Annotated in this window: 58 protein-coding genes (2 of these 58 only partly in view); 30 read left to right on the forward strand and 28 right to left on the reverse strand. The window is 58.4% G+C overall.

From position 1 onward, the window contains the following. From kdpC to FCS96_RS04840, 4 genes are all read left to right on the forward strand, one after another. Positions 1-165, forward strand: the 3' end of a protein-coding gene (kdpC, locus tag FCS96_RS04825; protein ID WP_138439076.1) for a potassium-transporting ATPase subunit KdpC. The gene continues 438 nt to the left of window position 1, outside the view; only the last 165 of its 603 coding nucleotides appear in the window; its start codon lies off the left edge, out of view; it ends in the stop codon at positions 163-165. Then, positions 162-2840, forward strand: coding sequence for a sensor histidine kinase (locus FCS96_RS04830; protein ID WP_138439077.1), 2679 nt, complete (start codon positions 162-164; stop codon positions 2838-2840). The genes kdpC and FCS96_RS04830 overlap by 4 nt, the downstream gene beginning before the upstream one ends. After that, complete coding sequence (locus FCS96_RS04835; protein WP_138439078.1) at positions 2837-3571, forward strand: response regulator; 735 nt, start codon at positions 2837-2839, stop codon at positions 3569-3571. Before FCS96_RS04830 ends, FCS96_RS04835 begins: the two co-directional genes overlap by 4 nt. A 323-nt stretch (positions 3572-3894) precedes the next feature. Then, positions 3895-4593: a crotonase/enoyl-CoA hydratase family protein gene (locus FCS96_RS04840; RefSeq protein WP_138439079.1), complete on the forward strand. Its 699-nt coding sequence runs from the start codon at positions 3895-3897 to the stop codon at positions 4591-4593. A 40-nt stretch (positions 4594-4633) separates the two neighbouring features. Here the strand turns inward: FCS96_RS04840 and FCS96_RS04845 are convergent, their stop codons facing one another. Next, on the reverse strand, positions 4634-5524 hold the full coding sequence (locus tag FCS96_RS04845; protein ID WP_138439080.1) for a LysR family transcriptional regulator: 891 nt from the start codon (positions 5522-5524) through the stop codon (positions 4634-4636). Between the two features lie 210 nt (positions 5525-5734). Here FCS96_RS04845 and FCS96_RS04850 point away from each other — a divergent pair, with 210 nt between their 5' ends. From FCS96_RS04850 to FCS96_RS04860, 3 genes are all read left to right on the forward strand, one after another. Beyond that, a complete protein-coding gene (locus FCS96_RS04850) occupies positions 5735-6700 on the forward strand; it encodes a carbon-nitrogen hydrolase family protein (protein ID WP_138439081.1) in 966 nt (321 codons plus the stop codon). After that, positions 6687-7121: a GFA family protein gene (locus FCS96_RS04855; RefSeq protein WP_138439082.1), complete on the forward strand. Its 435-nt coding sequence runs from the start codon at positions 6687-6689 to the stop codon at positions 7119-7121. The genes FCS96_RS04850 and FCS96_RS04855 overlap by 14 nt, the downstream gene beginning before the upstream one ends. A gap of 147 nt (positions 7122-7268) precedes the next feature. Then, positions 7269-7916, forward strand: a complete 648-nt coding sequence (locus FCS96_RS04860; RefSeq protein ID WP_138439083.1) for a dimethylsulfonioproprionate lyase family protein — start codon at positions 7269-7271, stop codon at positions 7914-7916. Positions 7917-8048: 132 nt separating this feature from the next. Here the strand turns inward: FCS96_RS04860 and FCS96_RS04865 are convergent, their stop codons facing one another. Next, positions 8049-8549: a lactoylglutathione lyase family protein gene (locus tag FCS96_RS04865; RefSeq protein WP_138439084.1), complete on the reverse strand. Its 501-nt coding sequence runs from the start codon at positions 8547-8549 to the stop codon at positions 8049-8051. 99 nt (positions 8550-8648) lie between these two features. Between FCS96_RS04865 and FCS96_RS04870 the strand changes: the two genes are divergently transcribed. From FCS96_RS04870 to FCS96_RS04900, 7 genes are all read left to right on the forward strand, one after another. Continuing rightward, the gene (locus FCS96_RS04870; protein WP_138439085.1) at positions 8649-9551 is read left to right on the forward strand and encodes a LysR family transcriptional regulator; all 903 of its coding nucleotides are present in this window, start codon (positions 8649-8651) and stop codon (positions 9549-9551) included. A 73-nt stretch (positions 9552-9624) separates the two neighbouring features. Next, positions 9625-10659, forward strand: coding sequence for a threonine aldolase family protein (locus FCS96_RS04875; protein ID WP_138439086.1), 1035 nt, complete (start codon positions 9625-9627; stop codon positions 10657-10659). Between the two features lie 97 nt (positions 10660-10756). Further along, positions 10757-11245, forward strand: coding sequence for a hypothetical protein (locus FCS96_RS04880; RefSeq protein WP_212747039.1), 489 nt, complete (start codon positions 10757-10759; stop codon positions 11243-11245). Next, positions 11242-11922: a hypothetical protein gene (locus tag FCS96_RS04885; protein ID WP_138439088.1), complete on the forward strand. Its 681-nt coding sequence runs from the start codon at positions 11242-11244 to the stop codon at positions 11920-11922. Before FCS96_RS04880 ends, FCS96_RS04885 begins: the two co-directional genes overlap by 4 nt. Positions 11923-12030: 108 nt before the next feature. Beyond that, positions 12031-12597, forward strand: coding sequence for an elongation factor P-like protein EfpL (gene efpL, locus FCS96_RS04890; RefSeq protein ID WP_138439089.1), 567 nt, complete (start codon positions 12031-12033; stop codon positions 12595-12597). Between the two features lie 19 nt (positions 12598-12616). Further along, positions 12617-12985, forward strand: a complete 369-nt coding sequence (locus FCS96_RS04895; RefSeq protein WP_138439090.1) for a thiol-disulfide oxidoreductase DCC family protein — start codon at positions 12617-12619, stop codon at positions 12983-12985. Positions 12986-13126: 141 nt separating this feature from the next. Then, the gene (locus FCS96_RS04900) at positions 13127-14440 is read left to right on the forward strand and encodes a short-chain fatty acid transporter (RefSeq protein ID WP_138439091.1); all 1314 of its coding nucleotides are present in this window, start codon (positions 13127-13129) and stop codon (positions 14438-14440) included. Positions 14441-14526: 86 nt separating this feature from the next. Here FCS96_RS04900 and FCS96_RS04905 read toward each other — a convergent pair whose 3' ends face one another. Further along, positions 14527-16392, reverse strand: a complete 1866-nt coding sequence (locus FCS96_RS04905) for a putative bifunctional diguanylate cyclase/phosphodiesterase (protein ID WP_138439092.1) — start codon at positions 16390-16392, stop codon at positions 14527-14529. After that, the gene (locus tag FCS96_RS04910) at positions 16392-17252 is read right to left on the reverse strand and encodes a PstS family phosphate ABC transporter substrate-binding protein (protein ID WP_138439093.1); all 861 of its coding nucleotides are present in this window, start codon (positions 17250-17252) and stop codon (positions 16392-16394) included. Before FCS96_RS04910 ends, FCS96_RS04905 begins: the two co-directional genes overlap by 1 nt. 203 nt (positions 17253-17455) lie before the next feature. On the opposite strand from FCS96_RS04910, the gene FCS96_RS04915 reads away from it, so the two are divergent. Both FCS96_RS04915 and FCS96_RS04920 read left to right on the forward strand, forming a co-directional pair. Next, positions 17456-17947, forward strand: coding sequence for an acyl-CoA thioesterase (locus tag FCS96_RS04915; RefSeq protein ID WP_138439094.1), 492 nt, complete (start codon positions 17456-17458; stop codon positions 17945-17947). A 108-nt stretch (positions 17948-18055) separates the two neighbouring features. Beyond that, positions 18056-18832 carry an insulinase family protein gene (locus FCS96_RS04920; RefSeq protein WP_138439095.1) on the forward strand — a complete coding sequence of 259 codons (777 nt, stop codon included), beginning with the start codon at positions 18056-18058 and terminating at the stop codon, positions 18830-18832. Here the strand turns inward: FCS96_RS04920 and FCS96_RS04925 are convergent. Next, a complete protein-coding gene (locus tag FCS96_RS04925; protein WP_138439096.1) occupies positions 18813-19265 on the reverse strand; it encodes an Lrp/AsnC ligand binding domain-containing protein in 453 nt (150 codons plus the stop codon). The genes FCS96_RS04920 and FCS96_RS04925 overlap by 20 nt on opposite strands. A gap of 395 nt (positions 19266-19660) precedes the next feature. Between FCS96_RS04925 and putA the strand changes: the two genes are divergently transcribed. Continuing rightward, a complete protein-coding gene (putA, locus tag FCS96_RS04930; RefSeq protein ID WP_138439097.1) occupies positions 19661-23290 on the forward strand; it encodes a bifunctional proline dehydrogenase/L-glutamate gamma-semialdehyde dehydrogenase PutA in 3630 nt (1209 codons plus the stop codon). Positions 23291-23315: 25 nt separating this feature from the next. Here the strand turns inward: putA and FCS96_RS04935 are convergent, their stop codons facing one another. The 10 genes from FCS96_RS04935 to FCS96_RS04980 all read right to left on the reverse strand — a co-directional run bounded on the left by FCS96_RS04935 (position 23316) and on the right by FCS96_RS04980 (position 31954). Then, the gene (locus FCS96_RS04935; protein ID WP_266094454.1) at positions 23316-24221 is read right to left on the reverse strand and encodes a 5-oxoprolinase subunit C family protein; all 906 of its coding nucleotides are present in this window, start codon (positions 24219-24221) and stop codon (positions 23316-23318) included. A 16-nt stretch (positions 24222-24237) separates the two neighbouring features. Next, on the reverse strand, positions 24238-24930 hold the full coding sequence (pxpB, locus tag FCS96_RS04940) for a 5-oxoprolinase subunit PxpB (RefSeq protein ID WP_138439099.1): 693 nt from the start codon (positions 24928-24930) through the stop codon (positions 24238-24240). Further along, positions 24927-25661 carry a 5-oxoprolinase subunit PxpA gene (locus tag FCS96_RS04945; protein ID WP_138439100.1) on the reverse strand — a complete coding sequence of 245 codons (735 nt, stop codon included), beginning with the start codon at positions 25659-25661 and terminating at the stop codon, positions 24927-24929. The genes pxpB and FCS96_RS04945 overlap by 4 nt, the downstream gene beginning before the upstream one ends. 31 nt (positions 25662-25692) lie before the next feature. Then, positions 25693-27000 (reverse strand): TRAP transporter large permease, encoded by a 1308-nt coding sequence (locus FCS96_RS04950; protein ID WP_138439101.1) that lies wholly within the window; start codon positions 26998-27000, stop codon positions 25693-25695. Further along, positions 27000-27518 (reverse strand): TRAP transporter small permease, encoded by a 519-nt coding sequence (locus tag FCS96_RS04955; protein ID WP_138439102.1) that lies wholly within the window; start codon positions 27516-27518, stop codon positions 27000-27002. Before FCS96_RS04955 ends, FCS96_RS04950 begins: the two co-directional genes overlap by 1 nt. 66 nt (positions 27519-27584) lie before the next feature. Next, positions 27585-28550: a TRAP transporter substrate-binding protein gene (locus FCS96_RS04960; RefSeq protein WP_138439103.1), complete on the reverse strand. Its 966-nt coding sequence runs from the start codon at positions 28548-28550 to the stop codon at positions 27585-27587. A 54-nt stretch (positions 28551-28604) separates the two neighbouring features. After that, entirely contained in the window at positions 28605-29420 is an 816-nt protein-coding gene (locus tag FCS96_RS04965; protein WP_138439104.1) for a putative hydro-lyase, read from the reverse strand. A 101-nt stretch (positions 29421-29521) separates the two neighbouring features. Continuing rightward, the gene (locus tag FCS96_RS04970) at positions 29522-30421 is read right to left on the reverse strand and encodes a LysR family transcriptional regulator (protein ID WP_138439105.1); all 900 of its coding nucleotides are present in this window, start codon (positions 30419-30421) and stop codon (positions 29522-29524) included. A 164-nt stretch (positions 30422-30585) separates the two neighbouring features. Continuing rightward, the gene (locus tag FCS96_RS04975) at positions 30586-31170 is read right to left on the reverse strand and encodes an HD domain-containing protein (RefSeq protein ID WP_138439106.1); all 585 of its coding nucleotides are present in this window, start codon (positions 31168-31170) and stop codon (positions 30586-30588) included. A 13-nt stretch (positions 31171-31183) separates the two neighbouring features. Then, positions 31184-31954, reverse strand: coding sequence for a class II aldolase/adducin family protein (locus FCS96_RS04980; RefSeq protein WP_138439107.1), 771 nt, complete (start codon positions 31952-31954; stop codon positions 31184-31186). Positions 31955-32089: 135 nt separating this feature from the next. Between FCS96_RS04980 and FCS96_RS04985 the strand changes: the two genes are divergently transcribed. Next, a complete protein-coding gene (locus FCS96_RS04985; RefSeq protein WP_138439108.1) occupies positions 32090-32785 on the forward strand; it encodes a Crp/Fnr family transcriptional regulator in 696 nt (231 codons plus the stop codon). 55 nt (positions 32786-32840) lie between these two features. Here FCS96_RS04985 and FCS96_RS04990 read toward each other — a convergent pair whose 3' ends face one another. Next, positions 32841-33371, reverse strand: a complete 531-nt coding sequence (locus FCS96_RS04990; RefSeq protein WP_138439109.1) for a hypothetical protein — start codon at positions 33369-33371, stop codon at positions 32841-32843. Positions 33372-33551: 180 nt separating this feature from the next. On the opposite strand from FCS96_RS04990, the gene FCS96_RS04995 reads away from it, so the two are divergent. Next, positions 33552-34181: a LysE family translocator gene (locus tag FCS96_RS04995; RefSeq protein ID WP_228264016.1), complete on the forward strand. Its 630-nt coding sequence runs from the start codon at positions 33552-33554 to the stop codon at positions 34179-34181. Between the two features lie 4 nt (positions 34182-34185). Here FCS96_RS04995 and FCS96_RS05000 read toward each other — a convergent pair whose 3' ends face one another. Both FCS96_RS05000 and FCS96_RS05005 read right to left on the reverse strand, forming a co-directional pair. Continuing rightward, positions 34186-34890 carry a lytic transglycosylase domain-containing protein gene (locus FCS96_RS05000; protein ID WP_138439111.1) on the reverse strand — a complete coding sequence of 235 codons (705 nt, stop codon included), beginning with the start codon at positions 34888-34890 and terminating at the stop codon, positions 34186-34188. Between the two features lie 110 nt (positions 34891-35000). After that, positions 35001-35447, reverse strand: coding sequence for a YHS domain-containing (seleno)protein (locus FCS96_RS05005; protein WP_138439112.1), 447 nt, complete (start codon positions 35445-35447; stop codon positions 35001-35003). An 88-nt stretch (positions 35448-35535) separates the two neighbouring features. On the opposite strand from FCS96_RS05005, the gene FCS96_RS05010 reads away from it, so the two are divergent. Continuing rightward, entirely contained in the window at positions 35536-36051 is a 516-nt protein-coding gene (locus FCS96_RS05010) for a shikimate kinase (RefSeq protein ID WP_138439113.1), read from the forward strand. Here FCS96_RS05010 and FCS96_RS05015 read toward each other — a convergent pair. Further along, positions 36048-37451, reverse strand: coding sequence for a sensor histidine kinase (locus FCS96_RS05015; RefSeq protein WP_171040670.1), 1404 nt, complete (start codon positions 37449-37451; stop codon positions 36048-36050). The two genes, FCS96_RS05010 and FCS96_RS05015, sit on opposite strands and share 4 nt — an antisense overlap. Positions 37452-37607: 156 nt before the next feature. Here FCS96_RS05015 and FCS96_RS05020 point away from each other — a divergent pair, with 156 nt between their 5' ends. Beyond that, positions 37608-39170 (forward strand): BCCT family transporter, encoded by a 1563-nt coding sequence (locus FCS96_RS05020; protein WP_138439115.1) that lies wholly within the window; start codon positions 37608-37610, stop codon positions 39168-39170. A gap of 58 nt (positions 39171-39228) precedes the next feature. Here the strand turns inward: FCS96_RS05020 and FCS96_RS05025 are convergent, their stop codons facing one another. The 3 genes from FCS96_RS05025 to FCS96_RS05035 all read right to left on the reverse strand — a co-directional run bounded on the left by FCS96_RS05025 (position 39229) and on the right by FCS96_RS05035 (position 40867). Beyond that, positions 39229-39402 carry a DUF1328 domain-containing protein gene (locus tag FCS96_RS05025; protein WP_138439116.1) on the reverse strand — a complete coding sequence of 58 codons (174 nt, stop codon included), beginning with the start codon at positions 39400-39402 and terminating at the stop codon, positions 39229-39231. A 54-nt stretch (positions 39403-39456) separates the two neighbouring features. Next, positions 39457-40101 (reverse strand): DsbA family oxidoreductase, encoded by a 645-nt coding sequence (locus FCS96_RS05030; RefSeq protein ID WP_138439117.1) that lies wholly within the window; start codon positions 40099-40101, stop codon positions 39457-39459. 70 nt (positions 40102-40171) lie between these two features. Then, entirely contained in the window at positions 40172-40867 is a 696-nt protein-coding gene (locus tag FCS96_RS05035; protein WP_138439118.1) for a pseudouridine synthase, read from the reverse strand. A gap of 78 nt (positions 40868-40945) precedes the next feature. Here FCS96_RS05035 and FCS96_RS05040 point away from each other — a divergent pair, with 78 nt between their 5' ends. The 5 genes from FCS96_RS05040 (at position 40946) to rarD (ending at position 46067) form a co-directional block, all read left to right on the forward strand. Then, positions 40946-41182, forward strand: coding sequence for a TIGR02647 family protein (locus FCS96_RS05040; protein ID WP_138439119.1), 237 nt, complete (start codon positions 40946-40948; stop codon positions 41180-41182). Positions 41183-41247: 65 nt separating this feature from the next. Then, positions 41248-41979 carry a TVP38/TMEM64 family protein gene (locus FCS96_RS05045; protein ID WP_138439120.1) on the forward strand — a complete coding sequence of 244 codons (732 nt, stop codon included), beginning with the start codon at positions 41248-41250 and terminating at the stop codon, positions 41977-41979. Continuing rightward, positions 41980-44175 carry a hypothetical protein gene (locus FCS96_RS05050; protein WP_138439121.1) on the forward strand — a complete coding sequence of 732 codons (2196 nt, stop codon included), beginning with the start codon at positions 41980-41982 and terminating at the stop codon, positions 44173-44175. A 117-nt stretch (positions 44176-44292) separates the two neighbouring features. Next, on the forward strand, positions 44293-45180 hold the full coding sequence (locus FCS96_RS05055) for a DMT family transporter (protein ID WP_041339608.1): 888 nt from the start codon (positions 44293-44295) through the stop codon (positions 45178-45180). Continuing rightward, entirely contained in the window at positions 45177-46067 is an 891-nt protein-coding gene (gene rarD / locus FCS96_RS05060) for an EamA family transporter RarD (protein ID WP_138439122.1), read from the forward strand. Before FCS96_RS05055 ends, rarD begins: the two co-directional genes overlap by 4 nt. Before the next feature lie 14 nt (positions 46068-46081). On the opposite strand, the gene FCS96_RS05065 is transcribed toward rarD, so the two are convergent. Continuing rightward, positions 46082-46972 carry a haloalkane dehalogenase gene (locus FCS96_RS05065; protein ID WP_138439123.1) on the reverse strand — a complete coding sequence of 297 codons (891 nt, stop codon included), beginning with the start codon at positions 46970-46972 and terminating at the stop codon, positions 46082-46084. A gap of 244 nt (positions 46973-47216) precedes the next feature. On the opposite strand from FCS96_RS05065, the gene FCS96_RS05070 reads away from it, so the two are divergent. Both FCS96_RS05070 and FCS96_RS05075 read left to right on the forward strand, forming a co-directional pair. Next, on the forward strand, positions 47217-48119 hold the full coding sequence (locus tag FCS96_RS05070; protein ID WP_138439124.1) for a diacylglycerol/lipid kinase family protein: 903 nt from the start codon (positions 47217-47219) through the stop codon (positions 48117-48119). A 135-nt stretch (positions 48120-48254) separates the two neighbouring features. Next, positions 48255-49037: a substrate-binding periplasmic protein gene (locus tag FCS96_RS05075; RefSeq protein WP_138439125.1), complete on the forward strand. Its 783-nt coding sequence runs from the start codon at positions 48255-48257 to the stop codon at positions 49035-49037. A gap of 2 nt (positions 49038-49039) precedes the next feature. On the opposite strand, the gene FCS96_RS05080 is transcribed toward FCS96_RS05075, so the two are convergent. Further along, on the reverse strand, positions 49040-50059 hold the full coding sequence (locus FCS96_RS05080) for a sterol desaturase family protein (protein WP_407658074.1): 1020 nt from the start codon (positions 50057-50059) through the stop codon (positions 49040-49042). A gap of 76 nt (positions 50060-50135) precedes the next feature. Next, positions 50136-51170, reverse strand: a complete 1035-nt coding sequence (locus FCS96_RS05085; protein WP_138439127.1) for a GlxA family transcriptional regulator — start codon at positions 51168-51170, stop codon at positions 50136-50138. A 122-nt stretch (positions 51171-51292) separates the two neighbouring features. Between FCS96_RS05085 and FCS96_RS05090 the strand changes: the two genes are divergently transcribed. Further along, on the forward strand, positions 51293-52195 hold the full coding sequence (locus FCS96_RS05090; protein WP_138439128.1) for an alpha/beta hydrolase: 903 nt from the start codon (positions 51293-51295) through the stop codon (positions 52193-52195). A gap of 22 nt (positions 52196-52217) precedes the next feature. Here the strand turns inward: FCS96_RS05090 and FCS96_RS05095 are convergent, their stop codons facing one another. Further along, a complete protein-coding gene (locus FCS96_RS05095) occupies positions 52218-52730 on the reverse strand; it encodes a DUF2244 domain-containing protein (RefSeq protein ID WP_138439129.1) in 513 nt (170 codons plus the stop codon). A 159-nt stretch (positions 52731-52889) separates the two neighbouring features. On the opposite strand from FCS96_RS05095, the gene mtgA reads away from it, so the two are divergent. Further along, a complete protein-coding gene (gene mtgA / locus FCS96_RS05100; protein ID WP_138439130.1) occupies positions 52890-53591 on the forward strand; it encodes a monofunctional biosynthetic peptidoglycan transglycosylase in 702 nt (233 codons plus the stop codon). Here the strand turns inward: mtgA and FCS96_RS05105 are convergent. Continuing rightward, positions 53567-54268: a response regulator gene (locus FCS96_RS05105; RefSeq protein WP_138439131.1), complete on the reverse strand. Its 702-nt coding sequence runs from the start codon at positions 54266-54268 to the stop codon at positions 53567-53569. The two genes, mtgA and FCS96_RS05105, sit on opposite strands and share 25 nt — an antisense overlap. Next, positions 54265-55280, reverse strand: the 3' portion of a protein-coding gene (locus tag FCS96_RS05110; protein WP_138439132.1) for an ATP-binding protein. The gene runs 637 nt beyond the window's last position; 1016 of the gene's 1653 nt are visible here — the last part of the coding sequence; its start codon lies beyond the right edge, outside the window; it ends in the stop codon at positions 54265-54267. Before FCS96_RS05110 ends, FCS96_RS05105 begins: the two co-directional genes overlap by 4 nt.

Raw genomic sequence — 55280 nt, forward strand, 5'->3', positions numbered from 1 at the left:
TTACAGGCCGAACGCGTGGCGAGTGCCCGTGGCATTGCGATTGCGAGGGTCAACGAACTGATTGCAAAGTACACTGAAGGTCCCACACTCGGCGTTTTCGGACAACCACGTGTAAACGTTCTGAAACTCAATCTGGCATTGGACGGCAAGGAGTTTGACGATTGAATCAAGGCGACCCTAATCGCCCCAACCCGGACGCGCTCCTGAAAACCCAGGAGCGTGAGTCCGCCGGCGGGCTCAAGATCTTTCTGGGAGCGGCCCCGGGCGTGGGTAAAACCTACCAGATGCTGCAGGCAGCCCATGAACTTAAACGGCAGGGTGTGGATGTCGTCGTTGGTGTCGCGGAAACCCATGGGCGTTCCGATACCCTCGCCCTGTGTGAAAACCTTGAGCAGCTTCCGGATAAAGAGGTTGAGTACGCCGGCAAGCAGTTCCGGGAGTTCGATCTAGATGCCGCCCTGAAACGCAAACCGGATGTCCTGTTGGTGGACGAGCTGGCCCACCGCAATATCCCGGGCACCCGCCACCCCCGGCGTTACCAAGATATTGAAGAACTGCTGGATCAGGGCATTACCATCTGGACGGCTATTAATATCCAACACCTGGAAAGCCTGTCGGACGTGGTGGCCAGTATCACCGGCGTGCGAATGCGAGAAACGGTGCCGGATTCGATCCTGGAACGGGCCCGGGACATCGTGCTGGTCGACCTTACCCCCTCAGAACTCCTGGAGCGGCTGCGACAGGGCAAGGTCTACGTGCCCGAGCAGGCCCGTGCGGCAATGGACGGCTATTTTTCACCCTCCAATCTGTCCGCGCTGCGGGAACTTGCCGTTCAGGCCATTGCCGAACGGCTGGATTCCGACGTTCGGGAAACCATGCAGTCGAAGGGCATTGAAGGCCCCTGGCACATTCGATCCCGAATGCTGGTTGCGGTGGACGGCTCTGGTCAGGGTGAAACCCTGGTTCGAGCAGCACGGCGGCTCGCCGAGCGCCGGAAAGCGCCCTGGACCGTCGTCACCGTGGACAATGGCCGGGCAGGCGCTGACGAACGCCAACGGCTGGAAAAAGTGTTTGATCTGGCCACCCGCCTGGGCGCAGAGGTCAGGACGCTTCGGGGATACGACGTGCCCGGAGAAATCCTGGCCTTCGCGAGAGAGCAGAATGTCACAACCCTGGTTCTCGGCCGTTCCCACAATCGCTGGTGGCACCTTCGAAAATCCACCAGTCGTAAGCTACTGAAAGAGGCCGAGGCCTTTGAAGTCACCTTTATACCAGTACCTAAAAAACAAAGGCGCCGGCTTGCTGAAGCCGCCGGCCATCCGGTCAGATGGAGCGACTATGCCTGGGCCGTTGGCAGTGTAGGTGCTGCAACCGCCATCGCCATGGGACTACAAAACGTTCTTCCACTGGGCAACCTGTCCCTGATCTTTCTGACATCCGTATTGTGGGTGGCCTCCCGAACCGGTATTCGTCCTGCCCTGTTCACGGCGGCTCTGAGCTTTCTGACCTACAACTTTTTCTTCACGGAACCCCGTTTGACCTTCCACATGGCAGATACGGATGAGCTGCTGACCGTGGTGTTCTTCCTGATTATCGCTGTATCTGGAGGCAACCTTGCCGGCCGATTGCGGGACCAGGTCCAGATGCTTCGCGCCTCGAATGATCTCACTGATGCTCATCTGCAGTTTACCCGCAGACTCGCCTCTGTGCCTGATATCAACTCTGTCCAGACCGAGGCGGTCGAGGCTCTCTATGCCCAACTCAAGCTTCCTCTGATTATCGCCCAACGGAGCCCTGAAAATGATGCAATTGAAGTGGTGGTTCAGGGCGGCCCCTCTCACCCATTAAACGATGCTGCACGATCGGCCATCGATTGGGCCATCCGCAACGCCAAACCCAGCGGCGCGTTTTCTGACACGCTGAACAGCCTTCCCTGGCGCTTTGAACCGATTGAAGCAGACGGTGAAGTCTACGGCGTACTCGGTTTTCGAGTGGACGATATGACCCCGGAGTATTACCGGGGCCTGGCCATCAACGTTTACGTGCATCAATTGGGTTTGGCGTGGTTTCGTACCCGCCTGGCCGCCAACCTGTCAGCATCCCGAGTGGCGGAGGAAACCGAACGGCTGCGCTCAGCGCTGCTCTCCTCCATCTCCCATGACTTGAGGACGCCGCTATCGTCCATGATTGGCTCTGCCAGCACGCTGAAATCGATGTTTGACCGGCTCTCGGATGAGGATCGCAATAGCCTTCTGGATGCGGTACTGGGTGAAGGCGAGCGCCTGGATCGCTACATTCGCAACCTGCTGGACATGACCAAACTGGGCCATGGCACACTCAAGATCGAAAGGGATTGGATTGCGTTCACCGATATCCTTTCTTCGGCGCTAAGGCGCACCAGAAACCTGATGTCGAAAGTTCGTGTCGAACGGGAGGTAGAAGAGGACCTTCCGTTGCTTTTCGTGCATCCGGCGCTTATTGAGCAGGCCTTGGTCAACGTGCTAGAGAACGCCGCCAAGTTCGCGCCCGACGGCTCAACTCTGTCTATCCGCGCCCACAGAAAGGAAAACGAATTAATCATAGCGATTTCCGACGAAGGGCCGGGCATTCCAGAAGACCAGAGGAGCCAGGTATTCGATATGTTCTTCACCGGCGGCGAAGGCGACCGGGGGCCTCATGGTAGCGGGCTCGGCCTGGCTATCTGTCACGGCATGGTCGCGGCTCATGGTGGCCGGATTCAGGCGTTGGCTGGCCCAAATGGTATCGGTGCCACCATAGAAGTAGCGCTGCCCCTGATAGAATCCCCTGAACAAGAGTCCAATCGGGAATCCAGTGAATGACTGAACCAGCAAAAGACCGGGAAAAGCCCTATATTCTGGTCATCGACGACGAACCGCAAATCCGGCATTTCCTGCGTATCAGCCTGAAAACGGAAGGATACGAACTGCTCGAAGCAGAGAACGGGGAGACCGGGCTCGGGTTGTGCGCGAGGCATTCACCGGATCTTGTGATTCTGGATTTGGGGCTTCCGGATATGGATGGCTCGGAGGTGCTGGCCGGTTTGCGGGAGTGGTCATCAGCCCCGGTGATCATTCTCTCGGTGCGGGATCGGGAACTGGAAAAGGTAAAAGCCCTGGATCTTGGAGCCAACGATTATGTAACCAAACCCTTCGGCGTCGATGAGCTGCTGGCTCGAGTTCGAACCCAATTGCGTAACCACCAGAAAGGAAAAAACGCTGTAGCTCCTGAAACCTCGGCCATTTTTGATAACGGTGAGCTTAATATTGATCTAGCCATGCGCAAAGTCACGGTTAGCGGTGAGCCTGTCAAACTCACACCCAAGGAGTTTGCCGTACTGAAGGTCTTGCTGCTTGCATCTGGAAAGATCGTCACACAATCACAGTTGCTCAAGGATATTTGGGGGCCGACTCACACCACCGATACCCATTATCTGCGCATTCTAATTGGGAGATTGAGGCAGAAGCTCGGAGATGACCCTACGGAGCAACGCTATATCCAAACCGAGCCGGGTGTAGGATATAGATTTCTAGAATCTTCCGATCAGGTATGAAAGATCAGGGATCGAGGACTCTGGACTTCACCCAAAAATGCTCATTAGCGAATGATGGACTTACCCCGGCTCACTAGATACTCCTGGCCTATGATTGGACTTCCCCGGTGCAGTGGATACCCAGAAAAAGAGTCTGCATTTCTCCATGAGAAGGTGTTGATCGCTCATCATGAATGTTCGCTTTGCGACCCGAGCGGCCAATAAATGGTGACAATCCCCGGCCACCATATGGTGCCATGTCCACCTCAGGGAGTGGCCTCGCGCCCCGGAAACTGGCACAGTTCACCACACCTATCGAACAATAACAGTAAGAGGAAAGGCCGGTGACGGATCTTGTGGATTACCAACTGAATGACGGCGTTGCGACCATTACCATCGCCAATGGCAAGGCCAATGCGCTGAGCCATGAGGTGTTTGAAGCGCTGAACGCAGCCCTGGACCGGGCGGAATCGGATGAAGCCGTGGTTATCCTGACCGGTCAGCCGGGCATTTTCTCCGGCGGGTACGACCTGAAGGAAATGCAGAAGGGCGGCAATGAGGCGTCAGCGCTGGTGACGGTGGGTTCCAAGCTGACTCGTCGGTTGTCGGCTTTCCCGTTTCCGGTGATCGGCGCCTGCAGCGGCCACGCCATTGCCAAGGGCGCGTTCATTCTGTTGTCAGTGGATCATCGCATCGGCGTTGAGGGTGATTTCAAGCTGGGCCTCAATGAAGTGGCCATTGGCATGACCATGCACCGTGCAGGCATTGAAATTGCCCGGCACCGCCTGACGCCAGCTCACTTCCAACGTTCTGTGGTGAACGCGGAAATATACGGGCCCCAGGGCGCGGTGGACGCAGGTTTCCTGGATGAGGTTGTGGCTCCGTCTGAACTCAGTAGTCGCGCCAATGAGCTGGCACAACAGTTCAAAAAGCTGAACATGCGTGCGCACAAGGAAACCAAGCGCAAAGCCAAGGCTGAGTACCTGGCGCTGATGGATCGCTGCATCGAGCAGGATTCTGAGCACCTTGGGCTGGCGGGCTAATCTGACTCTGAGGGGGCGGAGAGAGATATGCACGGCCCGTTCAATGGGCGGGGCCAGGAGAAGGTTGGTTGCCCTCGAACAAGGCCGCCTGGCCAGCCACCTCCGCCAACATGTGTTCCCGAAAGGTCTGAATGCGCCGAGTACGGCGCAAATCCGGGTGGTAGAGCAGCCATAGGCCAAGATCGAAGCTCGGGTCCGGAACGCAGTAGCGCTCTAGTCCGGCATTGCTGTCCCCCATGAAGCACGGCAGGTAGGCCAGTCCCAGCCCCTGTTCCAGGGCCGCTACGGTGAGCAAGGTGTCGTCCACGAAAAACTGATGATCGTGATCCGGACAGGCTTGTTGTGTCCAGTTGTGGTGAAAATCGCAGCAATCGACCCCGAGCCACCGGGGTGGTTGGCCAGAAGCTCTGAGCTCTTTGAGGTAAGTACGGCTGCCATAGACGGTCGAGGCGACCGTGGTCAGCCGGGCGCCGATCAGCGTGTCCAGAGGCGTGTTGGTCAGACGGATGGCGATATCGGCCTGTCGGTCTGCCAGGCTGACGTACTTGTTGGATACTTCAATGTGTAATTTGATGCCGGGGTGCGCTGCACTGAAGCGGGCAAACATCGGCATCAGGATACTCGACGCCATGTTGTTGATGGCCGTGACATGCAGGTCGCCACACAGCTGGCTGTCCTGCCTGCCCAGGGCGCCCTCGCAATCGAGAAACTCCAATTCCATTCGTGACGCTGAGCGCTTCAGCTCCTCGCCCGCTTCTGTCAGTTCGTACCCTGACGGTTTGCGTTCAAGCAACCGCGTCCCCAAGTCCTTTTCCAGCTGCAGGAGACGTCGGGAAACCGTTGAATGCTGAACATTCAAACGTCTCGCCCCACCGCTGATAGAGCCTTCTCTGGCCACGGCAAGGAACACCCGTAAGTCATCCCAGTGCATCACGAACTCCCTTTCTGTGCATTTCTGCACATCCGGCGTCGGTTTTTTGCGAATTGAGTCAACAGTAGACCCGGCGCAGGCTTGAGACAAGCAAATACTGCTCTGCACCAGATGCTCAGCGGGCTGACCGCGCTGGAGCAAGACGATGCCTGGGCTGAATTTGCCGGGGCTTTCGGGCCCCGACGCGCCAGACAGGCAAGGAGACATGCCATGGCTACCATCGCGATTGTTCAGGAACCACCGGTCTTTCTTGATCGGGACAAAACTATTGAGAAAGCCGTTTCATGTGTAAAAAAAGCAGCAGAGCAGGGCGCCGAACTGGTGGTTTTCTCTGAGGCCTTCATCCCTGGTTATCCCACCTGGATCTGGAGGTTAAAGCCCGGAGGCGACTGGGGGTTGTCCGAGCAGTTGCACGCCCGGCTGTTGGCCAATGCCGTGCAGATTGATTCCGAGCAGTTGCGGCCCTTGTTCGATGCCGCTCGGGAGCACCACGTATCCGTCGTCTGTGGGCTGGAGGAGCGGGACCAGGGCACCAGCCGCGCCACACTCTATAACACCGTGATCACCATTGGCCCGGATGGCCAATTGCTGAACCGTCATCGAAAACTCATGCCCACCAATCCGGAGCGCATGGTCTGGGGCTTCGGGGATGGCTCAAGCCTTCGGGTGGTGGATACGCCGGTGGGCCGCGTTGGTACGCTGGTTTGCTGGGAGAACTTTATGCCCCTGGCGCGCTGTGCTTTGTTTGCCCAGGGTATCGAGATCTATATTGCGCCCACCTATGACAGCGGCGAGAAGTGGATTCGCTCGCTCCAGCACATCGCCCGCGAGGGTGGTTGCTGGGTGTTGGGCTCGGGCAATCTGCTCAGAGTTAGCGACCTTCCGGACGACTTTCCGGAACGGGAACGGCTTTACCCCGACGCAGATGAGTGGATCAATCCGGGAGACTCCCTGGTCATCAACCCATCAGGCGATATTGTCGCCGGCCCGCTGCGTCATGAATCCGGCCTGATTATGGCCAACATCGATCTGGAGCAAGTCAGCGCCGCGAAGCGCAGCCTGGATATTGTCGGGCACTATGCGCGCCCGGATATCTTCACGCTTCAGGTGAATACCAATGCGCAAACACCCGTGGAATTTCACCCCGGACGAGAGGTGCATCATGAACACCGATAAAGCCTACCAGGGCAGTTGCTTCTGTGGTGCGGTGCAGTTCACCGTCGGCGGGGACCCCGAGGCCATGGGCTACTGCCACTGCGAATCCTGCCGCCACTGGTCCGCAAGCCCGGTCAATGCCTTCACGTTGTGGAAGCCTTCGGCCATTGAAATTACCCGGGGCGCCGATCAGATCGGCAGTTACAACAAAACTGACCAGAGCTACCGCAAGTGGTGCAAGCAGTGTGGCGGCCACATCATGACCGAGCATCCGGGCATGGGCCTGACCGACATCTATGCGGCGCTGCTCCCGGATCTGGTCCATGAGCCCGGCGTGCACGTGCACTACCAGGAGACGGCTCTGCACATCTACGACGGCGTGCCGAAATTCCGGGATGCCCCTGATGAGGTCGGAGGAAGTGGAATAACTTTGCCGGAGTAAACCGGTGGGCCATTAAACTGCTCACTTTCCGAACGAAAATGTTGCCGGCTTCAGGTATCTGAGGCCGGCACTCTTTCGGGATTCACGGGTTTTTCGCATCCTCTAGATGGGTCATCCTTGAGCCACAGCCACCAGAGGAACGCAACGATGAGCAGACTTTCCGATCACGTCGACTGGCAATATGTCTTTCGGGAGTACTGGAACGTTTACCGTTTCGGATCGGCCGGCGGTAACAGCGTTATTCGTTCGCACCTGAAAGACGTCCGCAATCGCCTGAATGCGGAGCTGGAAATCAATCCTGAAGTTGCGTTTGATCAGCCCAATAGTCTGCCGGTGTGTGCCTGGTTGGGAAGGGCCATGGATCAGGGGCTCAATGAACGCACAGCACCGCTGGTGCGCTCGCTTGCCCGGGTTATCGATCAACTGACCTGGCGCTATGGCTATGAACGCATGCGAAAGGGCCTGGCGCGCAAATACGCCTACGCGGAGCTGATGGGGCCAAATGGTCCCGTGATTAGCAAGAAGCTTATTCTCGGCCTTGTCCTTTTTGCACCCCGATGCACCTATCCTGAGCACAGCCACGACGGTATCAGCGAATCCTATATCTGCCTGAGTGGATCCGTGTCAGACAGCAACTACAGCGTGTTCACGCCGGGATCGTTGTTGTTTAATCCACCAAAACGCGCCCATCGAATGACCACCGGTGATTTCGAGCCAACATTGCTGGCTTACGCCTGGACCGGTGATGAAGACAAGCTGGCCCACCAGAAGATGGATTTCTCGATCAAGAAGTAGAGCCAGATGTCGTGGAGAGAGCCGGATTCCGCCCCAATAGCTGGAATCCGGGGATTTCCCGAGTTAGCGTTGGCGCCGAACACATAATCGCCCTGGCGGTCATACTACCTGGCCAGGTCCGAACAGCTGGCCTCAGTAAGCGCCTTCGCTGTAGATCAGCTCGTAGCTGTGGCTGTAGATCTCGAGGATGTTGCCGAACGGATCTTCCATGTAGATCATGCGGTACGGCTTCTCACCCGGGTAGTAGTAGCGCGGCTTTTCCATGCGCTTCTTACCACCGGCAGCGACGATACGCTCTGCCAGCCCTTCAACGTCCGGATCCTGAACGCAGAAGTGGAATACACCGGTCTTCCAATACTCGAAGTTGTTTTCCGGGTTTTCCTGGCCCTTGAACTGGAACAGCTCAACGCCGATCCGGTCGCCGGTGGACAGGTGGGCAATGCGGAAGTTGCCCCAGCCCGGACCAAACACGTCGGTGCACATTTCGCCGATGGCACTGTCGTCTTCTTCGATGTCGGTCGGCTTCATGATCAGGTACCAACCCATGACTTCGGTGTAGAACTTCACCGCTGCTTCCAGGTCGGGTACGGAAATGCCAATGTGTGAAAAGTTTCTTGGGTAAACGTTGCTCATTTGCTGTTACCTCTTGCCTCTGTGACTGTGCGAGTAGATTACAAACCCTGGTTTATCACGTAAAATTATCATTTTTAATGTTTTCGAGTATGAATCGTAATGATAAATCCCGTCTGGCTACGTAGCTTCTGCACTCTGGTGGAGGTTGGCAATTTCACGCGCACCGCAGAGCGCCTGCACATGACGCAATCGGGTGTCAGTCAGCATGTGCGAAAGTTGGAAGAGCAGCTTGAGCTTTCTTTGCTGGTCCGTCAGGGCAAGCAGTTCACCCTGACAGATGCCGGTGAGCGGCTGTACCGCGAGGCCAATGTGATAGTCGAGTCACTCTCCGATCTTGAGCGACGGGTAGGTGCGGATCCCGCTTTTGAGGGCCTGGTGAGGATCATGTCGCCGGGCAGTGTTGGGCTGAAGCTGTACCCGCACCTGCTGACGTTGCAACAGCGTCATCCGGGCCTGATCATCGATTACCGGTTTGCGCCCAATTCCGATGTCGAGCGGGCCATCGCCGAATACCGGGTGGATGTGGGCATCATGACCAAGCCCGCATCCCGGGATGAGGTTGGCTTTAAACCGGTAGGCGAAGAGGCTTTGTTGCTGGTGACACCGGAGGGGATGGAGGAACCCAGCTGGGACCAATTAATGGCGCTCGGATTTATCGATCATCCGGACGGGGCTCACCATGCGGGCTTGCTGCTGGGGGCTAACTACAGCGAGTTCCATCACAGCAACCAGTTCCCGCCGGCCGGTTTTTCCAACCAGATCAGTTTGATTCTCGAGCCGGTCAGCCGGGGCTTGGGGTTTACCGTGTTGCCGGCCTACGCCATTGAGGCGTTCCAGCAGCCAGAGAAAGTGAAGACCCACCGATTGGCAACACCCGCCAGTGAAACCTTGTTTCTGAGCTTTCGTCGCAACCAGCCTCTGCCCAACCGAGTCAGCACCGTTATCGATGCCATGCGCGAAGGGCTCGGTCTGAGTGCTGGCGATTCGCCCGAAATGGTGTAGTTTGGGAAGATTCAGAAGGTCTGCAGTTTTCAGTCAATAATTAGTTCTTTATCACGGAATTCGGAGGTCCAGCGTGTCCCAGTACGAGCAGTTTGCCAGTGACAACTACAGCGGTGTATGTCCGGAAGCCTGGGAGGCGATGGCCGCGGCAAACCGCATGGACGAGGCCGCCTACGGCGAGGACAGTTGGACTCAGCGGGCGGCGGATGGGATCCGTGGCCTGTTCGATACCGACTGCGATGTCTTTTTTGTGTTCAACGGCACCGCGGCCAACTCCCTGGCCCTGGCCTCTATTGGGCAATCCTTTCACAGTGTCATCTGCCACGAGTTGGCGCACATCGAGACCGACGAATGTGGCGGGCCGGAATACGCATCCAACGGCGCAAAGTTGCTGCTGGGGCAGGGGCCGGATGGCAAGCTCACGCCTGAGAGCATCGAGCACCTGGTTACCAAGCGCACCGATATCCATTACCCAAAGCCGAAGGCGCTGAGTCTGACCCAGGCCACGGAAGTGGGCACCCTCTACACCCCCGAAGAATTACGCGCGATCAGGGCCACGGCGGACAAGTACAACCTGAGCATCCACATGGATGGTGCCCGGTTTGCCAACGCTGTGGCTGCGCTGGATGTGCACCCGTCGGAGATCACGTGGAAAGCGGGCGTGGATGTGCTGTGTTTTTCTGGCACCAAGAATGGCCTGGCCCTGGGGGAGGCCGTGGTGTTTTTTAACCGGCAGTTGGCCGAGGATTTCGAGTGGCGCTGCAAGCAGGCGGGTCAGCTGGCGTCCAAGATGCGCTACATCTCGGCGCCCTGGTGTGGATTGCTGGATAACGATGTCTGGTTGCACAATGCCCGGCACGCCAATGCCTGCGCTGCACGGCTGGCCAGTGGGCTGGAAGGTCTGCCCGGTGTTGCCCTTCGCTATCCGCGGCAGGTGAACGGCGTGTTCGTGGAAATGCCGGAACCGGTGCAGGCGGCGCTGCGGGCCAAAGGCTGGCGCTTCTACAATTTCATCGGCGGCTCGGCCCGGCTGATGTGCTCCTGGGCGACCACAACCGAGCGCGTGGATCAGTTCGTAGCTGATGTGCGGAGCCTGGTGGCCGCCTGACAGCAGCCGGTGGGCACCAACTCGGTGGCCCACCGGCTTTAATTTCCGGGTGTTTTGGCTAAACTTTAATCAGGTGTTTTGCCCGGAGTCTGTATCAATGGAACCTGCTCCCGACTCCTGCCGGTTTTCTTCCTTTTTCCATCTGCGCCGACTTCGGCGTGTACTCTTCTCTGTCCCTTTTATGCTGGTAGCTGCGCTGGGTTTTGCCGGCAATGTTGCGGGTGAGGGCAGTCCCGGTCTCACCGTCCTTGATGGTAAGGCATTCCTTAGCAACCTTGGCCAAGAAGGCCAGCCTGCTGACATCGAGGACCTCCTGGTATTTGAAGATGGCCAGTTCGTGTCGAGGGAGTGCGAGCGATACTGTGGCTACGTGAAAGCCGATTACTGGGTGCGGGCGCACGACGATGCGGTTCAGATGTTTGCGGAAGTGCCTTGTACCCTCTCCGATGCCGTCATGCGTTGGAAGGCGACGATCCGGGGCGATGAAATTGAAGGGACGTTCCTCTGGATAAACAAGCGCTGGTACTGGACATTTGAAAAGCAGTTCTGGTTCAAAGGCCACCTGGTTAATGCGGAGGCGCAGTGACTCGTCTGGCCATGCCGAGTCGTGGGCTAGTAGCGGGGCTGATCAAACTCGGCATCTTGTTCGCCATCATTCTATTGGGAAACCTCCTTACCAGAGGCGTTGTTGAGGGACTGGACCTGTCGATACGGCCCGGGACAGAGCCCATGCTGCACCGGGTGATCATGACTGCAATGATTGCTTACATACTGTTGATGGCGATCCCTTTTGTGCCCGGAGTGGAAATTGGTCTGGCGGTGATGATGATTCTCGGGCCGAAAATCGTGCCTCTGGTTTATTGCTGCACCCTGCTAGCCTTGTGTCTGGCTTTCGCGATTGGGCGATTGATCCCGGAGGCGACACTCATCAGATTCCTTCGGGAGTTGCGGCTTGTGCGGGCCGCGGCGTTCTTGGAGAGCTTTCAGGGTCTCAATGGACGGCAGCGAATGGAGTGCCTGACCGCAAAGTCCCCGAAACGGTGGGTGCCATGGTTGCTTAGGCATCGGCATCTTGCGCTCATGCTGGCGATTAATATGCCTGGCAACATGATCATGGGTGGCGGCGGTGGATTGGCACTGATGGCGGGCATGAGTCGATTATTTTCGGCGCCGCACTACCTGATGCTGGTAGCCGTGGCGATTTCCCCAATCCCCATTTTTCTAATGATTTTCGGAAACAGCGTCGCTGATTGGCCGGTGTAAACCGGGAAACTCCAGTGGAGATGTTGGTGGGTGTGATGGTATATATGCGTGGGTAACCATCGCATAGCGCCAAGCAGCGATGTCTTATTCATGTCTGGGAACCTAGCAATGCCAAGAGCAAGTGAAATCAAAAAGAATTCTGCAGTGGATTACGATGGCCGGGTGTATTTCGTGAAAGACATTGAGCGCTCGGTGCCTCAGGGGCGGGCTGGCGGTAGCCTGTATCGCATGCGCATGTACGACGTGGTAACCGGCAGCAAGATTGACGAGACCTTCAAGGATTCGGACATGCTGAATCTGGCGGATCTCACCCGCCGGCCGGCCACCTTCTCCTACGCCGACGGTGAAGAGGTGGTATTCATGGATAGTGAAGACTTCACCCAGTACAGCCTGAACCGTGAGGCCATTGCCGATGAGCTTCTGTTCATCAGCGAAGACACCCAGGGCCTGATGGTGATCCTGGTCAGCGACGCGCCGGTATCCCTGGCGCTGCCGCCGACGGTGGAGCTGGACATCAGCGAGACCGATCCTTCCATCAAAGGCGGTTCCGCGACCGCGCGCACCAAACCGGCTACCCTGTCGACCGGGCTGGTGGTGCAGGTGCCCGAGCACATTTCCACCGGCGACCGGATCAAGGTGAATGTCGAGGAGCGCAAGTTCCTGAGCCGTGCCTGAACTTGTTCGAGGAGGCTGAATGACCGATTCGAATACCAAACTGGTGGTTTTTTACGACGGCGCCTGCCCGACCTGTATCAAGGACCGGCGCTGGTACGAAAAGCTGGCGGGCAAAACAGGCGAATCGGTGGAATGGCTGGACATTACCGGCCGTGATGACGAACTGCGCAGTGAAGGTGTTGATCCCCATCGGGCCCTGAGAGAGTTGCACGTGAAAGACACTCAGGGTCGAATCCATCGCGAAATGGACGCCTACATCCTGTTGATGGCCCGCGTGCCTGTGCTGAAACCCGTGGCCTGGTTGATCGGCCTGCCGTTGATCCGGCCGGCCCTCGCCCGGCTATACCACGCCTGGGTCGCTCGGCGGCTTGATGCCGATGCCGACTAAGATCTAATCCCCATCAGGTGCTTAAGGTACTATTGTTAAAGTGAAAATTAGAGAACGCCAGCTCATCCGCTCCGAGATTCGGGGTTGGGATCGGTTGGCGTTTTTGCGTTAACACCAATAACAATACCGCGAGGACATTCTATGTTGCAGAGACTGACCAACGGCTCAGTGAAACTGGTCGAGCGTTATCTGCCCGATCCCTACGTACTGGTCCTGCTGCTTTCGACGGTGGTGTTCGTGGCCGCTATCGCCTTTGAAGGCCAATCGCCGCTGCAGATGGTGCAGTACTGGGGCGATGGCTTCTGGAACCTGCTGACCTTCGCCATGCAAATGGTCCTGGTCCTGGTCACCGGCTTCGTGCTGGCCAGCACCCCGTTTTTCCGCACGATCCTCAAGGCCTTGGCGCGGCTGGCCAAATCGCCTGGCCAGGCGGTTATCCTGGTTACGCTGGTGTCGTTGGCGGCAGCCTGGATCAACTGGGGCTTTGGCCTGGTGATCGGGGCGCTGTTCGCCCGCCAGGTGGCGCGGGAAGTGCCCAGCGTGAACTACCCGTTGCTGATTGCCAGCGCTTACAGTGGCTTCATGGTCTGGCATGGCGGCCTGGCCGGCTCGGTGCCGCTGGTGATTGCCACCGAAGGCCACTTTACCGCCGATATGATTGGCGTGATCCCCACCAGTGAGACCATTTTTGCCCCGTTTAACCTGCTGCTGGTGCTCGCCATGTTCATTGTCATACCAGTGGTGAACAGGCTGATGATGGGGAAAGATGGCAAGCACGTTGACGCCATCAAGCTGGGTGACGAAGCTCCGCTGCCACCACTGAAGAACGACCGCCCGGCCGAGAAGCTGGAAAACAGCCTCATCCTGGCTCAGGCCATTGGGGTGATGGGGGTTATTTTTGCTGGTTATTATTTCCTGGCGCGCAGTGGTTCACTGAACCTGAACATCGTTAATTTCATGTTCCTGATCCTGGGCATCATCCTGCACGGTCGGCCGTCCCGCTTCATTGCCAGTGCCACCGAGGCGGTTAAAGGCTCTACCGGTATTATCATCCAGTTTCCGTTCTACGCCGGCATCATGGCGATGATGGTGGATTCCGGGCTGGCCAGCAGTCTGTCCAACTGGTTTGCCAGTGTTGCCAACCCGACCACCTTCCCGCTGTTCACCTTCCTGAGTGCCGGAATCGTCAATATCTTCGTGCCGTCTGGTGGTGGCCAGTGGGCGGTGCAGGCACCGATTATGCTGGAAGCCGGCGCCGCGCTGGGTGTCGAGCCGGCCCGCACGGCCATGGCGGTGGCCTGGGGTGACGCCTGGACCAATATGATCCAGCCGTTCTGGGCGCTGCCGGCGCTGGCGATTGCAGGCCTGTCTGCCAAGGATGTCATGGGCTACTGCCTGATCGTGTTGTTGGTTACCGGCGTGGTGCTGGGCTTCGGGCTGATGTTTTTGCCCTGAGCTTCCGCTCTATTGAGGAGTCCGGCTCTGCATGGGCCGGACCCGCTGTCAATGGATAGGCTTCGGGAACCAGGGCTGACAGGGTGTCAGTCTTGTTCGTTTTCGCTCACCATTAAAGAGTTAGCCTCGAAGATTCTCTCCGGTGAAACCGGCCGGCAAAAATAATAGCCTTGGGCAACGTCACAATGGCTCTCATTAAGAAATGCTAATTGTTCGGCCGTTTCTACGCCTTCCGCCACGACTCGCATATTTAACTGGTGCCCCAGCGCGATGATGACGCGGGTTATCGATTCATCGTCCTGGTTAGAACAGATGCCGTCGATGAATGATTTGTCGATCTTGAGCGTGGACACCGGAAATTTCTTCAGGTAACTAAAGCTGGAATAGCCGGTGCCAAAGTCGTCGATTGCGAACTTTATACCCAATTTTTTTAGGTCTTTCATGACCGAAAACGCTTTGGTGGCATCGGCCATGAGAAGGCTTTCGGTAATTTCCAGTTCGAGATACTGAGGGTCCAGATCCGACGCTACCAGAGCCTGCTCAACGGACTCGAGAAACTGCTCGTGACTGAACTGCTTGGCAGAAACGTTTACCGATACGGTGATCGGCGGATGTCCCTCAAGTTGCCACCGTCGATTCTGTCTACAGGCTTCGTTGAGAACCCAGCCTCCGACGTCAATAATCGCTCCTGATTCTTCGGCCCGGGGGATGAATCTACTTGGAGGAATGTTTCCCTGTTCAGGGTGTTCCCACCGTATCAATGCTTCCACGCCAATCGTTTTTTTTGTTTTTTGGTCTACCTGAGTCTGATAGGCCAGTCGGAACTCTCCGTCCGTCAATGCCCGGGCAATACCTTCGTTCATTTCCAGGCGCTGATGAACGAGTTCGCTAAGCTCCTTGGAATAAAAGCTGAAAGCATCTCTGCCATTGCTTTTGGCATCGTACATAGCGAGATCCGCTGCTCTTAACAGGTCTACCACCGTTGTCCCATCCTCCGGGTATCTGGCAACACCGACGCTGCTCGTGACCTTGACCATTTTCCCGGATAAGGCAACGGGTTGAGCTATTGCCGAGCGAATTTTATTGACCAGAGCCTCTATGGACTCGGTATCGTCCGGGTAATCTTCAATCAGAATGATGAATTCGTCGCCCCCGAGGCGAGAGAGCGTGTCCGAGGCGCGAATGGAAGACAGTATTCGGCGACCCAGCGTTCTCAGAAGCTTGTCACCCGAGGCGTGGCCTAGCGAGTCGTTCACATCCTTGAAGTTGTCCAGATCGATAAACAGCAACAGGACCGATGGTGGATACGATAACGAGATACTGATCGCCGACTCCAGTTTATCTTGCAGGAATTTGCGATTGGGTAGACCCGTCAAGGAGTCGTGATGAGCCAAATGAAACAGCTTGGCATAGGAGGTGCGCAAGGCCTTCAGCGGCAGGGTTCGCAGTGAAAGTGCAACGTAAAGGCCGAGCAATCCGCATATCGCTGCAAGAAAGGTGGTGTCGATCAACACCTCACGCATTGAATCCTCCACGCGAAAGAAGCCTACATGTTGGGTTGCATCAAATAGAGGTGTGTCGTGTTTGATGAGGGGGGCAGGGGGTGGTTGGTCAGTATTCTCGGCCAGTACCTCGCCATCGAGAGTGACAATGCTGAATCGATTCTGGTTTCGGGGCAATTGCTCTGCAGCTTCACTTTCTGCGACACGGTTTTCTACCAGCGCATTGAGCGTGTGCTCCTCAAATTTCCACATGTCGGGGTTTTTGTTGATGGCGTCTATGACCATTGACCCATGAATTCGGCTCATTGCTTGGATGGCGGCGCGTTCATGCTCGTATTTCATGGCGAGATAACTGGCAGGGATTCCCAACCCAATCACAAGCGCAATGATGACTGGGGCAATACTGAGGTATCGTTCGATTTGTGAACTGGAGGAACGATTTGTGCTCATTAATAGTCTCCGACGATGCCGCCATACTTAACAATTATGGCCCTCGCTTCGTCAGTCTGAAGGTAGGTTAGGAAGCTGTTTGCGAGGGCGGAGTTCGTTGGTTTTTCTATTGCGTAGATCGTCTTGCCGATCGGGTATTTGCCGGAGTTTAGATTTTTTAGGGTTGGCGCTACACCATCCAGCCTCAAGATATTGATACGTCGATTTTCTGCTCGTAGAAGTATCAAAGAGGTGACGCCAATAGCTCCTTTAATGGACGCGAGGTCGTCGGCGGCGTCAGAATCGGTTGCAGCGACATTCTTTCCGGTGCGCTTGTGGGCAGTCAGCATTGCTTGGCGGAGATTGTCACTCATATCCATGAGAATTTGAGTGTCTGCGTCTTTAAGTGGTCTTAGAACTGGGCGCGCCAAGGCGCCGTTTCCCCAGTGGGTCATTTCTCCAGATAAGATGTTGGCGACTTGGTCGGAGGTGATTGCGCTGATTTCTATTGCCGGGTGCGTTGCTATCACGAGAGGCGTTCGAAAGAGCCGTGTCGCAATAAGGCCTCGCTGGAGCTCCTCCTCTTTCAGTTCCCGTGAGCTGAAACTGACAGTCAGTTTGTCTGCTACCAGCGCTTTGACTCCTCCTCCGCTGCCGAGGCTCGGGTAAACTACCGTTTTAACAAGAGGGTGATGACGCTCGTATGCCTTTACCAAGATTTTGAGAATGCCAGTCGCTGCGCCCGTACCGCCCACGTACAGGCTGCCTTTGGCGGCTGGCGGTGCTCGTTCAGTACTTGAAGCATTCAAGCCAGACGCGAAGGACAGTAACATTACGATTGTAAGGCCAGCAGGAGCAAGGCGGCGGACGTTGCATTTCATATATGTGCCCTAATGCTACATACTTTTATTGTAGGCGTTGCCCTAAGGCCACATTGTTGTCTTGTTGTAATTTTGTGTAGTGGGCAGACTGGCGTGATCAGGCTTCATCTATGACGATTTTTGGCATTCTAATAACCCCACTCATGCAAAAATAATGATAGAACATGGTTCCTTAACCGCCATCTGAAATTGGAAGAACTTTGATGTCAGAATGTTCCGCAAAGTCTGTCTCGGCCTCCGCCATAGAAAAGCACGTCTATAAAGTCTTTCCTAACGATATGAATGCCCATAACACGGTGTTCGGGGGCATGATCATGGCCAAATGTGATCGTCTCGCTCTTGTAGTTGCCGAAAGGCATTCGGCCCGTGTGTGCGTGACCGCCGCGGTGGATTCCATCCATTTTCGGGCGCCTGCCAAAGGGAACGACACCCTGCTGTTCAGCCTGTCACTGAACCGCAGCTGGGGCTCGTCCATGGAGATTGGTGCGCGGGTGGAGGCGGAGAACAGCTACACCGGCGATACCCGTCATATCCTGTCAGCGTTCTTTACCTTCGTGGCCCTGGATGAAAACGACAAGCCAGTGGATGTGCCCGAGGTGGTGCCAGAGACGGATGAACAGGCGCGCCGGTTCGCGAACGCCGAGGTGCGTCGCGACGGGCGCCTGAAGACCCGCGAGAAACTGGCCAGCCGCTGATCCGGACGAAGCCCGGCGGCCTGCAAGCAGACGCACATTTCCAGCTTCTGGAATGCGGACTACACTGATAAATGAAGTCGTAGCTATGAGCAGCCAGCAGGTTTCAGTTTGGATCAGATCAAGCCCCTGCCGATAGGCGCCCAGCACTACATTCTCATGCTGATTCCGAGGCTTATCCGGGATATTGAGGAGCTGGGGTTGCCCCATATTATCCGGACGTCCAGCTTTACTGAGCGGGAAGTCACCACCCTCTATTTCGAGTTCGTTTCCATAAACCGGGTGCTTCCGACTGACCCAGAGCACATTGCGCCTGGGCTGTGGCAGCATCTGATCTACTGTGTGCAGGTGATGAGCGAGATGGTGAATTCCGCCTCCATGGAGGAGCTGGCCCAGGCCCGGGAGCAAGCCATCCAGAAGTTTTTGCCCCACGCCCGGCAGGCGGTGGAGAAGGAGTACCGCGACCAGTGCAGGGAGGGAGCGGTGGATCTGCATCTGGCGGGAGTGTTGCGACAGGACGGCTCGCCGGATCAGTCCCGTGAACTGTGTATGGAGGCAATACGGCTGGAGCGCGAGCAGCGCATAGAGTCAGTGAAGGGGCTCTCCACCGCCCACCTGGATGCCCACTCGGCGTGCATCGTTGAAGCCGCAAAAGCCTTTGTTGAACAGTCCCATGCTGGCGCACCGGAAGATTTCGGGTTGCTGGACCTGGTGGTCCGGTTGCTGGACTTGCTGCGTCTGGTGCACGTGCTGGAAACGTTGCCGGCATCACAGGCGGCGGTCCCGGCTGATTTTTCCGTCGACAACATCGTGCTGGGCATTGGCAACGCGCTTTACCGCAAGGAACTGGGGCTGCGCTTTAACCAGGTTAAAGCTCCGCGTCCTTAACGTTTTCCATCACCACAAAGGTACTGGTCTGCAGCACATGGGGCAGGGCAGAGATCTGCTCGCCCAGTACCTGCCGGTACTCAGCCATGTTCCGGGTGCGCACTTTCAACAGGTAATCGAAGTTGCCGGCAATCATATGACATTGCTCCACCGCGGAAATCTGCTTAACTGAATGGTTAAAGGCGGCCAGGGCATTACTGCTGGTGTCGTCTAGGGTGACTTGGGCAAAAGCGATATGGGACAGACCGAGTTTGGTCTGGTTCACCAGCGCGGTGTAGCCGGTGATGAAGCCCTGCTCTTCAAGCCGCCGCATGCGCACCTGGCAGGGTGTTTTGGACAGGCCGACGCGGGACGCCAGTTCGGTCACCGTTATCCGGGAGTTCTTCTGCAGTTCGCGAATTATGGAGTGATCGATTCTATCCAATTCGACCATAGGGTCTTTACCTTTGTGCGTAAATGGCCTGTTTGCGGCCTGAATATAATCAAAAAACCTGCTCGTGGAAACTTCTTAGCCAATTTGGCTGTCTGGTTTTAAAGGCACATTGATCTTCAGACGACCTCAAGACGTACGCCCTAGTGAGGCACTGGAAATGTTCATCGGCAACAGCCTCAAGTCGCACTCCTTTGCGAACGTGACGTTACCCTGTACTGGTCAGAAGTGCCCAGGCGAAGGAAAGTTGGCTAGAACATCGAATTATTAAGGCAAATTCATAAATTATTCCCGCATAAAAAAGACATTTAGCCTCGTGTGTTTGGTTTTTAAAGAGAAATAGTCTTTGTCGTTCTCGGTAGAATGCCGGCAAGACAATTAATGAAGAGGGTGTAGCTATGAGACCGCAGCAATCAGAGACGCCGACACTGGTCGACAGCCGGCAGGCCATTCGTGATTACTACCTTGCTGACGAGCATAAAGTCGTCCATGAGATGATTGCGGGCGCCCAGTTGTCGCCGAGCGAGCGCGAAGCCATTTCGGCCCGTGCCGCTGACTTGGTGCGCAGCGTGCGCAAGAACGCCAAGCCCACCATCATGGAAAAATTCCTCGCCGAGTATGGTCTGACCACCAAAGAAGGCGTGGCGCTGATGTGTTTGGCCGAGGCCCTGTTGCGGGTGCCGGACAGCATGACCATCAATGACCTGATCGAGGACAAGATTACCTCCGGCGCCTGGGGCACGCACCTGGGCAAAGCCTCGTCCCAACTGATCAACACGGCCACCATTGCCCTGCTGATGACCAGTAACCTGTTGAAGGAATCCGAGCGCAACAGCATCGGCGATACCCTGCGTAGGCTGCTCAAGCGTTTTGGTGAGCCGGTCATCCGTACCGTGGCGGGCCAGGCCATGAAGGAAATGGGCCGTCAGTTCGTGCTCGGGCGCGATATCGACGAAGCCCAGGACGAAGCCAAAGACTACATGGCCAAAGGCTACACCTATTCCTACGACATGCTGGGTGAAGCCGCGCGCACCGACGATGATGCCAAGCGGTATTTCGACTCCTATTCCAACGCCATCGACAGTATTGCCAAGGCGTGCAAAGGCGATGTGCGCAAGAATCCCGGCATTTCCGTAAAGTTGTCTGCGTTGCTGGCCCGTTACGAGTACGGCAATAAAGAGCGGGTAATGAACGAATTGCTGCCCCGTGCCCGCACCCTGGTGAAGAAAGCCGCTGCTGCCAACATGGGTTTTAACATCGATGCCGAGGAGCAGGACCGCCTGGACCTGTCCCTGGACGTCATTGAAGAGCTGGTCGCCGACCCGGAGCTGGCCGGCTGGGATGGCTTTGGTGTGGTGGTGCAGGCCTACGGCAAGCGCTCCTCCTTCGCCCTGGACTGGCTCTACGGGCTGGCCGAGAAGTACGACCGCCGGTTTATGGTACGTCTGGTTAAAGGCGCCTACTGGGATGCCGAGATCAAGCGTGCCCAGGTGATGGGTCTGGACGGCTTCCCGGTCTTCACCCGCAAGGCGTGCAGCGACGTGTCGTTCGTTTCCTGCGCGACCAAACTGATCAACATGACGGACCGGATATACCCGCAGTTCGCCACCCACAACGCCCACTCGGTGTCCTCGATCCTGGAGCTGGCCAAGCTCAAGGGTGTGAGCAACTACGAGTTCCAGCGTCTGCATGGCATGGGTGAATCCCTGCACGACGAGGTCCTAAAAGCGAGCGGTGTTCCGTGTCGCATTTATGCCCCAGTCGGGCCGCACAAGGATCTGCTGGCGTATCTGGTTCGCCGTCTGCTGGAGAACGGTGCTAACAGCTCATTCGTGAACCAGATCGTAGACAAGAACATTACTCCTGAGGAGATTGCCAAGGACCCGATCGATGCGGTCCGTGAAATGGGCGATAACATTTCCAGCAAGGCCATCGTGCACCCGTTCAAGCTGTTCGGGGACCAGCGCCGCAACTCCAAGGGCTGGGACATTACCGATCCGGTTACGGTGCAGGAAATTGATGCCGGCCGCGACGCCTTCCGCAGCCACCGCTGGAAAGGCGGCCCGCTGATTGCCGGTGAGGTATCCGGCACCGAGGTTCAGGTCGTGCGTAACCCGGCCGATCCGGAAGACCTGGTGGGCCATGTCACCCAGGCGACCGATGCCGATGTCGATACTGCTATCTCAGCCGCCCGGGAAGGCTTCAAGGCGTGGTCTGCCAAATCCGCGGAAGAGCGCGCCGCCTGCGTACGCAAGGTGGGCGAGTTGTACGAGGAACACGCCTACGAGCTGTTCGCACTGACCACCCGCGAGGCGGGCAAGTCACTGCTGGACGCGATCGCAGAGATCCGCGAAGCGGTGGACTTTGCTGAGTTCTACGCCAACGAAGCCGTCCGGTACAAAGACGCCGGCGATGCCCGTGGCGTCATGTGCTGCATCTCGCCGTGGAACTTCCCGCTGGCCATCTTCACCGGTCAGATCCTGGCCAACCTCGCCGCCGGTAACACCGTGCTGGCGAAGCCGGCGGAGCAGACCTCCTTGCTGGCAATCCGCGCTGTGGAGCTGATGTACGAGGCCGGTATTCCTAAAGACGCCATCCAGTTGCTGCCGGGTACCGGTGCCACGGTGGGTGCTGCACTGACGTCTGATTCCCGGGTTTCCGGTGTTTGCTTCACTGGTTCCACCGCGACCGCACAACGCATCAACAAGGTGATGACCGAGAACATGGCGCCGGACGCTCCGCTGGTAGCGGAAACCGGCGGCATGAACGCCATGATCGTGGATTCCACCGCGTTGCCGGAGCAGGTCGTCCGGGACGTACTGGCATCTTCGTTCCAGAGCGCCGGTCAGCGTTGTTCCGCCCTGCGCATGCTGTATGTGCAGAAGGACATCGCCGATCACCTGCTGGAGATGCTCTACGGCGCCATGGAAGAGCTGGGTATTGGTAACCCCTGGTTGCTGTCCACCGATGTCGGCCCGGTCATTGACGAAACGGCCCGCAAGAAGATTGTCGATCACTGCGACAAGTTCCAGCGCAATGGCAAGTTGCTGAAGAAGCTGCCGGTTCCGGAGCAGGGCCTGTTCGTTTCTCCGGCGGTACTGAAGGTGTCGGGCATCGAGGAAATGGAAGAGGAAATCTTCGGCCCGGTGCTGCACGTGGCGACGTTTGAAGCCAAGGACATCGACAAAGTTGTCGACAGCGTCAACGCCAAGGGCTATGGCCTGACTTTCGGTATCCACAGCCGGGTTGATCGGCGGGTAGACCGGATCGCCAGCCGGATCAAGGTTGGTAACACCTATGTGAACCGGAACCAGATCGGCGCCATTGTCGGCTCCCAGCCGTTTGGTGGTGAAGGTCTGTCGGGTACCGGCCCGAAGGCGGGTGGTCCGCAGTACGTGCGCCGCTTTATGAAAGGCAACACCGTGGAAGTGCCGGCGCAAACCGGTGGTAAGTCGGTGGATGCCAAGAAGCTGCAGAGCCTGATTGGCAAGCTGGACTCATTGAAAACCCAGAAGCCGAACGACCGCATGGCCCTGCTCAAGCCGATCTTCGGTGAGGTGCCGGCGCCGCTGGATGCCCACGCCGAGGAGATGCCGGGGCCGACGGGCGAACTGAACCGTCTGACCAATCATGCCCGTGGCGTGGTGCTGTGTCTCGGGCCGGATCAGGCAACTGCGCTGGAGCAGGCCGGTGTGGCGCTGTCTCAGGGCAACAAGGTTGTCGTGGTTGCGCCGGGCGTTGAAGCCAAGGTCAACGAGGCGGCCAAGGCCGGTTTGCCGATTGTGGGTATCGATGGCCAGTTGGAGCCAGAAGCACTGGCAATCGCCAGCGGTTTTGAAGCCGTGGTCAGCTGTGCCCAGCAGGAGTTGCTGCGCGACTATCGCCTGGCATTGGCCAAGCGCGATGGCGCGCTGCTGCCGCTGATCACCGAGCACATGCTGGATCAGCGGTTCGTGATAGAGCGTCACCTGTGTGTGGACACTACTGCAGCGGGTGGTAACGCAAGCCTGATCGCGGCGTCTGAGTGACGCCCGATCCGGCACCGCGGGCTAATCAGCCGGGTGCGCCCTGTCGTAATCGGTGATTGAAGATCATGCGTCGGGCTTCCGCCTCTGCCACATCGGTGAGGTAGAAGCTCACCGACGCACCGGGTGCCCGCTGGGCCAGTTGGCCCGCCCCCAAGGCGCTCAATGATCCGATCTTCGGATAACCGCCAATGGTCTGCCGATCTTTCATCAATACGATGGGCTGGCCATCGGTGGGAATCTGGATAGCGCCGTAGGCAATACCTTCCGAGATAATGCCATCCAGGTCGCCGTGGATGGCTTCCCCCGACAATCGATACCCCATGCGGTCGATATTCTTGCTGACCTGGTATTCCGAGGAAAAGAAACGGGCGCGTGCCGAGCGCGGGAAATGCCGGTACTGGTAGCCGGGAATCACTCCCACCCGTAATGGCTTCCGGTAATCCGGGATCTCACTGTAGGGCACGCTCGCCTTGGCAACAGCCGATGGCGTTGCCAGCGGTATACGGTCACCCTTGGCCAGCTTGGCGCCAGTGCCATCCAGGCCGCCCAGATGTTCCCGGCTGACGGTCGCCGCGCTGCCCAGCCTTGCCGGGACATCCAACCCACCACTGACCGCCAGGTAGGCCCTTAAGCCAGCCACCGGCATGCTGAAGCTGAGCCGGTCCCCCTGTTTGATTTCGTAGGTTTGCCAGGGCGCAATCGGGCGATCGTTGAGACGTGCCCCAAGGTCCGCACCGGTCAGTGCGATGCTGGTGTCGCTGTGGGCCAGCAGGCTCAAGCGGCCGAAAGTGATTTCCAGCTGTGGCGCATTCAAGGGGTTGTTCAGCAAGCGGTTGGCCCAGAGAAAAGCATGCTCATCCATGGGGCCGCCGGTGGTGACACCAATGTGCTGATAGCCAAGCCGGCCCATATCCTGGACCTGCGTCAGCATGCCCGGTTCCAATACTTCAAAGCTCATCGAACTGGCCCCCAAGTCTAATGAATTCTTCCCGGTCAATAGATCGGAATTTAATCCGGTCGCCGATCTGGGCCAGGGCCAGCGATTCGCTGTCCCAGTCGACCATCTTGCTGGGGGTGCGCCCGACAATCTGCCAGCCGCCCGGTGTCGCGCTGGGGTAGATGGCGGTCTGGGAGCCGGCAATACCCACGCTGCCGACCGGCACTTTCAACCGCGGGGTGGATTTTCGGGGCATGGCAATGCGCTGGTCGGTACTGCCGAGAAAAGCAAAGCCCGGGCTGAAGCCAATGGCGTAAACCCGGTAGGTCTGCTCGCTGTGAATGCGAATGACCTCGTCGGCGGACAAGCCGGAGAACTCACAGACATCTTTGAGATCCAGGGCAACCTCGGGGCCATAATAGACCGGCAGTTCGAGGGTCTGGGCTGCGGCGTCGTCCTGGGCCTTTGCTGCTCCGCTTTCCAGCGCCTGGCGTAGACGGGTGTGAATGCCAAACCGGTCGATGCGCTCGAGGTCATAGCAGATCATCACAGAGGTGTAAGAGGGCACCAGGTCGGTGATGACATCCGACAGCGTCGCCCGGATGTTGTCGGTCGCCTGTTTCACCAGACCTGCTGTCTCATCGCAGATGCTATCTCCGAAGTAGACGATGCAGGTGTTTTCGTTGACGCCCTCGATTCTCATAGCGCTTGAACGACCTGACGCATATGGCGGGCGGCCTCGACGGCATGGCTGCTGTCGCCGTGGATACAGATGGTGTCGGCCCGGATCGGGATGCGCTTGCCAGAAATCGAGGTCACCGTGCCTTCCTTGATGATCTGCGTGACCTGGTTCTCGATGGCTTCGGTGGTTTCATGCACTGCGCCCGGGACAGAACGTTTTACCAGACGCCCCTCGTCGCTGTATGCCCGATCGGAAAAGGCTTCAAACCAGACATCGATACCGAATTCCTTGGCTCGGTCGAGCACCTCGTCGGCGTCTGGCGTTGCCATTACCACCAGCGGGCAATGGGGTGCATAGTCCCTGACGGCGGCCATCACCACGGACAGTGTGGTGTGGTCGACAGCCATCTTGTTGTAAAGCGCACCGTGAGGTTTGACGTGCTGAATAGTTGTGCCGTGGGTGCGGCAGATGCCATCCAGTGCCGCCATCTGGTACACCAGAATGGCCTTGAGTTCGTCTGGGCGCAGGTCGATATCGCGTCGGCCAAAGCCGAGCAGGTCCGGGTAGCCCGGGTGGGCGCCGATGGTTACGTTTTCCGCGATGGCCATGCGCACGGTCTTGTCCATGGTAAGCGGATCAGACGCGTGAAATCCGCAGGCAATGTTGGCCATGTCGATGAAGGGCATTACTTCGGCGTCCATACCCTTGGTCCAGCTACCGAAGCTTTCGCCCATGTCACAGTTAAGTTTCATTGGAGTCCTCCTGAAACGTGCGTGTCGTGCCCTAGCCCCGACTCATGGTTTGGGGCAGGTAGGTGACGATTTCCGGGAACCAGCCGATCAGGAACAGCGCTGCCATGATCAGCAGGAAGAAGGGCAGAGCCGCACGGGCGACGTACAGAATGTCTTTGCCAGTCAACGCCTGGATGACGAACAGGTTGAAGCCGACCGGCGGTGTGATCTGCGCCATTTCCACCACCAGAACGATGAAGATACCGAACCAGAGCATGTCGATACCGGCCTGTTGCACCATTGGCATGACCACCGCCACCGTCAGGACCACCACGGAAATACCATCCAGGAAGCAGCCCAGCAGGACGAACAGCGCTGTCAGGCACACCAGCAGCTCAAACGAGGACAGGGACATGCCACCGATCCATTCCGCCAGTTCCCGGGGGATGCCCAGGAAGCCCATGGCGAGGGTAAGGAAGTGCGCACCGACAAGGATAAGCCCGATCATGCAGGAGCTCTTCACCGCGCCGAGCAGGCTTTCCTTGAAGCTTGATGGATTCAGGGAGCCAGTGGCTGCGGCCAGCAGCAGGGCACCAAAGACACCCAGGGCAGCGGCCTCGGTCGGGGTGGTAAAGCCGCCGTAGATCGACCCCAGTACGAATACGATCAGGCCAACAATCGGCAGCAGCATGCGCAGGGCTTTGATCTTGGCGGCGAAGGATATTTGCTCCTTCTTGTGCTTGGGCATCTCGTCTTTGTTGAGCTTGGCCCAGATCATGGTGTAACCCATGAACATGGCCACCAGCATAAGCCCGGGCAGGGCGCCGGCGATGAACAGGCGGCCAATGGACACCTCGGCGGCAACCCCGTAGACGATCAGGATGATGGACGGCGGAATCAGCAGCCCCAGGGTGCCGGAGCCGGCCAGTGTGCCCACCGCCATGCGGTCGCTGTAACCCTGGGCTTTCAGCTCTGGTAGAGTCATGCGGCCGATGGTGGCGGCGGTGGCGGCAGAGGAGCCGGATACCGCAGCAAAAATGCCGCAGCTCAGAATGTTCACGTGCAGAAGTTTGCCCGGCAAGCCACCCATCCACGGGGACAGCCCCTTGAATAGATCCTCAGACAGGCGGGTGCGGAACAGCACCTCACCCATCCAGATAAACATGGGCAGCGCGGTCAGTGACCAGCCAGTACTGGCGCCCCAGCTGGACGTGGCAAAGAGCAGGCCGATCTGGTCGTTGCCGGCCAGTAACAGGCCCAGAACACCGATGCCAACCAGGGTCAGGGAGACCCAGACGCCCACGGCGAGCATCAGGATCATCGATACGGCGAGGATGATGGAAAGTAAGGTGGTATCCATCAGATTTCCTCCAGGTTGATGTCGCTTTCGTGCTGCTGGTAGGACGGTGTCTGCTTGCGAAGGACCGCAACCAGATCGTCCAGGATAGCGATGTTAAGGGCCAGCATGCCCAGCCCTACCGGGATCTGCGGGATCCAGATCGGGATCGGAATATAGCCGTGGGATACTTCCTCAAAAATGTAGGATTCGTACACCATGTGCCAGCAGTAGTAAGTCATGTAGCAGGCCAGGCCGAGACCAAACAGGAGCACGAGCAGTTCCTGGACGAAACGGGCCTTGGCAGGCCACTTCTGGATAACAAGGGTAACCCGGATGTGGCCGCCCTCGTGGAAGGTATAGGCCAGGCCGAAGAAGGTGGAGGCAGCGAGCGCGTACCCTGACACGTTCTCGGCAGACGGAATGATAAAGCCGAAGATTCTGCCAACGATCTGCAGCAGTATGACCACCATGATCAGTGCGATGCAGAAGCCGGCGGCGTAACCGGATGCCAGATAAAACTTGTCGCGAATAGAACTCATGTCAGGTGCCTCCCAAGTCGGCCCTCCCCGGAACCTGCCGGTGGAGGGCGTCTTGTACGTCCAGCGTTAGCGGTAGTTTTCGAGAATGGCGCCCACTTCTTTCGGCGCTTCCTGTTCCCATTCCTTGATCATGACGTCGCCGATCTTCTGGAGCTCTTGCATCAGCTCCTCGGAAGGCTCGGACACCGTGATGCCGTTTTCCGCCAGGGTTGCAGTGTCTTCAGCAGCGGTGACGCGCACACCGGTCCAGCCCCGATCTTCAGCCTTGGCAGCCGCGTCAAGGATGACCTGGCGCTGCTCGTCGCTGAGCCGACGGAAGGCGCGCTTATTGGCGACCACAACGTTCTTGGGAATCCAGGCCTTGATGTCGGTGTAGTGAGACAGGTAGTCCCAGGCTTGGCCATTGGCGCCGGTGGATGGCGAGGTGATCATGGCGTCAATGATGCCGGTGCTGAATGCCTGTGGGATTTCCGGTACCTGCACCGTGGTCGGTGTGGTGTCCATGAGGTCGGCGAGGCGCGAGGTGGATGGGCTGTAGGCGCGCATCTTCAGGCCCTTGAGGTCGCTCATGCTGTTGACCGGTGCCTTGGTGTACAGGCTCTGGGCCGGCCAGGGCACGGAATACAGCAGCACCATGCCTTCCTTGTCGAGTTGCTTTTCAACTTCGGGCTTGGCCGCTTCCCATAGTTTCCGAGCGTCGTCGAAATTGGTCGCCAGGAACGGGATGTTGTCGTGTTTGAACACAGGATGGGTGTTGCCCATGATGCCGATAAAAATCTCGCCCAGCTGGACCTGACCGGTCCGGACCGCGCGCGGGATCTCCGGGTGTTTGACCAGTGAGGCACCGGAATGGACGGTAACGTCGATCTCGCCATCGGTGCCCGCCTTGATGTTTTCGGCGAACTCATAGGCAATCTTGGTGGGCAGGTTAGCGTCGCCGTAAGGGGTCGGCATGTGCCATTGGCCAGCGTTAACCGCCGAGGTAAACAACGCTCCGGTCAGGAGTGTGGCTGTTGCAAGTTGCTTGAACATGGTAATTCTCCCGTTCTTTCGTTTTTTGTTGCTTTGGTTGTGGATGGAGGGCTGCTATAGCACCGCCAATTCTTCATTTAACCGCTCAGTGAGCAGCATCTTGCCCGGTACGTGGGTGATCGCAATCGGTGGCCTGGCGTTTTCCAGGGCTACCTGAGGCGTCACGCCGCAGGCCCAGAACAGTGGTAATTCATGTTCTTTGACCGTCACCGGGTCGCCAAAATCCGGAGCGCTGATGTTGTTGATGCCGATCAGGCGCGGATCGCCCATGTGCACCGGTGCGCCATGGGCCTTGGGTAGTCGTGTGGTGACCTGGATGGCGCGGATGGCATCGGCTGAATTGAAGGGCCGCATAGACACCACCATGTCGCCATGGAACCGGCCGGCTGGCCGGGTGGCGATGTTGGAGCGATACATAGAGACGTTGGCCCCCTCCTCAACATTCCGGATCGACAGGCCTGCGCGGGTCAGGGCGTCTTCAAAGGAGAAGGAGCAGCCGAGCACGAAGGTGACGAAGTCGCCCTGCCAGAGTTCCCGAATGTCGGTCACGGTTTCGGCGCGCTCGCCATCCCGGAATACCTGGTATTCCGGGATGTCGGTGCGGATATCCAGGTCATGGCCTAGGTCTGGCAGCTCCGGGTCGCCAGGTTCTGATACTGCGATCAGGGGCAGGGCCACCGGGTTTTTCTGGCAATACATCAGGAAGTCGGCGGCCCAGTCTGCAGGCAGGATAACCACGTTGCCTTGAACCAGGCTGGGCGCCATGCCACTGGTTGTGCCGGTGTGCGCTCCGGAACGGATGCTGGCGCGCAGCGGGGCCGCCTGATCAAGCAGGTTGATCTTGAACTCCGAATAGTCACCTTTTTGCATGACGGGAACTCCTGATTGATTTATTAATTTAGTTGTTGTTTACAGGTTATTCCTCTTGGTGAAAAAATCTAATTATGGTTTTTTTGGTTTAGCTATAAAATTTAGTTATCAGGTGTTTCTGAATAGGCCTTCGAGATGCCTACGGCCAGGTTGGCAGCCAGCTCCGCGACCGGGTTAAAGGGGACGTTTGGGTAAGAGGCCGTGAATTCCAGCTGGGAGGGGGTCCAGGCGGTATTGAGCCGAACCAGCTGGCCGTTTTTCAGCTCATCGGCGATAACACTCAGGGGCAGCGTAGAAACGCCAATGCCGTCAATGGTCAGACGGCGGCAGGCGGCCAGCGAGCTGGAGGAGTAGAAGCGGGCCGGGAGCTCATCAAGCTGGCTGAACTTCTGGCTGATCTCGGCGAAGGGCTTGGTATTGCGGGCGTAAGTCACAATGGGCCATTCGGCGAGGTCTTCCAGATCCAGCCGCCGCTTCGGCAACTTCAGGTCCGGGCTGGCTACCCAGATCAGCGGAAAACTGCATAGCTCGCGGTTTTCCATCTTCGGCTCCGACACCGGTCCCATCAGGAAGGCCAGGTCCAGGGAGCGGTCCATCAGGCCGGAGCGAAGGTTGCTGGTTACGTCGACGGTGATTTCCACATCCAGATTCGGCACCGCCTTGTGCAGTTCGCGGAAGAACTGTGGCAGCCAGGAATGGACAATGGTTTCGGATACACCCAGCCGGAGGATGCCCGACAGCAGCGCGACCCGGTCCGCCCGTTTGCGCAGTTGTTCGGACATGAACACGATCTTTTCGGCAAAGGGTAACAATTCCTGACCCTTGCTGGTAAGCAGGGTCTTGCCGGATTCCCGTTCAAACAGTTGAACTCCGAGCTCTTCTTCCAGTGCTGCAATCCGGGTAGAGATGGCGGGTTGGGTGGTGTAAAGCCGTTCGGCAGCTTTTCGGAAGCTGCCAAGGGTGGCGACCCAGATAAAGGTTTCCAGTCGTTTAAAATTCATGGGCTCTCTGATGGCCATGGATGCGCGGGTGACGAGTGCTCGCTAAGGCTCTGGTCACGTTGGTATTTACAGGATAGCGCAGACAGGCGGCAGGAGCCCCATTAGTGGTGCATGGGCAAAGAGGCAAGAGAGGCGGGCAGCGGGCCGGTTAAGGCCCGCCAGTATTACACGGCGTCTTTGTAGAGGGAGCGGACAGGCTTGGCAAACACCTGCCGGACCATGGGTTCGAAGTAGGACAGCGGAAGGGGTTCGCCGTCCGGATCGAACGCGGGCGAATCGTATTTGCTGACAAACTCAATGGTGCGCATGAAATGCGGGTGGTCCTTGTAGTTGTCCCGCAGGTTGCGATCCATGCCCAGGTAGTGGAAGAAATAGTAGCCCTGGAAGATGGCGTGGTGTTTTACCATCCAGTGGTTGGCTTCGCTGACGAACGGCTCCAACAGAACCGCCGCCACATCGGCGTGGTTGTAGGAACCCAGGGTGTCGCCGATGTCGTGCAGCAGGGCGCACACCACGTATTCATCGTCCTTGCCATCCCGGTGCGCCAGGGTGGCGGTTTGCAGGCAGTGGGTCAGCCGGTCGATGGGGAAGCCGCCAAAATCGCCTTCCAGCAGCATCAGGTGGTCCATGATCCGGTCCGGAAGGCCCTTGGCAAAGCTGCCAAAGGATCGGGCGATGGTTTGCCAGTCCTCGGCGGTGCCGTCCTTCATGTGGGTGAAGCTGGCCTGGGGTGCGGTTGTCTCGGTCATCGGGAATACTCCTTTAATCGCGGAAACCGGTGTCGATGCGGTCGAGTTTGCGCAGCAGGCCGGGCCAGGCCAGTTGGCCACCCATGCCGCGGGTAACTTGCTTCGCCTGCTCGCGGATGGTGTCGACAATGCCGGCCGGGATCGGGGTCATTTCCCGGTTGCCGGACAACGCCTGAATCTGCACCTCACAGGCCCGCTGCAGGATGTACATGCCCAGGAACGCGTCGGCGATACTGCTCCCGGTAGTGAGCAGGCCATGGTTACGCAGGATCATGAAGCTGTTGTTGCCCAGATCCTGCTGCAGTCTCGCCTTTTCATCCTCGCGCAGGGCCACACCCTCGTAATCGTGGTAGGCCAGGTTGGAGAGCGGGAACAGACTCTGCTGTGACAGTGGCAGCAGTCCATCTTTCTGGGCAGACACCGCAACACCAGCCGTGGTGTGGGTGTGCATGACGCAGGTGGCGTCTTCACGAACCGCATGGATGGCACTGTGGATGGTGAACCCGGCCGGGTTGATGTCGAAATCGTCCGGGTCGATCTTGTTACCTTCCTGATCGACGCGCACCAGGCTGGAGGCGGTGATTTCCTCAAACATCATGCCGTAGGGGTTGATCAGGAAGTGATGCTCGTCTCCGGGAATCCGGGCTGATACGTGGGTGAAAATCAGGTCGTCCCAGCCATACAGCGCTATCAGGCGATAGGCTGCAGCCAGGTCGACGCGAAGCTGCCATTCCTCGGCACTGACTTCGCCCTTTTTGGACGGGACCGCAATACGTTCAGACATCACTGGCCTCTCTCTATGTTGTCGGATTGTTGTTGTGGTTTTTGTTGAAGTACTGACCTCAGTGTAGGCAGTAGCGCGAGCACAACACTGTCAAATCATTTACATTTGGAGGCATGTCAATGTGGGAATCTGGGTATGTCTGATCTGAAATCGGTGCTGCAAGTCTGCCCTCTGCTGGGTGGGCTGCCGGCCGCAGGGTTCAAGGAGGCGGAGGCCATGGCTCGCTGGCGTCAGTTTCGGGCCGGTGAATCGATTTACGACAAAGGCTCCATGCAGTCGTCGCTGTGTGTGATCGCCGAGGGCACCGTGCGCATCAGTTCGGTTAACTCGGAGGGCCGAGAGGCAACCCTGATCATTTTTGGCCCGTCGGCCTGGTTTGGTGACACGGTGTTTTCACCGGGCACTCCAAGGGTTTATGGCGCCACCGCCCACGAAGATGCCCGCGTGGTCGAGTTGCCCGGCGAGGGTTTTCGCCAACTGCTGGCCCGCTATCCCGAGGCTTACCCGCGGGCGCTGGATCTGGTCAGCCGGCGGCTGTGGTCGGCAATGTCGATCATCGCCGATGACGCCTTAAGGGGAATTGACGCGCGAGTCGGGCGCCGATTACTGTTCCTGACTCAGATTCAGGGCCACGGCGACCGTTATACTCAGCCGGTAACCTTCCGTCTCACCCGGGAGCACATCGGCAACATGATGGGCATGACCCGCCAGGGTGTGCATCGGGTGATCAAGAGGTTTGAGGGAGAGGGCTTGCTGAAACTGGAATATGGCAGGATTACCATCACCAATCCGAGCGCGTTGCAGGCCTATCTCAATGGATTGCCGGACTGATGTCCGCGAAGTTGCGGAGGCTGACGGCTGCCTCCGCTCAAGGGGGATGTCGCCGTTACTCCATGGACACCGGGACCATGATGTGGGCGTAGTCGGTACCCTTCCACATCACATAGGGCCCGCCGTTATGCGGGTCGGTTGGCAGGGAGTTTAGTAACGCTGGATCCGGGACAATAATCATGATGTGCGGACCTTCCTTGACCCATTGGTTGTCGTCGGTTTTGCCCTCAGCATAGGGATCAATGTTACTGGCACCCTCATCGCCGGCAAGCATGTAGGAAACACCGAATTCTGATGGTGTATGCGGTTGTTTGTTCATCCATGCTCCAGCCCATTCCTGCCAGGGGCCGTCCAGGCACATCGGAGCCGTGCCTTGAAGGGTTGGTGGCGTGGGGAAACAGACGTAGCCGCTGCTGCCTTCCTGCAACACGTTATCGTTCCAGTCCATGACAGTCACTTTGTCGCGAAGTGACACAGGCGCGGCACTCAAAGCATCGGCAAGAAGTTTGCCGTGATCGTCGGATGCGACGTGACTTGCCGCGGTTATTAGAATCAGCACGGCCGACAGTTTTTTAACGGTGTTCATTTTCTGATCCTCAGTGAGAATTGAACCGCCAACTGCTATCAATCAGTATGAGTGCTTTCGAGAAATTCGTAGGATCAAAGCCTTCTTAGCGTTCAGCGGAGGGCACCATTTGGTCTAAGCTATTGCGGTGCGGCCCTCCGGGTGCAAGGTCTCCCATTTTTGCGTAGGAAGCGTGTTTTGGTGTCACTAAACTGGTCTTTGTTGTCGGTCTTTATCCCCACCTTCTTTGTGGTTTCGATCACTCCAGGCATGTGCATGACCTTGGCATTGTCCATGGGGATCACGATTGGTGTGCGCAGGGCTCTGTGGATGATGGCTGGGGAGTTGGTCGGTGTGGCCGTGGTGGCGACGTCTGCAGCCATTGGTGTGGCGACGTTTATGTTGAAATACCCGACTGCGTTCGCGGTGTTTAAATACGCCGGTGGTGCCTACCTTGCTTGGCTGGGCGTCCAGATGTGGCGTTCGCGGGGCAAGATGGCGATGCCGGAATCTGAGGACCAAGCGCCGGTGCAGGCAACCCGCGGCCAGCTTGCCGGGCAGGGCTTTGTGACCGCCATTGCCAATCCGAAAGGCTGGGCGTTCTTCGTGGCCCTGTTGCCACCGTTTATTGATAGCAAGTTGCCAATGGCGCCCCAGTTAACGGCGCTGATCCTGATCATTCTGGTGCTGGAATTTCTGTGCCTGCAGCTCTATGCCCATGGCGGGCGCGGTTTGCGCAAACTGCTGCGCCAGGGCGGTGGTGTCCGGACAGTGAACCGGGTGGCCGGAAGCCTGATGTTGCTGGTGGGGGGGTGGCTGGCCTTTGGCTAGTGGGTCAGTTGGCCCCGTAACGCTCATGCAGAATACCCACCCGATGCACGTAGGCCTTGGTTTCGGCGTAGGGTGGAACGCCCCGGTAGCGGCTGACCGCGCCGGGGCCGGCATTATACGCCGCCGTCGCTAACCGAATATCGCCGTTGAAGCGGTGCAGCATCTTGGCCAGGTAATTCACCCCGCCGCGAATGTTCTGTTCGGCCACCAAGGCATTGACCACTCCCAACTCCTCGGCTGTTCCCGGCATCAATTGCATCAGCCCCTGAGCCCCGACCGGTGACAAGGCTTTTTCATTGAAGGCAGATTCGGCGTGAATGACCGCGCGAACCAGGGCCGGATCAACTCCGAATTCCTGGGCCGCGGTCGTGATTTCGTTGCGATAGGGCCGGGTGAAGAGCGGTGTGTTGCGCCAGTCGACATTGGAATCCGGGTCACAGGCGTAGCAGTGGAAGCGAATCACATCGAACTTGGCCGTAGCCGGGCGGATACTGCTGTAGGCGACCACACCATTGTCGTCCTTGTAGCGATACACGGTATCGTTGCCACTGGAGGGGCGCGGCTCGGTTGCCTTGACGTTGCTGTACTCGACGGTGCCATCCGGATGCACGATGCGCCTGATGCTCTCGGCATGTGCCGGAGCTACGCTCAGCGAAGTCGCAATGGCGAGCAATAGGAGAAGGGCAGCTGGAGTCTGGCCTGGGCTCATTCAATATCCGTGCGGTTTTGTCCGGTATTCCGGGGCCGATCCCGACCCCTGCTACCGGAAGTATACGGCTTTATCGCCCCGATAAAACCGCACGAATTGTTTGTTAATCGTTACTGTTCCAGTACTGCTGGCCAGTTCTCATTGGCGAGCCGGATAAAGTTCTCGGTATCTGCCAGCCAGCGATCCTGAATATCCTGGTTGTAGTTCAGGTACAGTTTGCCGTCGCGGACGGTCCAGTGCTTGGGGTCACCCTTGGCAAGGTAGCCCTGACTAACTGCCCAGGCGCAATACCCGCCGTATACCGGCGCATAGGCTTCCGGTTTGGACTCGAACTTGGCTCGGTTCACGGCACTGGCAAATCGCCAGGTGACACCCAGGTACTCGGCAGTGTGGCTGGACGAGCCCTTGACCGCCTGCTTGGTATCAAAGTAGCTGACCACATCGTAGCCACCGGCCCCGGTGTTGGAGAGCAGGCCCGTGTACACCGGATCTTCTGCGGCGGTTGCAGGTCCGGTGAGCATGACTAGCAGGAATAACGGTGCAAAAGCGCGAAACATGGCGGTTTCCTCTCAAGGGACGGTATAGTCGTTGGACCAAAAGCCCGGGCAGTTGTTACAGCCGCGCATCATTTTTTCCGGAGTAGGAATGGCTCAACCTGATCCACACCGCAACATTGTTCTCATTGGTATGCCGGGCAGCGGCAAGAGTACCGTCGGCGTGCTTTTGGCCAAGCGTCTTGGCATGGGGTTTGTGGATACCGACTTGCTGATCCAGGAGCAGGCCGGCCGCACTCTTCAGGCAATTGTGGATGAAGACGGGTATCAGGCGCTTCGGCACGTGGAAGAGCAGGTGCTGTTGGATCTCGACGTCAGCGCCAAGGTCATTAGCACCGGCGGCAGCGCCGTTTACAGTGATCAGGCGATGCAGCATCTCAAGGCCAATGGCGTGGTGGTGTTTCTGGATATTCCGCTGGACCTGGTGATCAAACGCATTGGCGATCACAGCGCCCGGGGTATTTCCCGGCGACCGGATCAGTCCCTGGAGGCCCTGTTCGAAGAGCGGTTTGCCTTGTACCACCTCTACGCGGACATTGTCATTGATGGTGAAGGCCAGGATCAGGAATCCACCTGTACAGCTGTCGTTCAGGCTCTGGCGGGTTAGCCCAACTCTGTTTGGGAGGGAATATCTATCCAGAACTCACTGCCGCCGCCCTCACGAGGGCAATAGCCGACATGGCCAGCCATGGCTTCCACCAGTGCTCTGCAGATGGGCAGCCCAAGGCCGCTGCCATCTGATTTTTGCGTACTGTTATCGTCATACGCTTGAGTGAATTCTTCGAACAGGCGTGGCACGAAGTCTTTCGGTACCCCCGTGCCGCGGTCCAGCACCCGAATGCGAACATATTGATCGCCCTGAATACATTCCAGGTCAATTTGGCTACCCGGGGCGGAGTGCTTTGCGGCGTTGGAGATCAGGTTGGCGATCGCTTGCCTGAGCCGGACATCATCCGCCAGTATGCCTGGTTTTGCAGTGTTGCTAGTCACGCAAATTGTCACCTGTCTCTGGTTTCTCAGCCCCTGGAGCTCCGCAATCAGTGAATCCAAGACCTTGTAGACATTCAGTTGCTGGATTTCAAATGTCATGCCGCCGGAGCGCAGCTTATTGAGATTTAGCAAGTCGTTGACCAGGGTTTGCAAACGGGTGCTACTGCGCTCGGCGATGGCGAGCAGTTCTTTTGCTCTGGTGGGTATATCCCCGCCCACACCTGAGGCAATTAGCTTCAGGCTGCCGGTTAGCGAGGTCAGCGGGGTTCTCAGCTCATGGCTGACTGTAGAGATCAGGCGCTTGCGCATCTGATCCATGTGCCGCGCGTGGGATATGTCGTGCATCACCACAATGGCGCCGATGATCTTGTTTTTGTCTTTGATGGCACTGCCGTTGCAAGAAACAATACGCAGATCCTGACGATGAGCCTTGATGGCAATCTCCGCTCCATGGACAAACTGGCCCTGAAAGGCTCGCAGCAGAGGGATGTTCTCAGTTGCGAGCGGTGTGATGCCATCAGCCTCGAACAGGTCGAAGTACTTTGACCAGAGCTCTGGTGGCACGCTGCGGGGATCTGTGCCATGCCATTTTCGGGCAATGTCGTTGAATTGTTCCAACATACCGTTCTGATCGCAGGTCACTACCGCATCGGGCATGGATTCAAGCAGATTGGCGAGTGCCAGTGATTCGGATTGGTGCCGTATGCTCTGGAGGAACAGGTTAATTTGTTGGCCAATGAGATTGATCGATTTGTGGGCAGCGGGTGATAAAGGTTTCGTAGCAGCAGTGGTCGCGCCTTCCAGTATCAGAGTGGCGTCGGTGGACTCGGCGACCGGAGCATTCGCTTCTAGTTGCCACCGTAACGGCTCGGTGCTTTCGTCGCGTGCCACGACCAAGTCTTCAAACCCTTTTTTGCGGAGTGTCACCTTGGAACAACCCGGTACCACGTCACAGATCAGTAGTAAGGGTGTCTCGAACAGGTCGAGAGGAAACTGTTGGAGGTTCGGGGTGTTCACTACAGTTGTCTTTCCTGAGTTTGGCGACATTCACATGGTTTAGTCTGCTTTTGACCGAAAATAAAGAACAACTTAACAATATCGTAGAATTAACTATGGTCATGCGGGTGTGTCGTCTATAGCATCACGCGCCCAATTTCCAAACTGGCTGTGTGAATGTCTTCCATAGATACTGCAATACCAACTGCCGATACCTCTGGTGTTCGACGTATTGGCGATCCTCTTGTTCTTGCCCTGACGATGGGCTTCATTTTTCTGTTTGTGGGCTGGTCCCTGACCGACGCTGAAGGCTTATCTGCCGTCATCAATACCGGTTTCACCTGGACCGCGAAGTACCTGGGGTCGTTCTTCCAGCTGCTGCTGCTGGCTACGTTCTTCATCGCTCTGGTGGTTGCCTTTGGTCGCGCCGGCGTTGCCCGCCTGGGCGGCCTGCAGAAGCCGGAGATCAGCACGTTCCGCTGGTTGTCGATGATTCTCTGCACCCTGCTGGCCGGTGGCGGTGTGTTCTTCGCCGCAGGCGAGCCGGTCTATCACTTTGTGGTCGCGCCGCCGGTATCCACCGCCGAGGCGGGTACCGCTGAAGCCGTCGCGCCGGCCATGGCGCAATCGTTTATGCACTGGGGCTTTCTGGCCTGGGCCGTTCTGGGCTCGCTGACCGCCCTGGTGCTGGCGCATGCCCACTACGTTAAAGGCAAGCCCCTGCAGCCGCGCACGCTGCTTTACCCGGTACTGGGCGAGCGAGTCATGCAAGGCTGGTTCGGTGGTGTTGTCGACGCTTTGTGTGTCATTGCCGTAGTGGCAGGCACCGTTGGCCCCATCGGGTTCCTGGCAACGCAGATGAGCTTTGGTTTGCATGAGCTGTTTGGCGTAGCCGATACCTTCACCACTCAGCTGGTGATCCTGACACTGCTGGCCGGCGTTTACATGACGTCAGCAATCACCGGTGTTCACAAGGGGATTCAGATCCTCAGCCGTTTCAACGTAATCCTCGCGCTGGTTATCGCGGCCGTGATCTTCGTGTTCGGGCCCACTCTGTTCCTCACCAACACCTATCTGACGTCGATGGGCGAGTACGTGTCGTCGTTCTTCGCGATGTCGACACTGACCTCGGAAACCGCACCGGACTGGTGGATGAAGTGGTGGACGGTGTTCTTCTTCGCCTGGTTCATCGGCTACACGCCGCTGATGTCGATTTTCGTGGCGCGGATTTCCCGTGGTCGCAGCATTCGTCAGACCATTCTGGCGGTTGCCGTACTAGCACCCATCGCCACTTCGGTCTGGTTCACGCTGCTGGGCGGTTCCGGCATTTACTATCAGCTCACAGGGGCCTTTGACCTGACATCGGCGTTGAACAACTTCTCCTTTGACGTGGCCACCCTGACCGTTGCTGAGGCACTGCCGGGCGGCACGCTGATGGCGGCGGCAATCCTTTTGCTGACCACTATTTTTGTTGCCACTACTGGTGATTCCATGAGTTACGCCATTGCCACCGTCGGTGCTGGCCACGATGAGCCGCATTACCTGGTACGTGCGTTCTGGGGTGGTGCCATGGCACTGATGGCCGCGATTCTTCTGTATATGGGGGCGGGGCAGATTGGTGTGCTGCAGCAGTTTATCGTGATCACGGCGATTCCCGTGTCGCTGATCATCCTGCCGTCGCTGTGGACCGGGCCGAAAGCGGCCTATGCCATGGCCCGGTCACAGGGTATTGCGCTATAACTGCTGCGCTGTAACTGTTAAGTAGTCAGTACGACATTGTACTTCCGGCTGGTGGGCCCTACTTGGGACCCCGGCCGCGAAGCACGTTGACGATGACAGAAATAACAAGCAGCACGAGGAAAATGAAGAACAGAATCTGAGCAAAATCTGTTGCCGCACCGGCAATCCCGCCAAATCCCAGAACGCCTGCGATCACGGCAATAATCAAACAAACAATCGCCCAATAAAGCATATTCCTTCCTCCTTAATAGAATTCGCTATTTACCGTAGTGCACGCTACTAGCCGCTACGGTTCCTGTGCAATTTCCCGCAAGGCATCAATCAGTGTGTCAGGTTCCTGGGCACCGGAGATCAGGAATTTCTGGTTTACAATATAGGCAGGTACGGCCGACACACCAGCCTGTTGGTAGCGGGCTTTGTCAGCACGCACCGCGTCAGCATAACGCTCGGAGCTGAGCACGGCTTGAGCTTCTTCTGCATCCAGACCGACTGAGCTTGCGCAACTGATGAGGACGTCGGTATCCGTCACGTTTTCAGCACGACCAAAGTAGGCTTCGAACAACGCCATCTTCATTTCAGTTTGCTTGCCCTGTTCACCGGCCCATTTCACCAGCCGGTGGCCATCAAAGGTATTGCGGGTATAGCGCTCCTGCAACTTCTCGAAGTTCAGGCCCAGGTCCTTGGCGATCTCCATCATCTGGGCCTGGTTCGCCCGCATTTCGTCTTCACTGCGCCCATACTTGCGCGCCAGTGCCGGCAGGATGGGTTCACCATCACCGGAAGGATCCGGGTTCAGCTCAAAGGCATGCCATTCAACCCGAATGTCCAGGTCGTCCTTCAGGGCCGCCATCGCTTTTTCCAGGCGGGCATAGCCAATGGCGCACCAGGGGCAGGCGATGTCGGAAACAATGTCAATCTGTAGTGTGGTCATGAGGGCTCCGGGAGCGTGGCTTTCAAACAGCCTACCTGAAATGGGGGAGAACTGTCTTGTGGTCGCTAAGTTACGGTAGTGAAAGAATTTCTTCGGAGGTCAGAGGCCGGTAATCGCCAGTGGCGAGATCCTCGTTTAGCCTGATATCCCCCATCCGCTCCCGATGCAAAGCCGTCACCCGATTACCTACCCGATGGAACATGCGCTTGATCTGATGGTAGCGCCCTTCATAGATAGTCACCCGTGCTTCCCGTGCCCCCAGCTGCTCCAGTTGCGCGGGTGAGGTGCGGAGTTGTTCGTACTCAAACCACAATCCCTCGGCAAAGCGTTCTGAGGTTTCCTCGCTGATCGGGTACGCGGTGGTTACATGATAAATCTTGGGGATCTTGACCTTGGGTTCGGTCAGCTGGCGTGACCACTGGCCATCGTTGGTGAGGATCAGCAGGCCAGTGCTGGCCCGGTCCAACCGGCCGGCAATGTGCAGGTCCCGGTGCAGGTCTGGTGCAATTAGGTCCAGGACGGTGGGATGCTCGGCGTCTACAGTGGCACTGAGATAGCCCGCCGGTTTGTGCAGCATCAGGTAGCAGGGTGTGTCGGCAGCCTGAATAACCTCGCCATCCACTGCCACGCTGGCGAAGCGATCCACTTCCTGGGCAGCAACCCGGCACGGCAAGTCATTCACCGTCACCCGACCGGCGGCGATCAGGGCGTTGGCGCGTTTGCGACTGGTGCCGTCCTGGTTGCTAAGAATTCGGGAAAGCTTCATGGTGCTAATCGTCTATGCTGAAAGAAACGTTGCAAGAATCACTGAAATAAACCTACGACAATAATACGAGGAACTGCCATGCCATTCTCCGCTGATCACCTTGCCGAACTCAATCTTCTGGCCCAGTTTGAGTCCACGTCCAGCCAGGAAGGGATCAAGGTTCATGCTCATTCGGCAGCCCCGGAAACGGTCAAAGCCGCTGAAAATCTGTTTGCCCGAGGCTTGATCAGTCAGAAGGACGGTGGCTACCTCACGCCCCTGGGGGCCGAGGCGGTTGATCTGACTCAGAAACTTCAATCCATTCTCAGCAGCTGACCTGAGTCAAGCGAGGGGTCACAAGCTTAAAACGCTTGGGCCTGCGCTAGCCGGAGGTTGTGTCGATGGGTAGCTGGAAAACCTCTCCCATTCTCTGGATGGCGCTCAGTATCACCAGCGTTTTCACAATTGTTGGTGTGCTATACGCCCTCGGTGTCCATCGCCAGGTGCTTGATCTGTTGCACTGGGTGGACCGTCAGGGTGCCTGGGCGGCGGTCATGTTTATTGCCATCATGGCGCTGGCGATGGTGCTCCTGCTGCCGGGCGTGCTGCTTACCACTGGCGCGGGCTTTGTATTCGGGGTGGTTGAGGGCACCACCTACGTTGTTGTCGGCACCACCCTGGGTGCTGCCATCGCCTTTCTCATTGCCCGGTACTTTCTGGGTGAACGGGCCCATATTTATATCCAGAACCGCGTCGGGCTACTGTCGGTCAGTCGGGAAATGGCCCCCCACGGCTGGAAGATCGTGCTGCTGACCCGGCTGATTCCTTTCTTTCCCGGTAAGCTTTCCAACTTTCTGTTCGGTCTGACTAACTTTTCCTTCGGCGGCTTTGTTGCCGGGACCTTCATTGGCGTGATTCCGTTTTCGTTGCACAACGTGTACCTGGGTTCGCTGACGGCGGATCTGTCGACCCTGGGTGCCCGCGAAAGCGTCCGGACGCCTCTTGAATGGGGTATCTACGGTGCCGGTTTTGTCGGCACGGTGGCGGCAGTGGTGTTTTTTAACCGGCTGGCGCGCCGGGCATTGGCGCGCTATCGGGTAGAGGCCCACGCAACCGACGAAGGGGAGGAGTAGATGAGCTGGATGAAATGGTTGCCGTGGCGCTATCTGGTCAAGCGCATGGCGCATCAGCACGGCTTTCTGGATCCGATTGCGCTGCTGGGAAGACTGCACAGCTTTGCCCAGCCCTCGGAAGTGGGTGAGCCGATTGAACTACTACGCGCCGGTGTGGTGTTTCACGCCCGTGGACTGATTAACAGCCGCGTTATCCAGCACAACCTGGATTGGGTTTGGCCATACTGGGTGGAGCGCCAGTTCGACCCTGGCGACCCGGCCTTCATTCCCCGGGCCTTCTCCATCACCCACATTAACCTGAGTAACCGTAACTGGACGGCCATTGGCCTTCCCGATGTTGATGACCTACCGGTGGTGGACCCCAGAGGTCTGGTGACGCCGCTTTACGATGGCTGGTCAGTGGACGGCTGGTTGTTGGCAGACGACGGCCGCTGCCTGCTGCCATCACGATGCAAAACCAGTCGGCAATGGCTCGAGCTGGAAGACAACCCCTGTGTGGTAACTGAGTCGGAGATGGACGGTTTGCGGCTGATCAGCCGGGCCCAGGTGGTGATGGAGCATGGCCGGCCGGTTTGTCAGCTGGTACTCGAGGGGCATTCTGACGTGCCGGGATCGCTGGTGGTGTCGCTGCGCCCGGCCAACCCCGAGGGTGTGTCGTTTATCCGCCGGGTGAAGCTGTCGCCCCAACGGAATGCCTGGAAAGTGGATGGCCGGCACTCGGTGCAGTTCAGCCAACCTGCGCAAAGTCACCATGTATCGGATTACCGGCAGGGCGATGTCCACATTCATCTGGCCGACATTGCCGATCAGAACGACGGCCGTTGCGATGTTGGCCTGGTGACTGCGGCGGCGCTGTTCCCGGTCAGGGCTGGCAAAGTCTCGACCCTGGCCATTACAGTGCCCTTGGCTAAAGAACGCGCGGCCAGCAGCAGCCCTGTGCCCTGGCCCGAAGCACTGGATGGGCACGCCCGCCTCGAGTGCCCGGAGCCGACCTGGCAATTTCTTTACGACGCAGCCTTGCGCTCTCTGGTGCTGCACTCTCCGGACGACGTTTACCCCGGCCCCTACACCTACAAGCGATTCTGGTTCCGGGATGCGGCGTTCATCGTGCACGCGCTTCTGTGTGCAGGGCTGACCCAGCGAGCCGAGCGGGCCCTGAACCAGTTTCCCGAGCGGCAGCTGAAAAACGGTTACTTTCGCTCACAGGAAGGCGAGTGGGATGCCAACGGTGAGGTGCTGTGGATCCTGCAGCGGTTCCACGCCATCACCGGCCGTAAACTGCCGCTGGACTGGTTCGAACCGGTCAGCAAGGGCGCCCACTGGATACAGCGGAAGCGAGTCAGCGGCAACATTGATAAACCCCACGCCGGGCTGCTGCCCGCTGGCTTCAGCGCCGAGCACTTGGGGCCAAACGACTATTATTACTGGGATGATTTCTGGGGTATCGCCGGTCTCAAAGCTGCCTCTGAATTGCTGGCCAAAGACGATCCCGAAACCAGCGGAGCGTTCGCCACCGGTGCCGAGGAGTTTTCCCGAACCGTGGACCGGAGTCTGGCTAGCTGCCAGCGTCGACTCAAGCGCCGGGCTATGCCCGCTTCGCCCTATCGGCGGTTGGATGCCGGCGCCATCGGTTCCCTGGCCATGGGCTATCCCACCCAGCTGTGCGAACCGGATGATCCCCGGATCCTGGACAGCGTCGAGTTCCTGCTCGAGAACTGTTTCGTGAATGGCGCCTTCTATCAGGACATGATCCACTCAGGCCTGAATGCCTACCTGACCCTGCACGTGGCCCAGGTTCTTTTACGCGCCGGTGACGTCCGGTTCCTGGCGCTGATGGATGTGGTGGCGGAGCTGGCATCGCCAACCGGACAATGGCCTGAGGCGATTCACCCGGGCACTGGCGGTGGCTGCATGGGCGATGGTCACCACGTCTGGGCGTCTGCTGAATGGGTGTTAATGGTGCGCAACTGCTTTGTCCGGGAGGAGGGCGACCGGCTGATTCTGTGCGCGGGCGTGCCCGAACGGTGGCTTGAGCAGGAAGCGCCGATACGGTTCGGGCCGGCACCGACCGGCTTTGGCACGATTTCCGTCACCATTCAGCCCCACCCCGGGGCAGCGCCGGAGGTGACCTGGTCCGGCAGTTGGCACCGCGACGAACCAACCATTGAGGTGCGGTTACCGGGCTGGAAACCTTGATCATCTGTACCGGTTTCTAAAGCAGTTTTCTGTATCTGTTTTGTTTGCCTGCTAACTTCTAGAGTACTGTGTCTAAAGTACAGTGACCGAATAATTCACGAAATCCGGCTGCGACGCATGCGTTCATTCTTTTTCTCGTTTTTTGTTCCCGCCCTGTTTGTCTGGCTGTGGAGCACGGGCTTTATCGGCGCCAAATACGGCCTGCCGTTTGCCGAGCCGTTTACGCTCCTGCTGATCCGCATGCTGCTGACCCTGGTATTGCTGGTCGGCCTGGCCTGGCTGATGAAAACCCGCTGGCCCGGATGGCGTGGCGCCGGGCACCTGGCGGTCACCGGTATTCTGGTGCATGGCTGTTATCTGGGAGGGGTGTACTACGCCATTCAGGACGGTATGGCCTCCGGCATCGTGTCGCTGATTGTCGGGCTCCAGCCCCTGGTCACCGCCGCGGCGGCGGTGGTGTTCCTGAAAGAAGCGGTTAGCGGCCGGCAGTGGCTGGGCCTGGCGTTGGGCCTGATCGGCGTGTCGTTGGTGTTGGTCGAGAAGTTTGGGGGTACCGGCGTTGAATCGGGCATCTCACCCTGGGCGCTTGCCTGGACCTTGGTGGCGCTGGCGGGTATTTCCATGGGCACGGTGTATCAGAAACGCCACGGCACTGGCGCCGATCTGGTTGCCGGTACCATCATCCAGTATGCCGCCGCCGCGACCCTGTTTGCCATCGGCGCTTTCGCGCTGGAATCCCGCGAGGTTGAGTGGAGCTTGCAGTTGCAGCTGTCCATGGCCTGGCTGGTACTGGGCGTGTCCATCGGCGCTATTTTGCTGTTGATGTGGCTGATTCGTCAGGGCGCCGCGTCGCAGGTGGCGAGCCTGTTTTATCTGGTGCCGCCGGTGACTGCCCTGGAAGCCTACCTGTTGTTCGATGAACGCCTGGGTGGCCTGGCCATGGTGGGTGGTCTGGTCGCCATTACCGGTGTGGCGCTCGTGGTCACCCAGAAGAAAAGCGCATGAGTGACGTAACCCGAGGGGTCTGGTTCGGCCTGTCTGCCTACACCATCTGGGGCTGCTTTCCGCTGTTCTTCGCCCTGTTCGAGGGCGTGCCCGCGTTTGAAATCCTTGTGCACCGGATTGTCTGGTCCTGTGTCTTCCTGGCGCTGGTGATCAGTGGCTTGCGGCGCTGGCCTGCGGTCCGTTCTGCCCTTAGTAATCCGCGCCAGCTATGGCGGGTACTGGGCTGTGCACTGCTGATTGCGGCCAACTGGGGCATTTACATCTATTCGGTGGAAACCCGCCATGTTCTGCAGGCCAGTCTTGGCTATTTCCTGACACCGCTGGTGAACGTGGCGCTGGGTATGCTGGTGCTGCGCGAGCGCATGGGGCCGTGGCAACTGGCGGCAGTGGTTCTTGCTGGCATCGGCATACTGATCCAGCTGGTTATGCTGGGGGCAGTGCCCTGGATCACGCTGATGCTCGCGCTGACCTTCGGTACCTATGGCCTGCTGCGTAAGCAGGTGCTGCTGGACGGCTTGTCTGGTCTGTTTGTCGAGACCCTGTTGTTGCTACCGGTAGGATTGATGACCTTCGGCTGGCTGGGCTACGCCGGTGTGTCCCATTATGGCGACAGTCTCTCCGTCAGTGCCTTGCTGATGGCCAGCGGCATCGTGACTGCCATCCCGCTGCTGCTGTTTGCCGGCGCGGCCCGGCGTTTGCGTCTGTCCACCGTGGGCTTCCTGATGTACATCAATCCCACCCTGCAGTTTTTCATCGCCCTGCTGGTCTTTGACGAGCCGCTGAGCCAGGTGCAACTGACCAGCTTCATCGTCATCTGGGTAGCACTGGGTCTTTACAGCTGGTCGTCCTGGCACTACCGGCCACGGGTGCCGGCAGGCCAGAACTGAGCCCCGGAAGCGGCTCAGGCGAGGTTTGCCAGCAGGCTGTTGATGGCCTGGGCGAAGGGCACTGGCGAGTCTTCCTGCAGGAAGTGACCACCCTTGAGGGTGACATGGGGCTGGCCCTTGGCGCCGGGAATCCGGTCCTGCATGTATCGGTCACCGCCCCGGGTGATCGGGTCGCCATTGCTGAACGTGGTCAGGAACGGCTTGTCCCACTGCTCAAGTACCTTCCACGCGGCGCGGTTGGCTTCGGTGGCCGGGTCGTTGGGTGTCATCGGTACCAGGCGCGGAAAGGCGCGGGCGCCGGCTTTGTACTTCTTACCGGGGAAGGGCGCATCGTAGGCACGTAGCTCATCCGGCCCAAGTTTACGGAACGAGCCGGTGCTGATGATCCGGCCAATCGGAAACCATGGGCTGTGCAGGGCAAAGTTCTTCCAGATCTTGAACGCCAGCGGCGCCTGCTGGTCGCCGGTGGGCAGCATGCCATTACCCACCACAATGGCCCGGAACCGATCCGGATTCTCCGCCGCCAGCCGCAATCCCAACAGCGAACCCCAGTCCTGGCAGACCAGTGTGATGTCTTTCAGGTCCAGTTGGTCGATGAAGCTTTGCATCCACTCCATGTGCTGCTGGTAGCTGTAGTCGTCGATCGAAGTGGGTTTATCGGATTTGCCAAAGCCGATCAGGTCGGGCGCCAGCACCCGATGGCCGGCGGCGGCGCAAACCGGGATCATGTGGCGGTAAAGATACGACCACGACGGCTCGCCGTGCATCATCAGAATTGGCTTGGCGTCATCAGGCCCTTCATCGACATAATGCATGCGCAGCCCGTCCAGATCGACGTAGTGGGGCTCAAAGGGATAATCCAGCAAACGGTCGAATTGATTCTCGGGAGTTCTGACGAAATCCATGGCAGCCGCCTTAGTGTTGATTGTGCTTCTAGGGAGAGGCCGGGAGGCCTTAACAAGAGAGTCTGCCCAGTCCTTTTCGAGGCGTCAATTTGCCGGTCCGACACTGGCCTCGAAAGCATCGGAACCGTCCAATACCCCCTAACCAATGTCGTAAGGCGGCTCAGGCACTCTTGGGGTATTGTGAGTTCAAATATTTTGCCGCGTAATTGACCCGCAGAAGCAGAGAGCACATGGACGCATTCGGATGACCCATTGGCTGATTGCAAATACCAAGGCCGGCACCGGCGAGCGAGGACGGGAGTTCTGGCTGGAGGTGTTGTTAGCCGCCGGTGTTCCGGAACCGCAATGCCGCGATTTCAATGACGATGCCTGGGAGGACCAGGTGCAAGCGGGCGATGTCGTGATGGTGGCCGGGGGCGACGGTTCGGTGAACATGGGGGCACGCTTGTGCCGGAGCAGACAGGCGATCCTGGCGGTGCTGCCATCCGGCACCGCCAATGACTTTGCCCGTAACCTGGGGCTGCCGGAAGAGCCAGAGCGTTTGTGCGCGCTCATTGCCCAGGGCACCACTCAGCAGGTAGACGTTGCCGAGGTGGGGCAGACGCTGTTTCTGAATGTCGCTCATATTGGCCTGGGAACGCTGCCTGCGCGGGAAGCCGAGGGCACTCATAAGAAACTGTTTGGTCGGTTCAGTTATGGCCTGGGCTTGTTGCGCCGGGTCAGTGCCAGCCGTGGTTTCAAGGCCGAGATTTACTGCGACAAGGGAGTGGTCAAAGGCCGTTGGCTGTCGATAGCCGTTGCCAGCGGCGCCTTCTTTGGCGGTGGTAATGAGATTCCCGAGGCCTCTGCCAACGATGGCCAGTTGGACGTGATCGCGGTCAAGCCGCGACCATTACTGCAGTTACTGCTGACCTTTGTGATGGTCCGTCTCAACAAGCGTTCGCCCCAGCGCACCAGCACCATCGTCCATCTGAAGGGCACTCGCTGTTCTGTCCATACCGGCAAGCCGAAAACCATCACCGCTGATGGCGATGTGATGGGGCAGACGCCTCTGCAGGTAGAATGCCGACCCCATTGCCTGTCGGTGATTGCGCCGACCATTGTCAGCACTGCAGAAGCCGCTCCCGAGGAAACAGCCATCGGTTGAACAGACTCCCGTCAGATACGTTTTGTCACTGACTTTTCGGGTGGATCCAGTAATCATGGCCGCCGACCAAACTGACCAATCCGACTGACCGGAAAGCATATTTTAATAAACCCGTACCGTCACTAAGGAACAATAATGCCGAGAGAATCTGCCCCGGCTCTGCCCAAGTTATTGCACACGCTCAAGATCACCCTGGGAGCCCTCGCCTTGATGGCTGCGGGCAGTGTGGCATCAGCGGCAGAACGGCTTTACATCTTCACCGAGAACTATCCTCCTTATAACGCGTCGACTTCGGGCAAGGGCTTTGCCCACGGCGCGAAAGACATCACTGGTATCTGCAGCGATATGGTCAAGGCCATGCTGGTCCGGGTCGACTACGACTACGTTATGAAGATGCGCGCCTGGAGCTACGCCTATGACTGGGTTCAGGGGCGGGAAAATCATGGGCTTTTCTGTACCGCTCGAACTGATGAGCGTGAAGATCTGTTCCAGTGGGTTGGTCCCCTGGCTTCCATCAAGTGGACCCTGTTTGCGGCGCCGGATTCGGACCTGTCGCTGAATAGCCTGGAAGACGCACGCGAGCTGCAGATTGCCGGCTACAAAGGCGATGTCATGTCCGAATTTCTGGTGAAAGAAGGCTTCAACGTGGCTATGGGACTGTCCGGTGATGTGAACACGCGCCGGCTGATGTTGGGCCAGGCCGACCTTTGGGTTACTGATGGCCTCGTCGGTCCGCTGGTAGCAGAGGAAGAGCATGGCATTACGGGACTTAAGCCGGTACTGGTGTTCCGTGAAACTCCGATGTACCTGGCGCTGAGCAATGACACTGATCCGGCGATTGTCGCCGATCTCCAGCAGGCATTGGATGCCGCCCGGGCCGATGGCGAACTCGCCGCCATCGCCAAGCGCTACGACTGAACTCAGCCTTCTGCGGTGGGCTGGGGTGGTTTGGGCATGCGGGTGCGATTGAACTTGCGTGCCAGCTCGACGAATGGTGTCACGATCAGGCTGTACACCGTCAGGTAGCGTTCAGCGTCGCGGGCGCCGGTGCCAAACCGGATCGGCTCAGGTGTGCTGGTTGTGGTGTACAGGGTGCCGAACATCCAGTCCCAGATGGACAGGTTGGTGCCGAAGTTCTTATTGAAGTGGCGTGGCGCGTCGCTATGGTGGATCTGGTGCTGGGCCGGGCTGTTCAGCACCCGTTCCAGAACCGGGCCGAATGACAGCCAGACGTGGCTGTGCCTCAGGTTGGCCGCGAGGGCATTGAAGATGAATACCAGGTAGGTCACGCCGAACAGGGTGTAGCGGCTGATTTCACCGCCACACAGATACCAGAAGATCCCCGCGTACAGGCCGATACACACCACCGAAGCCAGCCGCTCGACAATCTTCTCAACGAAGTGAATCCGGCTGGCGGTGACCGGAACCATCACCGGCGCCGAATGGTGCACCTTGTGAAATTCCCACAACCACCGCGAATGGAACGCACGGTGCACCCAGTAGTGCTTGAAATCGCGCACCAGAAATACTCCCAGGCCATACAACATTGCCAGGCCCATGTTCTGGCCCAGCTCGGGCCTGGCGCCCCAGAGATTGGTGAAAAACTGAATGTAGTCGCCAGAGCGAAGCATGAAAGGATCGACCAGGGTCACGACCGGCAGAACCAGGGCGATCTTCAGAATGACGCGCACAAAATAGTAGCGATAATCCAGCAGCGCCGAGCGGTGAAAATTAACGCGGCTGCCGCCGATGAACTGCCAGAAAGAGCGGGCTTCAGTGAGGCCCTGGTGCTTGCGATAGCGGAAGAGCCCGTAGGCGACCGCGTAGGAAATGCACAGGAATAGCAGGCCAAAGCGGCCGTTCAGGTCGAAGATTCCGAAAAAACGGTCGATGACTGGAGCCAGCACCAGACGGTTCAGCTCGGCGAAAAGATCGGTTATCTGCTCCACCACTCACTACCCACAACACCCAATGGCGGCGAAGTTTAAGGAATGTGGGTGATAAAGACAATGATAGTTATTCTCGACTGTTGGAGGTGGCCAGTTGGGGCTTGCTGCGCTGTGGTGTCACATAGCTGAACCGGCGGCGGTACTCCTCCATGGTGCACCCGACATTGCGCTTGAACAGTCGCCGGAACGAGCTGGCGTCTTCGTAACCCACGTCCCAGATGATCTGGGCGGTCTGGCGTCGGGTCGATTCAAGGGCGTGCTTGGCGGCCTCGATTCTCAAATGTTGCAGATAGCTCAGTGGGGTCTCGCCCGTGGCCTCCTTGAACCGGCGTTTGAAAGTGCGGGGCCCCAGGTGTGCGAGCTCTGCCAGCTCGTCAATGACGATGGCGTTGGCGTAGTGTTGCTCCAGCCAGCCCTGTACTTCGCCAATTTTCTCGTCCTGGTGAGCCCGGCTGCCATAAAAGCTCATGTAGGGCGTCTGTTCCGAACGCCGGGCATCGAGAATCAGCAGCTTACTGCAAGCTACGGCCAACGCGGGGGAGCCCAGCCGTTCGACCAGATACAGGCACAGATCCACAAACGAGGTGGCACCACCGGCACAGAGAATCTGGCCATTGTCGACCAGTAGCTGCTCGGTCTCGAGCCGCAGTTCCGGGTAGCGTCGGCGAAACGCCGGTGCCGCCCGCCAGTGCGTGGTGGCCACGTGCTGCTCCAGCAGTCCGGCCTCCGCCAGAACAAAACTGCCGGTACAGACGCTGGCAACAACGGCATCCCGTTCCACGGCCGAGCAGAGCCAGGGGTGAAGTGGCTGTGATTGCCGGAGCGCCGCATCAATATGGCGGTCGCCCAGCACCGCCTCCATGGCGGAGCCAATGATGATGACGTCCGCCGGATAGTCCTGCCATCGCACCGTCGGCACTATCGGAACGCCGCTGTAGGAGTGCACCGGCTCGCCATCCACGGTGACAATCTGGCATTCGAACCGGGGTTCGCCCCGGCTGGCAGCCCGGTCGCAGTAGTTGGCAGCGGCAAAAAAATCCATCACACCGATGACACCACTGCCGTGGCAGAAGGGCAGGGCCACAATGGCGATCTTGATCATGATGAATGTCTCTTTTGGCATCTAAGGTGTCAAATATGACACTCTGCCCCCGGGTTGGCAAGCCGTAATCTGACACTGTCAATCAGGTCGGCCCCTCGGCCGACAGCGAAGGAGGAAGGGTCATGACTGCTCAATTCACAACCAACACAGGCTCAGCAACACGGGTTCCTCTTGACCGCGTTCCGGCCCGGAACTCCGGCGTCGCCGCAGTAGGGAAAGCCCTGCAAATGCTGCATCGGTTGGCGCCGCACACTGCCGGCAATATTGCTGAGACGTTGTTCTTCTCGCCGCGACGGCTGCCGTTACCCATTCGGTATGAGTACCTGCTGGACGAAGCCGATAGCTACACCCAAATTCAGCACGGTGCCGTCACTATTCCGGTGTATAGCTGGGGCTATGGCCCGGTGGTGCTGATGGTCCATGGCTGGTCAAGCGGCGGAATCCAGTTTGGTGCCTTCGTGCAGCCGCTGGTCAGCGCTGGCTATCGGGTGGTGGTGTTTGATGCACCGGGCCATGGCCGGGCTCAGGGCAGACGGTCGAGCCTGTATGAGATGACCGAGGCTGTCACCAAGGTGGCCGCCAGTGTCGGGCCCATCGACACCATCATTGCCCACTCCCTGGGCAGCCTCGCAGCAGCCCGTGCGGTGGTGGATGGGGTCCAGGCCCAGCGGCTGGTGTTACTGGCACCGCCCAAGGATCTCGATTCAGTGGTCGCCGGATTTGGCGGTGAGCTTGGGTTCTCTCCGGCCATGGTGACCGCGCATCGTCGGCGCATGGAGCAGGCATTCGGAGTGCAGGTGTGGCAGCAGTTTTCATTCGACGCCCTGGCGCCCAAGCTCACCCCCCGGGGTCTGGTGGTGATCGACCGGGACGACAAATCGGTGCCGGCCAGTCACAGCGATGAGGTTCATTTGAAGTGGGCCGGATCCGAGCGGATGCAAACCCAGGGCCTGGGGCACAACAAGTTACTCTGGCACCCGAGAGTGTTGGAACGGGTCCAGCAATTTATGGCGACAGCGGCCTGAAGCCGTCTTTAGCAAACACGTTCTAGAACCACAGCCCGATCTCCGGATCGGGCGTTTTTCGTTCTATGACCACGCCCCGGGATTCGAGCAGATGAACCAGCCTCTCGGTATCGTCGACATTGAGAAAACTGCCCAGCGAGATTTCGGTATCGCGATGAATCAGGGACAGCTTGGGTGGCGCAAACGGGTGCGCGGGGGCATCCAGGTGCACCCTCACATAGGGACGGGGCAGGGTCCACTCGACCAATTTCCGAGTGCGGCCTTTTTCCAGGTGGATGTCACTATCGCCGATGGTCAGTACTTCCTGACGTTGGCAGGCCCGGGAGGTCAGGTAAATGCCGGCGGCCAGGGCGGCCAGCTCCAGCCCGGCGAAGGGCAGGATAACCCAGGCACCGGCCAACGCCATGCCGGTGGCAATCAGCGCGGACAGAAGCAGCAATGCCAGCCAGATCTGGACGTTGCCACGCCAGCTCATTGAGCGATTGGGCGTCAGCAGTAGCCGAACGCCGTTCGGGGAGTTGAGATGCTCGACCATCTTTCAATGCCTATGGTGTCGGCCTTCTCAGTATACGACGGGTGGTTCCACTCCGATGATCGCCCGCGTCTGAAGGATCGGTAATTCAAATGGGGGGCGAACCACGACATACTGGCGGCCTGATATTAATGATAGTCAACACTGCCTGGTAGCGAGTCTGTGGCGCGAAAATCCCTTATCCGAAGATCTCTGAGCAAACTGGCGTGGCTGCTGGCGGGAGCACTGCTGTTGCTGATGGCCGTGATAATTCTGCTGCGGTTCGTCAATCCGCCTACCTCCAGTTTCATGCTTGGCCACCGGCTGTCGCAGCCGGATCAGGCCCTGTATCAGCGCTGGGTGCCATTGTCGGAGATTTCGCCGTGGATGCCGCTGGCGGTGGTTGCCAGTGAAGATCAGCGGTTCCCCGAGCATTGGGGCGTGGATTTCGCCGCCATCCGAACGGCGCTGGCGGAATACGAGGCCGGCGAGGGCCTGCGGGGCGCCAGCACCATTACCCAGCAGACCGCCAAGAACCTGTTTCTGTGGAATGGCCGAAGCTTTGTGCGCAAGGCGCTGGAGGCCGGGCTGGCGCTCGGAATTGAAGGGTTGTGGCCGAAGAAGCGCATTATGGAGGTCTATCTCAACATCGCCGAGTTTGGCCCCGGGGTTTATGGCGTGGAGGCGGCGAGTCGACGATATTTTGGAGTTTCAGCCAGCCAGCTGTCTTCGATCCAGTCAGCGAGACTGGCGGCGGTTCTGCCTAACCCCAAGTCCCTGAGCGCGGTTGCGCCATCGGCCTATGTCTGGGAGCGGGTATCCTGGATTCGCGGCCAGATGGCCCAGTTGTCGGGCCTGAATTATTTGCGTGATACGCTGCAATAACGTCGTTCCGGGCGGCCGACATTACCGTAGCTGACCTCCGCCGCCGCTTCGCCGCGGCCTACCAGAAATTCCAGGTAGCGTCGGGCCGTGGTGCGGGAGGCGCCCATGGCGGCGCCGACTTCCTCCGCACTCCACTCTTTTCCGGTGGTCAGCACCTCCCGGATTTTATCCAGGGTAATGCCATCAATGCCTTTCGGTAGCCTGTCGGTATCCGCCGCTTCCGCAGGGCTTTCGTCCTGGCCGCTTCGGGGTAAAAGCGCATCCACCTCTCTCTGGGCGATCTGGTCCAGGCCGGACAGCCGGTTCAGGTGCTCCCGGTAGCGGTTTACCGCTTCCTCCAGACGTTCAAACACCAGTGGCTTCAGGATGTAGTCGAAAACCCCGCCGCGCAAAGCACTGCGCAGAGTGTCCACTTCCTTGGCGGCGGTGATCAGAATGACATCGCTAGCGCTGTCGGAGGCCCGCAGCTCCCGCAGCAGGTCAAGGCCGTTGCCATCCGGAAAGTAGACGTCGAGCAGGATCAGGTCGGGGCTGAGCACATCGATCAGGTCCCGGGCATCGGCCAGCGTGTGGGCAATGCCGCAGAGTTCGACATTGTCCAGACGATCAACAAAGCGTCGCTGAATTTCCGCAATTTTGCGGTCATCTTCAATGATCAGCAGGCGTATGGTGGTCAATGACTGGTCCCCCCGTGGGCGCGTTTGGGTAGATACAGGGTAAAGCGGCTGCCGCCGGTGGTGAGATTCTCGACCGTGACCGAGCCGCCCCACCGGTTCAGGAACTGGCTCACCAGATGCAGGCCGTAGCCATGGGCGGTGCCGGTTTTGGTGCTGACACCTTTTTCAAAGATTCGCTCCCGGTCAGCGTCCGGAACACCGGCGCCCTGATCTTCCACCTCGAAGATCAGGTCGTCGCCAAGATCGGTCATCGACAGTGAAACCTGCCCGCCTTCGCCGGTCACCAGGCGCGTGGCTTCCAGGGCGTTATCGATCAGGTTGCCGAGTACGCTCACCAGCTGCTCTCGGGGCAGGTCGGCTGGTACGTGGGCCATCTGGCTGCCAGGGTCGATGTTCAGCACCAGCCCCATTTCCCGGGCCCGGTTGTACTTGCCGAGCAGGCAGCCGGCAATGACCGGGTCGGGCACCGCTTCGAGCAACAGCTGAATCAGTGCCTGATGATCGCTGACCTCACTGCCAATTAGGCTCAGTGCCTCGTCGGTGGCGCCAATCTGGATCAGACCGGCGATGGTGTGCAGCTTGTTGGAGTATTCGTGGGTCTGGCTGCGCAAGGTATCCGCGTATTGCTGGATCCGGGTGAGCTGGCGGCTGACCTGATCCACTTCGTCCCGCAGCCGGAAACTGGCCACCACGCCGATAATGTCGTCGCCCTCGCGGACCGGCAGCCGGTTGACGATCATCTGGCGGTTTCTGAGCCAGACTTCCCGGTCAAAATCCGGCTGCCCGGTGGTCAGAACCGACATCAGGTCGCTCTCCGGCAGCACTTCAAGGATTGGCTTGCCGGCCAGGGCCATGTCCGGTTCCAGGCCCAGGGTGTTCAGGGCGGTGCGGTTCACCGTGGTGATGATGCCGTCACGATTAATGGCAATGATGCCCTCGCGCACCGATTGCAGGGTGGCATCCCGCTCCTGGAACAGCCGGGCGATTTCTTCCGGTTCCAGCCCGAAGATGG

The sequence above is a fragment of the Marinobacter alexandrii genome (assembly GCF_005871205.1).
Taxonomy (GTDB): Bacteria; Pseudomonadota; Gammaproteobacteria; order Pseudomonadales; family Oleiphilaceae; genus Marinobacter; species Marinobacter alexandrii.

What these genes read in the sequence shown, in the direction of transcription:
- FCS96_RS04835 (WP_138439078.1), top strand. Translation starts at nt 2,837, where the DNA reads ATGACTGAACCAGCAAAAGACCGGGAAAAGCCCTATATTCTGGTCATC.
- FCS96_RS04845 (WP_138439080.1), bottom strand. Translation starts at nt 5,524, where the DNA reads ATGCACTGGGATGACTTACGGGTGTTCCTTGCCGTGGCCAGAGAAGGC.
- FCS96_RS04850 (WP_138439081.1), top strand. Translation starts at nt 5,735, where the DNA reads ATGGCTACCATCGCGATTGTTCAGGAACCACCGGTCTTTCTTGATCGG.
- FCS96_RS04855 (WP_138439082.1), top strand. Translation starts at nt 6,687, where the DNA reads ATGAACACCGATAAAGCCTACCAGGGCAGTTGCTTCTGTGGTGCGGTG.
- FCS96_RS04860 (WP_138439083.1), top strand. Translation starts at nt 7,269, where the DNA reads ATGAGCAGACTTTCCGATCACGTCGACTGGCAATATGTCTTTCGGGAG.
- FCS96_RS04865 (WP_138439084.1), bottom strand. Translation starts at nt 8,549, where the DNA reads ATGAGCAACGTTTACCCAAGAAACTTTTCACACATTGGCATTTCCGTA.
- FCS96_RS04870 (WP_138439085.1), top strand. Translation starts at nt 8,649, where the DNA reads ATGATAAATCCCGTCTGGCTACGTAGCTTCTGCACTCTGGTGGAGGTT.
- FCS96_RS04880 (WP_212747039.1), top strand. Translation starts at nt 10,757, where the DNA reads ATGGAACCTGCTCCCGACTCCTGCCGGTTTTCTTCCTTTTTCCATCTG.
- efpL (WP_138439089.1), top strand. Translation starts at nt 12,031, where the DNA reads ATGCCAAGAGCAAGTGAAATCAAAAAGAATTCTGCAGTGGATTACGAT.
- FCS96_RS04895 (WP_138439090.1), top strand. Translation starts at nt 12,617, where the DNA reads ATGACCGATTCGAATACCAAACTGGTGGTTTTTTACGACGGCGCCTGC.
- FCS96_RS04900 (WP_138439091.1), top strand. Translation starts at nt 13,127, where the DNA reads ATGTTGCAGAGACTGACCAACGGCTCAGTGAAACTGGTCGAGCGTTAT.
- FCS96_RS04905 (WP_138439092.1), bottom strand. Translation starts at nt 16,392, where the DNA reads ATGAGCACAAATCGTTCCTCCAGTTCACAAATCGAACGATACCTCAGT.
- FCS96_RS04910 (WP_138439093.1), bottom strand. Translation starts at nt 17,252, where the DNA reads ATGAAATGCAACGTCCGCCGCCTTGCTCCTGCTGGCCTTACAATCGTA.
- FCS96_RS04915 (WP_138439094.1), top strand. Translation starts at nt 17,456, where the DNA reads ATGTCAGAATGTTCCGCAAAGTCTGTCTCGGCCTCCGCCATAGAAAAG.
- FCS96_RS04925 (WP_138439096.1), bottom strand. Translation starts at nt 19,265, where the DNA reads ATGGTCGAATTGGATAGAATCGATCACTCCATAATTCGCGAACTGCAG.
- putA (WP_138439097.1), top strand. Translation starts at nt 19,661, where the DNA reads ATGAGACCGCAGCAATCAGAGACGCCGACACTGGTCGACAGCCGGCAG.
- FCS96_RS04935 (WP_266094454.1), bottom strand. Translation starts at nt 24,221, where the DNA reads ATGCTGACGCAGGTCCAGGATATGGGCCGGCTTGGCTATCAGCACATT.
- pxpB (WP_138439099.1), bottom strand. Translation starts at nt 24,930, where the DNA reads ATGAGAATCGAGGGCGTCAACGAAAACACCTGCATCGTCTACTTCGGA.
- FCS96_RS04945 (WP_138439100.1), bottom strand. Translation starts at nt 25,661, where the DNA reads ATGAAACTTAACTGTGACATGGGCGAAAGCTTCGGTAGCTGGACCAAG.
- FCS96_RS04950 (WP_138439101.1), bottom strand. Translation starts at nt 27,000, where the DNA reads ATGGATACCACCTTACTTTCCATCATCCTCGCCGTATCGATGATCCTG.
- FCS96_RS04955 (WP_138439102.1), bottom strand. Translation starts at nt 27,518, where the DNA reads ATGAGTTCTATTCGCGACAAGTTTTATCTGGCATCCGGTTACGCCGCC.
- FCS96_RS04960 (WP_138439103.1), bottom strand. Translation starts at nt 28,550, where the DNA reads ATGTTCAAGCAACTTGCAACAGCCACACTCCTGACCGGAGCGTTGTTT.
- FCS96_RS04965 (WP_138439104.1), bottom strand. Translation starts at nt 29,420, where the DNA reads ATGCAAAAAGGTGACTATTCGGAGTTCAAGATCAACCTGCTTGATCAG.
- FCS96_RS04970 (WP_138439105.1), bottom strand. Translation starts at nt 30,421, where the DNA reads ATGAATTTTAAACGACTGGAAACCTTTATCTGGGTCGCCACCCTTGGC.
- FCS96_RS04975 (WP_138439106.1), bottom strand. Translation starts at nt 31,170, where the DNA reads ATGACCGAGACAACCGCACCCCAGGCCAGCTTCACCCACATGAAGGAC.
- FCS96_RS04980 (WP_138439107.1), bottom strand. Translation starts at nt 31,954, where the DNA reads ATGTCTGAACGTATTGCGGTCCCGTCCAAAAAGGGCGAAGTCAGTGCC.
- FCS96_RS04985 (WP_138439108.1), top strand. Translation starts at nt 32,090, where the DNA reads ATGTCTGATCTGAAATCGGTGCTGCAAGTCTGCCCTCTGCTGGGTGGG.
- FCS96_RS04990 (WP_138439109.1), bottom strand. Translation starts at nt 33,371, where the DNA reads ATGAACACCGTTAAAAAACTGTCGGCCGTGCTGATTCTAATAACCGCG.
- FCS96_RS05000 (WP_138439111.1), bottom strand. Translation starts at nt 34,890, where the DNA reads ATGAGCCCAGGCCAGACTCCAGCTGCCCTTCTCCTATTGCTCGCCATT.
- FCS96_RS05005 (WP_138439112.1), bottom strand. Translation starts at nt 35,447, where the DNA reads ATGTTTCGCGCTTTTGCACCGTTATTCCTGCTAGTCATGCTCACCGGA.
- FCS96_RS05010 (WP_138439113.1), top strand. Translation starts at nt 35,536, where the DNA reads ATGGCTCAACCTGATCCACACCGCAACATTGTTCTCATTGGTATGCCG.
- FCS96_RS05020 (WP_138439115.1), top strand. Translation starts at nt 37,608, where the DNA reads ATGTCTTCCATAGATACTGCAATACCAACTGCCGATACCTCTGGTGTT.
- FCS96_RS05025 (WP_138439116.1), bottom strand. Translation starts at nt 39,402, where the DNA reads ATGCTTTATTGGGCGATTGTTTGTTTGATTATTGCCGTGATCGCAGGC.
- FCS96_RS05030 (WP_138439117.1), bottom strand. Translation starts at nt 40,101, where the DNA reads ATGACCACACTACAGATTGACATTGTTTCCGACATCGCCTGCCCCTGG.
- FCS96_RS05035 (WP_138439118.1), bottom strand. Translation starts at nt 40,867, where the DNA reads ATGAAGCTTTCCCGAATTCTTAGCAACCAGGACGGCACCAGTCGCAAA.
- FCS96_RS05040 (WP_138439119.1), top strand. Translation starts at nt 40,946, where the DNA reads ATGCCATTCTCCGCTGATCACCTTGCCGAACTCAATCTTCTGGCCCAG.
- FCS96_RS05045 (WP_138439120.1), top strand. Translation starts at nt 41,248, where the DNA reads ATGGGTAGCTGGAAAACCTCTCCCATTCTCTGGATGGCGCTCAGTATC.
- FCS96_RS05050 (WP_138439121.1), top strand. Translation starts at nt 41,980, where the DNA reads ATGAGCTGGATGAAATGGTTGCCGTGGCGCTATCTGGTCAAGCGCATG.
- FCS96_RS05055 (WP_041339608.1), top strand. Translation starts at nt 44,293, where the DNA reads ATGCGTTCATTCTTTTTCTCGTTTTTTGTTCCCGCCCTGTTTGTCTGG.
- rarD (WP_138439122.1), top strand. Translation starts at nt 45,177, where the DNA reads ATGAGTGACGTAACCCGAGGGGTCTGGTTCGGCCTGTCTGCCTACACC.
- FCS96_RS05065 (WP_138439123.1), bottom strand. Translation starts at nt 46,972, where the DNA reads ATGGATTTCGTCAGAACTCCCGAGAATCAATTCGACCGTTTGCTGGAT.
- FCS96_RS05070 (WP_138439124.1), top strand. Translation starts at nt 47,217, where the DNA reads ATGACCCATTGGCTGATTGCAAATACCAAGGCCGGCACCGGCGAGCGA.
- FCS96_RS05075 (WP_138439125.1), top strand. Translation starts at nt 48,255, where the DNA reads ATGCCGAGAGAATCTGCCCCGGCTCTGCCCAAGTTATTGCACACGCTC.
- FCS96_RS05085 (WP_138439127.1), bottom strand. Translation starts at nt 51,170, where the DNA reads ATGATCAAGATCGCCATTGTGGCCCTGCCCTTCTGCCACGGCAGTGGT.
- FCS96_RS05090 (WP_138439128.1), top strand. Translation starts at nt 51,293, where the DNA reads ATGACTGCTCAATTCACAACCAACACAGGCTCAGCAACACGGGTTCCT.
- FCS96_RS05095 (WP_138439129.1), bottom strand. Translation starts at nt 52,730, where the DNA reads ATGGTCGAGCATCTCAACTCCCCGAACGGCGTTCGGCTACTGCTGACG.